At 45.4% G+C, this 57,671-nt stretch carries 47 protein-coding genes and 1 tRNA gene (2 of these 48 running past the window's edge); 26 read left to right on the top strand and 22 right to left on the bottom strand.

The annotated features are described in order from the left end of the window. A protein-coding gene (locus FKN08_RS13875; RefSeq protein ID WP_170892349.1) for an ExeA family protein crosses the window boundary here: on the bottom strand, positions 1-333 show its beginning. Its footprint begins 1,284 nt before the window's first position; the window shows 333 of its 1,617 coding nt (coding positions 1-333); the start codon lies at positions 331-333; its stop codon lies beyond the left edge, outside the window. A gap of 138 nt (positions 334-471) precedes the next feature. Here FKN08_RS13875 and FKN08_RS13870 point away from each other — a divergent pair, with 138 nt between their 5' ends. Continuing rightward, entirely contained in the window at positions 472-1,692 is a 1,221-nt protein-coding gene (locus FKN08_RS13870) for a multifunctional CCA addition/repair protein (protein WP_170892348.1), read from the top strand. Positions 1,693-1,912: 220 nt separating this feature from the next. On the opposite strand, the gene FKN08_RS13865 is transcribed toward FKN08_RS13870, so the two are convergent. The 3 genes from FKN08_RS13865 to folB are packed head-to-tail and all read right to left on the bottom strand — an operon-like array spanning position 1,913 to position 3,570. Further along, on the bottom strand, positions 1,913-2,716 hold the full coding sequence (locus FKN08_RS13865; RefSeq protein ID WP_006743204.1) for an undecaprenyl-diphosphate phosphatase: 804 nt from the start codon (positions 2,714-2,716) through the stop codon (positions 1,913-1,915). A 9-nt stretch (positions 2,717-2,725) separates the two neighbouring features. Continuing rightward, the gene (gene folK, locus FKN08_RS13860) at positions 2,726-3,214 is read right to left on the bottom strand and encodes a 2-amino-4-hydroxy-6-hydroxymethyldihydropteridine diphosphokinase (RefSeq protein WP_170892347.1); all 489 of its coding nucleotides are present in this window, start codon (positions 3,212-3,214) and stop codon (positions 2,726-2,728) included. Continuing rightward, positions 3,211-3,570 (bottom strand): bifunctional dihydroneopterin aldolase/7,8-dihydroneopterin epimerase, encoded by a 360-nt coding sequence (gene folB / locus FKN08_RS13855; protein ID WP_005395977.1) that lies wholly within the window; start codon positions 3,568-3,570, stop codon positions 3,211-3,213. Before folB ends, folK begins: the two co-directional genes overlap by 4 nt. Positions 3,571-3,820: 250 nt before the next feature. Between folB and plsY the strand changes: the two genes are divergently transcribed. After that, positions 3,821-4,432 carry a glycerol-3-phosphate 1-O-acyltransferase PlsY gene (plsY, locus tag FKN08_RS13850; protein WP_005379857.1) on the top strand — a complete coding sequence of 204 codons (612 nt, stop codon included), beginning with the start codon at positions 3,821-3,823 and terminating at the stop codon, positions 4,430-4,432. Positions 4,433-4,466: 34 nt separating this feature from the next. Here the strand turns inward: plsY and FKN08_RS13845 are convergent, their stop codons facing one another. After that, complete coding sequence (locus tag FKN08_RS13845; protein ID WP_170892346.1) at positions 4,467-5,282, bottom strand: alpha/beta fold hydrolase; 816 nt, start codon at positions 5,280-5,282, stop codon at positions 4,467-4,469. A gap of 175 nt (positions 5,283-5,457) precedes the next feature. Next, complete coding sequence (gene tsaD, locus FKN08_RS13840; protein WP_046874179.1) at positions 5,458-6,474, bottom strand: tRNA (adenosine(37)-N6)-threonylcarbamoyltransferase complex transferase subunit TsaD; 1,017 nt, start codon at positions 6,472-6,474, stop codon at positions 5,458-5,460. A gap of 230 nt (positions 6,475-6,704) precedes the next feature. Between tsaD and rpsU the strand changes: the two genes are divergently transcribed. The 6 genes from rpsU to FKN08_RS13810 all read left to right on the top strand — a co-directional run bounded on the left by rpsU (position 6,705) and on the right by FKN08_RS13810 (position 12,586). Next, on the top strand, positions 6,705-6,920 hold the full coding sequence (gene rpsU, locus FKN08_RS13835) for a 30S ribosomal protein S21 (RefSeq protein WP_001145625.1): 216 nt from the start codon (positions 6,705-6,707) through the stop codon (positions 6,918-6,920). Between the two features lie 27 nt (positions 6,921-6,947). Then, complete coding sequence (locus FKN08_RS13830; protein WP_005395984.1) at positions 6,948-7,391, top strand: GatB/YqeY domain-containing protein; 444 nt, start codon at positions 6,948-6,950, stop codon at positions 7,389-7,391. A gap of 149 nt (positions 7,392-7,540) precedes the next feature. Further along, complete coding sequence (gene dnaG / locus FKN08_RS13825; RefSeq protein ID WP_005379719.1) at positions 7,541-9,307, top strand: DNA primase; 1,767 nt, start codon at positions 7,541-7,543, stop codon at positions 9,305-9,307. 99 nt (positions 9,308-9,406) lie between these two features. Then, positions 9,407-11,269, top strand: a complete 1,863-nt coding sequence (rpoD, locus tag FKN08_RS13820; RefSeq protein WP_170892345.1) for an RNA polymerase sigma factor RpoD — start codon at positions 9,407-9,409, stop codon at positions 11,267-11,269. 154 nt (positions 11,270-11,423) lie between these two features. After that, positions 11,424-11,499, top strand: a tRNA-Ile gene (locus tag FKN08_RS13815). Between the two features lie 283 nt (positions 11,500-11,782). After that, positions 11,783-12,586: a MetQ/NlpA family ABC transporter substrate-binding protein gene (locus FKN08_RS13810; RefSeq protein WP_170892344.1), complete on the top strand. Its 804-nt coding sequence runs from the start codon at positions 11,783-11,785 to the stop codon at positions 12,584-12,586. A 92-nt stretch (positions 12,587-12,678) separates the two neighbouring features. On the opposite strand, the gene FKN08_RS13805 is transcribed toward FKN08_RS13810, so the two are convergent. Further along, positions 12,679-12,954 (bottom strand): hypothetical protein, encoded by a 276-nt coding sequence (locus tag FKN08_RS13805; protein WP_012841145.1) that lies wholly within the window; start codon positions 12,952-12,954, stop codon positions 12,679-12,681. Positions 12,955-13,183: 229 nt separating this feature from the next. On the opposite strand from FKN08_RS13805, the gene FKN08_RS13800 reads away from it, so the two are divergent. After that, the gene (locus FKN08_RS13800; RefSeq protein WP_170892343.1) at positions 13,184-14,233 is read left to right on the top strand and encodes a DUF4382 domain-containing protein; all 1,050 of its coding nucleotides are present in this window, start codon (positions 13,184-13,186) and stop codon (positions 14,231-14,233) included. Positions 14,234-14,286: 53 nt separating this feature from the next. Here the strand turns inward: FKN08_RS13800 and FKN08_RS13795 are convergent, their stop codons facing one another. Then, positions 14,287-15,006, bottom strand: a complete 720-nt coding sequence (locus FKN08_RS13795) for an SIMPL domain-containing protein (protein ID WP_170892342.1) — start codon at positions 15,004-15,006, stop codon at positions 14,287-14,289. A 163-nt stretch (positions 15,007-15,169) separates the two neighbouring features. On the opposite strand from FKN08_RS13795, the gene FKN08_RS13790 reads away from it, so the two are divergent. The 6 genes from FKN08_RS13790 to dhaR all read left to right on the top strand — a co-directional run bounded on the left by FKN08_RS13790 (position 15,170) and on the right by dhaR (position 23,810). Further along, on the top strand, positions 15,170-15,436 hold the full coding sequence (locus FKN08_RS13790; protein ID WP_041852999.1) for a hypothetical protein: 267 nt from the start codon (positions 15,170-15,172) through the stop codon (positions 15,434-15,436). A 136-nt stretch (positions 15,437-15,572) separates the two neighbouring features. Further along, a complete protein-coding gene (locus tag FKN08_RS13785; RefSeq protein WP_170892341.1) occupies positions 15,573-17,321 on the top strand; it encodes a GNAT family N-acyltransferase in 1,749 nt (582 codons plus the stop codon). Between the two features lie 613 nt (positions 17,322-17,934). Further along, the gene (locus FKN08_RS13780; protein ID WP_170892340.1) at positions 17,935-19,887 is read left to right on the top strand and encodes a PTS mannitol transporter subunit IICBA; all 1,953 of its coding nucleotides are present in this window, start codon (positions 17,935-17,937) and stop codon (positions 19,885-19,887) included. 112 nt (positions 19,888-19,999) lie between these two features. Beyond that, a complete protein-coding gene (locus tag FKN08_RS13775; protein ID WP_170892339.1) occupies positions 20,000-21,148 on the top strand; it encodes a mannitol-1-phosphate 5-dehydrogenase in 1,149 nt (382 codons plus the stop codon). 57 nt (positions 21,149-21,205) lie between these two features. Continuing rightward, positions 21,206-21,736 carry an MltR family transcriptional regulator gene (locus FKN08_RS13770; RefSeq protein WP_012841150.1) on the top strand — a complete coding sequence of 177 codons (531 nt, stop codon included), beginning with the start codon at positions 21,206-21,208 and terminating at the stop codon, positions 21,734-21,736. Between the two features lie 148 nt (positions 21,737-21,884). Next, complete coding sequence (gene dhaR, locus FKN08_RS13765; RefSeq protein ID WP_170892338.1) at positions 21,885-23,810, top strand: dihydroxyacetone kinase operon transcriptional regulator DhaR; 1,926 nt, start codon at positions 21,885-21,887, stop codon at positions 23,808-23,810. A 77-nt stretch (positions 23,811-23,887) separates the two neighbouring features. On the opposite strand, the gene ptsP is transcribed toward dhaR, so the two are convergent. Genes ptsP through dhaK form a run of 3 tightly spaced genes read right to left on the bottom strand, consistent with a single transcriptional unit; the run spans position 23,888 to position 28,000 of the window. Next, positions 23,888-26,287, bottom strand: a complete 2,400-nt coding sequence (ptsP, locus tag FKN08_RS13760; protein WP_170892337.1) for a phosphoenolpyruvate--protein phosphotransferase — start codon at positions 26,285-26,287, stop codon at positions 23,888-23,890. Position 26,288: 1 nt separating this feature from the next. Continuing rightward, positions 26,289-26,924, bottom strand: a complete 636-nt coding sequence (gene dhaL, locus FKN08_RS13755; protein WP_170892336.1) for a dihydroxyacetone kinase subunit DhaL — start codon at positions 26,922-26,924, stop codon at positions 26,289-26,291. 17 nt (positions 26,925-26,941) lie between these two features. After that, a complete protein-coding gene (gene dhaK, locus FKN08_RS13750) occupies positions 26,942-28,000 on the bottom strand; it encodes a dihydroxyacetone kinase subunit DhaK (protein ID WP_170892335.1) in 1,059 nt (352 codons plus the stop codon). 353 nt (positions 28,001-28,353) lie between these two features. On the opposite strand from dhaK, the gene FKN08_RS13745 reads away from it, so the two are divergent. After that, on the top strand, positions 28,354-29,436 hold the full coding sequence (locus FKN08_RS13745) for a glycerol dehydrogenase (RefSeq protein ID WP_005487429.1): 1,083 nt from the start codon (positions 28,354-28,356) through the stop codon (positions 29,434-29,436). An 85-nt stretch (positions 29,437-29,521) separates the two neighbouring features. Here the strand turns inward: FKN08_RS13745 and glmS are convergent, their stop codons facing one another. Together glmS and FKN08_RS13735 are read right to left on the bottom strand one after the other, a co-directional pair. Next, positions 29,522-31,354, bottom strand: a complete 1,833-nt coding sequence (gene glmS / locus FKN08_RS13740) for a glutamine--fructose-6-phosphate transaminase (isomerizing) (protein ID WP_170892334.1) — start codon at positions 31,352-31,354, stop codon at positions 29,522-29,524. A gap of 113 nt (positions 31,355-31,467) precedes the next feature. Continuing rightward, positions 31,468-32,229, bottom strand: a complete 762-nt coding sequence (locus FKN08_RS13735) for a DeoR family transcriptional regulator (protein WP_005392240.1) — start codon at positions 32,227-32,229, stop codon at positions 31,468-31,470. 433 nt (positions 32,230-32,662) lie between these two features. On the opposite strand from FKN08_RS13735, the gene pykF reads away from it, so the two are divergent. Next, positions 32,663-34,075 carry a pyruvate kinase PykF gene (gene pykF / locus FKN08_RS13730; protein WP_005392243.1) on the top strand — a complete coding sequence of 471 codons (1,413 nt, stop codon included), beginning with the start codon at positions 32,663-32,665 and terminating at the stop codon, positions 34,073-34,075. 157 nt (positions 34,076-34,232) lie between these two features. Continuing rightward, the gene (locus FKN08_RS13725) at positions 34,233-34,919 is read left to right on the top strand and encodes a GntR family transcriptional regulator (protein ID WP_006742739.1); all 687 of its coding nucleotides are present in this window, start codon (positions 34,233-34,235) and stop codon (positions 34,917-34,919) included. Positions 34,920-34,983: 64 nt separating this feature from the next. Here the strand turns inward: FKN08_RS13725 and FKN08_RS13720 are convergent, their stop codons facing one another. From FKN08_RS13720 to FKN08_RS13685, 8 genes are all read right to left on the bottom strand, one after another. Beyond that, positions 34,984-36,864 carry a diguanylate cyclase gene (locus FKN08_RS13720; protein WP_170892333.1) on the bottom strand — a complete coding sequence of 627 codons (1,881 nt, stop codon included), beginning with the start codon at positions 36,862-36,864 and terminating at the stop codon, positions 34,984-34,986. Positions 36,865-36,973: 109 nt separating this feature from the next. Continuing rightward, positions 36,974-37,468 carry an acetolactate synthase small subunit gene (gene ilvN, locus FKN08_RS13715; RefSeq protein WP_005392253.1) on the bottom strand — a complete coding sequence of 165 codons (495 nt, stop codon included), beginning with the start codon at positions 37,466-37,468 and terminating at the stop codon, positions 36,974-36,976. Between the two features lies 1 nt (position 37,469). Further along, positions 37,470-39,194 (bottom strand): acetolactate synthase 3 large subunit, encoded by a 1,725-nt coding sequence (locus FKN08_RS13710; protein ID WP_170892332.1) that lies wholly within the window; start codon positions 39,192-39,194, stop codon positions 37,470-37,472. Between the two features lie 449 nt (positions 39,195-39,643). Next, positions 39,644-41,452 (bottom strand): long-chain fatty acid--CoA ligase, encoded by a 1,809-nt coding sequence (locus tag FKN08_RS13705; RefSeq protein ID WP_046874025.1) that lies wholly within the window; start codon positions 41,450-41,452, stop codon positions 39,644-39,646. Between the two features lie 294 nt (positions 41,453-41,746). Further along, complete coding sequence (gene calR / locus FKN08_RS13700) at positions 41,747-42,706, bottom strand: LysR family transcriptional regulator CalR (protein ID WP_005379693.1); 960 nt, start codon at positions 42,704-42,706, stop codon at positions 41,747-41,749. Between the two features lie 556 nt (positions 42,707-43,262). Continuing rightward, positions 43,263-44,309, bottom strand: coding sequence for an MJ1255/VC2487 family glycosyltransferase (locus tag FKN08_RS13695; RefSeq protein ID WP_170892331.1), 1,047 nt, complete (start codon positions 44,307-44,309; stop codon positions 43,263-43,265). Positions 44,310-44,312: 3 nt separating this feature from the next. Further along, complete coding sequence (locus FKN08_RS13690) at positions 44,313-44,861, bottom strand: phosphatase PAP2 family protein (RefSeq protein WP_005379690.1); 549 nt, start codon at positions 44,859-44,861, stop codon at positions 44,313-44,315. A gap of 152 nt (positions 44,862-45,013) precedes the next feature. Next, a complete protein-coding gene (locus FKN08_RS13685) occupies positions 45,014-45,811 on the bottom strand; it encodes an SH3 domain-containing protein (protein WP_047009047.1) in 798 nt (265 codons plus the stop codon). Between the two features lie 514 nt (positions 45,812-46,325). On the opposite strand from FKN08_RS13685, the gene leuA reads away from it, so the two are divergent. From leuA to FKN08_RS13660, 5 genes are all read left to right on the top strand, one after another. Then, positions 46,326-47,873, top strand: coding sequence for a 2-isopropylmalate synthase (gene leuA, locus FKN08_RS13680; protein ID WP_006742733.1), 1,548 nt, complete (start codon positions 46,326-46,328; stop codon positions 47,871-47,873). Between the two features lie 82 nt (positions 47,874-47,955). After that, positions 47,956-49,047, top strand: a complete 1,092-nt coding sequence (leuB, locus tag FKN08_RS13675) for a 3-isopropylmalate dehydrogenase (RefSeq protein ID WP_170892330.1) — start codon at positions 47,956-47,958, stop codon at positions 49,045-49,047. Positions 49,048-49,128: 81 nt separating this feature from the next. Beyond that, positions 49,129-50,529, top strand: a complete 1,401-nt coding sequence (leuC, locus tag FKN08_RS13670; protein WP_170892329.1) for a 3-isopropylmalate dehydratase large subunit — start codon at positions 49,129-49,131, stop codon at positions 50,527-50,529. A gap of 11 nt (positions 50,530-50,540) precedes the next feature. Continuing rightward, complete coding sequence (gene leuD, locus FKN08_RS13665; RefSeq protein WP_170892328.1) at positions 50,541-51,143, top strand: 3-isopropylmalate dehydratase small subunit; 603 nt, start codon at positions 50,541-50,543, stop codon at positions 51,141-51,143. Between the two features lie 363 nt (positions 51,144-51,506). Continuing rightward, a complete protein-coding gene (locus FKN08_RS13660; RefSeq protein WP_170892327.1) occupies positions 51,507-52,289 on the top strand; it encodes a DUF547 domain-containing protein in 783 nt (260 codons plus the stop codon). A gap of 100 nt (positions 52,290-52,389) precedes the next feature. On the opposite strand, the gene djlA is transcribed toward FKN08_RS13660, so the two are convergent. Beyond that, positions 52,390-53,244, bottom strand: coding sequence for a co-chaperone DjlA (gene djlA, locus FKN08_RS13655; RefSeq protein WP_170892326.1), 855 nt, complete (start codon positions 53,242-53,244; stop codon positions 52,390-52,392). 266 nt (positions 53,245-53,510) lie between these two features. Here djlA and lptD point away from each other — a divergent pair, with 266 nt between their 5' ends. The 3 genes in view from lptD to pdxA are tightly spaced (at most 59 nt apart) and all read left to right on the top strand, a layout consistent with a single transcriptional unit that may run on beyond the window. Further along, positions 53,511-55,856 (top strand): LPS assembly protein LptD, encoded by a 2,346-nt coding sequence (gene lptD, locus FKN08_RS13650; RefSeq protein ID WP_006742729.1) that lies wholly within the window; start codon positions 53,511-53,513, stop codon positions 55,854-55,856. Between the two features lie 59 nt (positions 55,857-55,915). Continuing rightward, a complete protein-coding gene (surA, locus tag FKN08_RS13645) occupies positions 55,916-57,199 on the top strand; it encodes a peptidylprolyl isomerase SurA (protein ID WP_005379672.1) in 1,284 nt (427 codons plus the stop codon). Next, positions 57,189-57,671 carry the 5' portion of a 4-hydroxythreonine-4-phosphate dehydrogenase PdxA gene (gene pdxA / locus FKN08_RS13640; RefSeq protein WP_047009044.1) on the top strand. It continues 516 nt past the right edge of the window, so the window shows 483 of its 999 coding nt (coding positions 1-483); the start codon lies at positions 57,189-57,191; its stop codon lies off the right edge, out of view. Before surA ends, pdxA begins: the two co-directional genes overlap by 11 nt.

Below are 57,671 nucleotides of genomic sequence, written 5' to 3'. Positions count from 1 at the left end.
AATCACTTGGTTTAGCTGTTTGAGGTTTGCATCTGGCGGATAAGTAATTTTGAATTCATCGCAAATAGCTTCGAGCAAGTCTCGACTCGAAAACGTGGGATTTAGGATCAGACCCGCTTTGGTATTATCACCTAAATTCGCCAGCATCGCTTTTGCGACGGTCGTTTTGCCTGTACCCACTTCGCCAGTAAGCATAGCAAAACCACCGCCATCGCCTAGCCCGGCTTGGAGATGTGTGATTGCCTCTTTGTGACGTTGGCTTAAATACAAATAACGCGAGTTTGGAACAATCGAAAATGGTTGTTCTACAAACCCAAAAAAGTCCTTATACATTAGGCTCTCCAGCTAAAAAACCACCAGGGAATAGTCAGATATAATATAAACATAGCTGCATCTACTCTCGGGAGTAAAGAAAAGTACCATTGCTTGCTACAATGTCCAACGGCATATCAATAAATTAAGAGGTAATTCGTGCAAGTTTATTTAGTAGGTGGCGCAGTTCGAGATAAATTGCTCGGAATTGATAGTTATGACAACGACTGGGTGGTCGTAGGTGCGACTCCCGAGATGATGCTGTCCCAAGGGTACACCGCCGTTGGTAAAGACTTTCCTGTATTTTTGCACCCAAAAAGTAAAGAAGAACATGCACTTGCGCGAACAGAAAGAAAATCAGGCTCTGGTTACACTGGCTTTGAGTGTTTCTTCGATCAAAACGTCACCTTGGAAGAAGATTTAACTCGTCGTGATTTAACCATTAACGCGATGGCAATGGAGAGTGATGGTACGATACATGACCCATATGGTGGCCAGCAAGATCTCAACGATAAACTGCTACGCCATGTATCAGACGCCTTTATTGAAGACCCTCTACGCGTTTTACGTGTCGCTCGCTTCGCAGCAAAGCTTGCTGATCTAAACTTTACGGTTGCCGACGAAACCATGCGGTTAATGCGCCACATGGCAGAGTCTGGGGAGCTGAGCACACTGACTCCCGAACGTGTTTGGCAAGAATGGCATAAATCCCTTTCCACCCCTCGCCCTGATATTTTCTTATCGGTTCTAAGAGATTGTGGTGCATTGGCCGTTGTTTTACCTGAAATTGATGCACTATTTGGCGTGCCTCAACCAGCAAAATGGCATCCAGAAATCGATACGGGCATCCATACTTTGATGGTGGCAGAGCAAGCCGCAAGATTGAGTGACTCACTCCCCGTCAGATTTGCCGCTCAAGTGCATGACTTGGGTAAAGGGGTGACGCCAGAGAGCGAATGGCCAAGCCACAGAATGCATTGTCATACAGGATTAAAACTGATTAAAAAGCTGTGCGAGCGTGTCCGTGTACCGAATGAGTTTCGTGATTTAGCCTTGATGGTGTGCGAACAGCACTCCAATATCCATCGTGCGGCCGAGTTAAAGCCGCAAACCATCATAAAAATACTCAACAAATTCGATGTTTGGCGCAAAGCTGAGCGCTTAGAAGATATTTTAATATGTTGTCAGGCTGACCATGCAGGTCGAAAAGGGTTAGAAGAGAAGCCTTATCCTCAAGCTGAGATTTTTACCCACGCTTATCAATCCGCAGCCGCCGTAGATGTTCAGAGCATCATTAAGGATGGATTTAAAGGCCCGGCAATACGTGATGAACAAGAAAAGAGACGGATTGAAGCGGTAAGAGTCGCTTTGAATAAGTGATCTGAGCTCAAGATTAATTAACCGAGTTGTATTCATGCCAGGTCATTCCAGCGAGACTAGGAATCTAATATCAGCACGCAGGGAAGTTTTAGGAAATGGCCAACGCCATAAGAAACTCGGAGAGAAGATTCTGAATCTCGCTCCTTCGTCGCTGTTCAGAATGACGTTGTTGTTTAGGTATGCAGCTTGCGGTTAAGCAAGCTGCCAATCCGTCGCGTTATCAGGCGCTAAGCAAGAACGCAAACAAGCCGAAACCTAGAATCAGACGGTAAATCACAAACGGTGTCATGCCCATACGTGAAATCATCTTTAAGAAGAAGTGGATACAGATGTAAGCACTGATAAACGATGTGATGATACCAGTCAGCAAGAAACCAATATGGACAGGTTCACCGCTGGTCACTAGCTTCATACCTAAGTAGCTACCAGCCAATGTTATGATAGGGATCGACATTAAAAATGAAAAGCGCGCAGCCGCTTCTCGAGTAAAGCCAAGGTAAAGTGCAGCTGTAATGGTCGCCCCTGAACGCGACGTTCCAGGAATCATCGCTAAGGCTTGGGCAATACCGATAAACACGGCTTTCTTCCAACCCGTTTGGTATTCATCCGCAACCAACTTAGCGTTTTTGTCTACCCACCAAAGCAACAAACCAAATACGATCGTTGTGGTCGCGATGACATAAGCGCTACGTAGATACACTTCAATGATGTCTTTCATCAACAAGCCAAACACACAAGCTGGAATCGTGGCGATCACGATCATCCAAGCAAGTTTTGCTTCTTTACTCCTATCTCCTTTAAAGATCGAAGCAAATAATGCCTGGAACAGAGTGATCACTTCATGGCGAAAATAGATCACTACCGCCATTAATGTACCGACGTGAACAGCAACATCAAAAGCTAGACCTTGGTCTTCCCATCCCAAAATGGCGGAGGGCAGGATCAAATGGGCAGAGCTCGAAATAGGCAAAAACTCTGTCAGACCCTGAATCAGAGCCAGAATAAAGGCTTCAAAATAACTCATGTAAACAACTCAAATTAAAAATGAAAAAGAAACAGGTTTGAGTGAATCGACTGGCTGCATTGCATGCCAAATATCTGCGACTGTGCGTCCATCGCCTGGGATCACTAATTGAGGTTCGAGATCATACAGAGGCTTTATGACAAAAGGATATTTGTAGATATCACTGCGAGGTAGCTCAGGTTTTTTCTTGGAGACACATTCACCGAACAACACTATATCGAGATCCAGTGTTCGATCCTGATACTTTTGCGCATTTTCTTCGCGTCCCCACTTAAATTCAATCTCACGTAGCTGATGACTCAACTCTTCTAATGACAACTCGGTACGCATTGCAACGACAAAGTTGTAGAAGTTTTGGCTGCTAAAGCCAATAGGTTCACATTCATATACCGGCGATACGAGGAGACTTTCTCCAAGCTGTAGCAGCTCCTGATACGCAGCGAGCGCATGTTGCTCTCTTTCTACATTCGTACCAACACCGATATAGGTGGTGATCATGCTTGACCTCGCTCAATCACAACACCAACAGCGCGTGCTTGTGGCACTGCACCAGGCTTTGCTAAACGGATTTTCACCCAAGGCACAGAGAAACGCTGCATGATAAGCTCTGCCACTTCTTCGGCTACACGTTCAACCAACAGAAAACGACCATTTTCAATATGGCTCAGTACCGCCTCACTCACTTGCGAGTAATCCAACGCATCTTGCACATCATCACTTTTACCCGCAGGCTTGTTGTCGTGCGCCATTTCGATATCCAGAACCAACTTTTGTTTAATTTGTTGTTCCCAGTCGTACACGCCAATCGTGGTGATTACTTCTAATTGTTCAATAAAAACTTTATCCAGAGCCATCTTATGTCCTTCTATTACAGAGGTCGGATACCCGTGAGGGGTAATTTGATCGTAGTATTCTATACCTAAGTAACATTTACTTGGGTCATCACAATGTTACTTAGGTATAAACTGCGAAAGCATCTTTATATACAAGAAATCACATAATGCAAGCTCTATCACAGTGAGGATTTCTGCATTATGTGAATTCGAGGTATGATAGCAACTACGCGGGAACCGAGCATTAAATTCCAATCCATCAAGGACTTCTATGGACGCACTGGCACTGATAATGACAATGGCCGCCTATTTACTGGGTTCGGTTTCCAGTGCGGTTTTGATCTGTCGACTCTTAAAACTGCCAGATCCACGCAGTGTAGGCTCCAACAACCCTGGAGCAACGAACGTATTGCGTATTGGCGGACGAGGAGCCGCTGTTTCAGTCTTGTTGTGCGATATGCTCAAAGGCACCATCCCCGTGTGGGGCGGATACTTTCTTGGTATCGACCCTATCATTCTTGGCGTCATCGCCATTGCTGCCTGTCTTGGCCACATGTACCCCATCTTTTTCCACTTTAAAGGCGGAAAAGGTGTCGCAACCGCGCTTGGCGCTATCGCTCCGATTGGTTTGGACTTAACAGGATTAGTGATGTTAACTTGGCTGTCAGTAGCCGCGCTATTCCGCTATTCATCCTTAGCGGCTCTCGTCACGGTTTTGGTCACTCCGTTTTATACTTGGATGTTTAAACCGCAATACACGTTACCTGTTGCTATGCTGTGTTGCTTAATCGTATTTAAGCATCATCAAAATATTCGGCGGCTTTTGTCTGGCGACGAGCCAAAAATCGGCGAGAAGAAACTGACACAAAAAAACTCGGCTTAATGCCGAGTTTTTCGTTTAAAGAGGAATGCATTGGTTATGCATGAACTCGATTCAGGAAGTTCAACAACATTTGGTTGACGAACTCCGGCTGTTCTAAACAACTGATGTGTCCCGCTTGCGGAATTTCTACCAACTCACTGCCCGTGATACAGTCTTTCATTAAATACGATTCGAAAACCGGGCGAGGCTTATCTTCACAGCCCACCGCAATTAACGTCGGCAGAGCGAATTTTTCCGAATCTTCAATCACATCACGGCGACCAAACACCATGCGGCCAATGCGAGCCACTTCAACCGCACGCTCACCACTCAGGCTTTCTAAACTGCGTTTGAATGAAGCGACAAGTTCAGGGTTATCCTGATCAACGTTGTTGGCAAAGAACAGCGGCACAACGGCTTCAATAATTGGCGCAGGTACTGTTTGAACTTGGCTGATAGTATCAAGCATTGCAAAATACTTCTTATATGTAACTTCTGGCTCCCAGCCAATGAAGGTATCCATCAATACCAGTGATTTCACACGTTGCGGTGCTTGAGCCGTTAGTTCCGCTCCCCACATGCCGCCAACAGATAAGCCCACTATCGAGAACTCTTCAATATCCAAATGATCCATCAACGCCAACATATGTTGTGCATAATCAACTAATGACTCTGTCGATGCAGGGGCCGCTTCTGACTCACCATGTGCCCACAAATCTGGCACAATACAACGATATGACTGGCTTAAAACTTCAATTTGTGGCGCCCACATTTGGCTATCCCACAAATAACTGTGACCAAACAGTAATACTGGACCATCACCTTTATCAAGGTAAGCAAGTTGCTGACCTTCAATTTCAAACTTATTCATTGTTATATCCATTTCTTATTCTTCCGCACCATCCTATCACTGAAACGATACCGAACGGCTCGCATCAGTCAGAGTGTAAACGAAGCTTTTCATTGCATAGCTAAAAATAAAGGCCTCTGATGAGCAGAGACCTTTATCGTAGTGAATCTATTTCAAACCTACCGCATAAGTTTGATTAAGCGACAGGTGTCAGTTGGTCAATCGGCCAACGTGGGCGAGCCTCTACCGACATATCGGCCACTTCGCCATTCTTCAAACGCTGCATACCAGCGTAAGCGATCATCGCACCATTATCCGTACAGAACTCAGTTCGTGGGTAGTAAACCTCGCCGCCAACTTTCTTCGCTAACTTCTCTAACTCTGCACGTAAACGACGGTTAGCACTCACACCACCAGCAATAACAATACGTTTCATGCCTGTTTGCTCAAGCGCGCGTTTACATTTAATCGCCAATGTTGCACACACGGCTTCTTCAAATGCCAGAGCGATGTCTGCGCGAGTTTGCTCGTCATCGCCATTCGCAGCAATCGTATTTGCTGTAAAGGTTTTCAGGCCAGAGAAACTCATATCCAAGCCAGGGCGATCAGTCATTGGGCGCGGGAACTTAAAACGGCCCGGTGTACCTTTTTCCGCCAGTTTAGATAATAGTGGGCCGCCTGGGTAATCCAAACCCATTAGCTTCGCTGTTTTATCAAACGCTTCGCCCGCCGCATCATCAATCGACTCACCCAGAATTTTGTACTCACCGATGCCTCTCACTTCGACCATCATCGAGTGACCACCCGACACCAACACTGCCACAAACGGGAATGGCGGTGGGTTATCTTCCAGCATTGGAGCTAACAGGTGACCTTCCATATGATGAACAGGTACCGCAGGCACTCCCCAAGCATAAGCAATACTGCGACCAATAGTAGCGCCCACTAATAGCGCACCAACGAGACCCGGCCCCGCGGTGTACGCGACACCATCAATGTCTTTCGAAGTTAAATTCGCTTCTTTTAGTGCCTCTTTAATAAGAGGAATGGTTTTCTTTACATGGTCACGTGAAGCCAACTCAGGCACCACACCACCGTAATCTGCGTGCAGTTTTACTTGGCTGTAAAGCTTGTGTGACAGCAGACCTTTTTCATCATCATAAATCGCGATGCCAGTCTCGTCACAAGAGGTTTCAATACCGATAATGCGCATGGTTTTCTCAGTATGCTTTCTGTATAGAGGAAATTTGGGCGTCATATTACCTCGCCTTGGTGCTGCAAACAAATTTTGTACAGACAATAATCGACAAAAGGCTTTACAAAGTAGTTGTGATCGGATTAAAATTCCGCACCATTTTTGATCAAGCTGGTAAGAGACCAAACAATTGTGATTTGGTCTGTTGAATGCCAGCGTTAACGAATAACCCCTGAGGTGAAAGGCATATGCCAGTAGTTAAAGTACGTGAAAACGAACCGTTCGACGTTGCTCTACGTCGTTTCAAGCGCTCTTGCGAAAAAGCAGGTATCCTTTCTGAAGTGCGTCGTCGTGAGCACTACGAAAAACCAACTACAGTTCGCAAACGCGCTAAAGCAGCAGCTCAAAAGCGTCACGCTAAGAAGCTAGCTCGCGAAAACGCTCGTCGCGTTCGCCTGTACTAATAACTGAGCTCCAAAAGGAATTTAGTTATGGCTCTGATTGATCAACTCAAAGAAGAGCAAAAATTAGCGATGAAAGCCAAGGACAAATTACGCCTTGGTACTATTCGTTTAGCCCTATCAGCAATCAAGCAACGTGAAGTTGACGAGCAGATCACTCTGAACGATGACGACATTCTTGCAGTATTGACCAAAATGGTTAAACAACGTCGCGACTCTGTAGCGCAGTATGAAGCAGCGGGTCGTCAAGATCTTGCTGATGCGGAACAAGCAGAAATTACCGTTCTTGAGGACTTTATGCCTCAACCACTGACAGACGAAGAAGTAGCGGCTCTTATCGAGAACGCGATTGCTGAATCTGGCGCAGCTGGCATGCAAGACATGGGCAAAGTAATGGGCGTTCTGAAACCGCAAATTCAAGGGCGCGCAGATATGGGTAAAGTAAGCGGTTTAGTTCGCGCTAAACTGGCTTAAGATACCCCACCCAATTGCAGCAAGCCGTGCTATCCTTTGGAACGCACGGCTTGTTTGTATCTGGATGAATGGAATGAAATAAGTGAGCAACACGCTTATTCTTTTAAAGCATTCACTCCACTCATCATCTTCTTTTTTTGTTAGGTTTTATGGCTGGACACATCCCTCGCAGTTTTATCGATGACCTTCTAGCTCGACTTGATATTGTCGACATCATCGACGCACGTGTGAAACTTAAGAAAAAAGGCAAAAACTACGGCGCATGCTGCCCGTTCCACAACGAAAAGACGCCGTCATTCAGCGTCAGTCAAGAAAAACAGTTCTACCATTGTTTTGGTTGTGGTGCGCACGGAAATGCCATCGACTTTTTGATGGAATTCGACCGGCTAGAATTCGTCGAAGCCATTGAAGAACTCGCTTCATACTTGGGCTTAGATGTTCCTCGCGAACAACGTAGCGGCGGTAATGGTTCGTTCCAGTCAGGCCCACAAGCAAGCAGCAGTGAAAAACGTAATCTATACGACTTAATGGGCAGCATTGCTCAATTTTATCGTAACCAACTCAAGCAGCCAGCAAGTAAAGTGGCGATTGAGTATCTAAAAGATCGCGGCCTGTCTGGTGAAATCGTCCAGAAGTTTGGCATCGGCTATGTGGCTGATGAATGGGATTTAGTTCGTAAGAACTTTGGCCAGAATAAAGAAAACCAAGACATGCTCGTCACAGGCGGCATGTTGATTGAAAACGATAAAGGCAACCGCTACGACCGATTCCGTGGTCGAGTGATGTTTCCTATTCGAGACAGACGCGGCCGAGTAATAGGCTTTGGTGGTCGAGTATTAGGTGATGGGACACCGAAATATCTCAACTCACCCGAAACCCCGATATTTCATAAAGGTAAAGAATTGTATGGCCTTTATGAAGTACTACAAGCGTACCGTGAGCCACCACAAATTTTAGTGGTTGAAGGCTATATGGATGTTGTCGCGCTTGCTCAATATGGCGTAGATTATTCCGTTGCCTCATTGGGTACCTCTACAACGGGCGATCACTTGCAAGTATTATTCAGGCAAACAAGCACTGTCGTATGTTGTTACGACGGTGACCGCGCAGGTCGTGAAGCCGCGTGGCGTGCCATGGAAAATGCATTGCCTTACCTAACTGATGGTCGCCAGTTAAAATTCATGTTTTTGCCGGATGGAGAAGATCCCGACTCTTATATCCGACAAAACGGAAAACAAGCATTTGAACAACAAGTGTCTAATGCGATGCCCTTGTCTGAATTCATGTTCAGCTCATTGACTCAGCAAGTCGATATGAGCACGAAAGAAGGCATGGCAAAACTGAGTACCCTTGCTGTTCCTCTCATCGACAAAGTCCCTGGCGGCACTTTAAGACTATACTTGAGAGAACTGCTTGGCCGCCGTTTGGGTTTGGTTGATGAACGCCAACTACAGCAGCTAATTTCAAAACAAGGTAAAGAGGATAAAAGGCCTCAACCTCATAAAGAAATCAAGCGAACGCCGATGCGAGAAGTGATCGCGTTACTGATTCAAAACCCACAATACGTAAGTATGGTGCCAGATCTAACTAGCGTTAGAGATTTACCCATTCCTGGTCTAAGTTTATTTGTTGATGTACTTGATAAATGCCAAGCGCATCCCCATATCAACACAGGCCAATTATTAGAGCATTGGCGAAACAGCCAAAATGAGACCCTTCTGTCTCGTCTCGCGAGTTGGGACATTCCACTCGATGAGGACAACCAAGAAGAAATATTTTTAGACTCACTGGATAAAATTATTGCCCAGTGCGTAGAAAAACAAATTGAAAACCTGCAGGCCAAAGCAAGAAGTGTCGGTTTATCAGCCGAAGAGAAAAGGGAGCTGCTAGCACTTATGCTAGATTTAAAAGCGTAACCCTGTTTAATTAGTCAGCAACGATTTAATTTGTTATAGTAAGTGGTTTGCATTTCGCATACTGATTCCTTCACCAGATTACGAAGTTGGATACCGTCTATGGATCACAATCCGCAGTCACAGCTAAAGTCACTTGTTATTAAAGGCAAGGAACAAGGCTATCTGACCTACGCCGAAGTAAATGACCACCTACCTGCTGAAATCGTAGATTCAGAACAGGTAGAAGACATCATTCAGATGATCAACGACATGGGCATTAAGGTAGTAGAAACTGCTCCTGATGCTGATGATTTAGCACTGAACGATGACACAAATATTACCGATGAAGATGCAGCCGAAGCTGCAGCCGCTGCACTGTCTAGCGTAGAGAGTGAGATTGGTCGTACAACAGACCCAGTACGTATGTACATGCGTGAGATGGGTACTGTCGAACTTCTAACTCGCGAAGGCGAAATCGACATCGCAAAACGTATTGAAGAAGGTATTAACCAAGTTCAATCGTCTGTTGCTGAATACCCAGGTACGATTCCGTACATTCTTGAGCAATTTGACAAAGTTCAAGCTGAAGAACTGCGTCTTACTGACCTTATTTCAGGTTTTGTAGACCCAGATGCTGACGACACCTCGGCACCAACGGCAACACACATCGGTTCTGAACTGACTGAATCTCAGTTAGAAGAAGAAGACGATGAAGACGTTGATGACGACGAAGATAGCGATGACGATTCAGATGATTCTGAAGAAGATGTAGGTATCGATCCAGAGTTAGCGCTAGAGAAATTCAACCAACTACGCAGCACCTATCAAAATCTTCAATTAGCAATCAACGAGTACGGCTATAACAGCCCGAAAGCGACCGTTGCTAATGAAATGATGCTAGACGTATTCCGCGAATTTCGTCTAACGCCTAAACAGTTTGATCACCTAGTGAATGAACTGCGTACCGCTATGGATCGCGTTCGTACTCAAGAACGCCTGATCATGAAGTCTGTGGTTGAATACGGCAAAATGCCGAAGAAATCATTCATCGCGCTGTTCACTGGTAATGAATCAAGTGAAGCTTGGTTGGATGAAGTTCTTGCTTCAGACAAGCCATACGCTGAAAAGATCAAACGTAACGAAGAAGAAATCCGTCGTTCAATCGCTAAGCTAAAAATGATTGAAGAAGAGACTTCTCTAAACGTACAGAACATTAAAGATATCAGCCGTCGAATGTCTATCGGTGAAGCAAAAGCTCGCCGTGCGAAGAAAGAGATGGTTGAAGCGAACTTGCGTCTTGTAATTTCTATCGCGAAGAAATACACCAACCGTGGCCTACAGTTCTTGGATCTTATCCAGGAAGGTAACATCGGTCTGATGAAAGCGGTAGATAAGTTCGAATACCGTCGTGGTTATAAGTTCTCGACTTACGCAACGTGGTGGATCCGTCAGGCAATCACTCGTTCAATCGCAGACCAAGCTCGTACGATTCGTATTCCGGTACACATGATCGAAACGATCAACAAGCTAAACCGTATCTCTCGTCAAATGCTGCAAGAAATGGGTCGTGAGCCACTACCGGAAGAACTGGCTGAGCGCATGCAGATGCCAGAAGACAAGATTCGCAAAGTTCTGAAAATCGCTAAAGAGCCTATCTCAATGGAGACACCAATCGGTGACGACGAAGATTCGCATCTAGGTGATTTTATCGAAGATACAACGCTAGAACTGCCGCTAGATTCTGCAACTGCAACTAGCCTTAAAGTGGCGACAAAAGACGTGCTTGCAGGTCTAACGCCACGTGAAGCGAAAGTACTTCGTATGCGCTTTGGTATCGACATGAACACTGACCATACTCTAGAAGAAGTTGGTAAGCAGTTCGACGTTACTCGTGAACGTATCCGTCAGATCGAAGCAAAAGCACTACGTAAACTTCGTCACCCAAGCCGCTCAGAGACTCTGCGCAGCTTCCTAGACGAATAAACGCAGCGCATATAAGCTTTAGAAATCAAAAAAGGTGACTTTAGGTCACCTTTTTTATTATCTACTGTGCTAAGTGGATAAAAACTAAGCGCAATTGCCCTAGTTGGTATCTAGACACCTTGCAACGCTTCCCCTATAATCGTTGTCCTATTAAGGCCCCTTAGCTCAGTGGTTAGAGCAGTCGACTCATAATCGATTGGTCCGCAGTTCAAGTCTGCGAGGGGCCACCAAATTTCGAAAGGCGTAGCAGGTTAGTACCTGCTACGCTTTTTTTGTGTCTGCTGACTTTGGGTACAGTTGTGGGTGTAGTAATTCGTTGCTCATATCCTCAACAACTTCAAACTTATCATCTTCCTCGATTCTACCCTCTCTTTCTTTTCGCTTATTACCAATCTTTCTATATAGTCGTAGAAACAAAATATCTGCTCGCTATTTAAACCATTGACCCTTTTTCGACTTCTGATAGGATGGACATGTAAACGTATGGACGTCTAAAACAAAAATGGAGTTACAATGAAAAGTATTCGTCACCTAAAGAAACTAGCTTTGGTTCTCACGGCAGTAGTTGGCTTAAGTGCTTGTGGAGAAAAAGATGACTCTGTCATTAAAGTGGGAGCAACCGTAGGGCCTCATGCTCAAGTAGTTGAAGCAGTAGCGAAGGAAGCAGCGAAGCAAGGCTTGAATGTAGAAGTCATCGAGTTTTCTGATTACGTGACACCCAATGCCGCGCTTAGCGATGGTAGCATCGACATTAACAGCTATCAGCACCAACCATTTTTAGACAACTTCAACAATAGTCATGACGCCCAATTAGTGTCGATTGGTCAATCCATTCTGATGCGCATGGGACTTTATTCTAACAAGTATCGCTCATTGCAAGAGCTTCCAAACAATGCACGCATAGCAATTCCAAACGATCCAACTAATGGTGGTCGCGGTCTATTGCTACTCGCCAATGCAGGTTTAATTGAGCTTAAACAAGGTGTTGGCCACAAAGCCGCCCTAACTGATATTACAAAAAATGCAAAGTCGTTTGAATTTGTCGAGGTAGATGCCGCCCAGTTACCACGAACATTGGATGATGTAGACGCGGCTGCGATCACAATGAACTACGTAATGTCTTCTGGTTTAGACCCGAAGAAACAAAGTATCTATCTTGAAGCAAAAGACGCACCACTGGCCGTCATGGTCATCGCTACTCGTGACGCAGACAAAAATAATGAAGCGTATAAAAAATTCGTTTCTATTTACCAATCTCAAGCAATTCGTGATTATCTCGATCGTAGTTTCAAAGGCACAATAGAAGCAGCTTTTTAATCAATAAAGCAACGAATACTTTGCTCACTAATCAGATAGAAAAGAGGCTGATGTTTCTCATAGCCTCTTCTTTCACTCCTCACTCAATCGGCTTATTGTCGACTTTCAGCCTCTAATTTCATTGCTAAATAAGCTTGGTCCGCAGAAACCAATTCAGGGCGGTTAATCAACTTCCAAAGGAAGTATGGTGGGATTAAAAATACGACAAAGTAGAGAGATTCATGGAAGAATACATCGGCTATCGCTTGCTGATGCTCCCAGAGTGCCGTCAGTGCAAAGAGCTCTAACATCACACCTAAAACGCCAAAGACGACAGAGACAACAATCGCTAAACCCAGTAGTTCTCTAATAAAGTGCTTGTATGCCATGATACTAATTCCTTCTAGCAGTAAGTCATACTAACTTACGCTCATAAGAAACAAGCCAGCTTGACTATTATCAAACTCCCCTCATCACAGTTAAGAACTTAGTTTTATAAAAAAGGACTTGTATATAACGCCATTGAAGATTGACCTCTCTATCACAATACAATGACATCACTTCTCGACTTTGAGACTAGCCTTTTACATTTATCAGCAGTGTAAACAAGAGATCATAATGAAAAAATATACCTACCCTTTACTTGCCATCTCAGGCGGTCTTTTATTGACGGGCTGTGGTAGCGACGACTCTTCATCCGATACAGAAGCAGCCACTTTTTCTCTCAGCGTTTCCGATGCGCCTGTCGACGATGCCAACAAAGTCGTCTTAGCGTTTAAAGATGTTGTCCTTGTACCATTTGACCCAGAAACTGGCGAACAAACTGGAGAACATATTCTGTTAGATGTTAGTGACAATGGAGCACTACACCAAGTTGATCTAATGGAATATCAGGGAAGTAACGCTAAAACGATCATTAGCGAGCAAGACATCGCTCCTGGTGATTATGCTATGTGTGTGTACGCTAAAGACGGCAAACAATTAAACGATACAACGCTGTCATACGTAGAGAAGACAGACGGCAACATCAAAGGCTTAGTTGTGCCTAGCCGAGGCAGCTGTTTTGGTTTTAAACCAGATACGAGCGATCAAGGTCGCTTGAAGTTTTCGCAAAAAGGTCAGTATGTAAAAGTTCATACTGGTCATAATAGCTATGTTGTCGAGTTTGATTTGCGTAAAGGCCTGGCAGATCCAACAGGCAAAGATTACATGAACATGAACTCTAATGCGGTAAGCTTAGTAAACGCATCAGAATCAGGTCATATCGGTGGTGAAGTCAGCGAAATTCAGTATCAAGCGTGTGAAGCAGACAGTGCAGCATCAAATGCAATAAATGACGTTCCTGCCGTTCACTCAGTCTATCTTTACGCAGGTTCGATGGATCGCTCAACCATGGGCGATATGGGCGCGATGGAGCCACTCCAAGCGCCAGTTGCAGTAGCTAACGTGAATGAATCGCAAGACGAAGAAGGTAATACAACCTACAGCTACGAGTTTGGTTACATTGGCCCAGGCACCTACAGTATTGGGTACACCTGTAGCGCGTATGTTGATACACCAGATAACCATGAAACATCAGAAGATGGCTTCCTGATTTATCAACATTACACACCTGTTGATGTGGTCGAAGGTGAGCATACAGAGCAAAATATTAATCCTATCCTATAGCTCTCGTCTTATCGAAAGCCGCTCATCGTGTGAGCGGCTTTTTGACTATTATTTTAATCCGATAAGTAATACTGAACGGTTGAGACCACTCGTACTTTCTTAATGTAAGGCGTGTTGCTATCTCGGTCATAAATCGAGAACTGCCCTTGCGTGGCACGTTTGATCTTACCCAGTGAACTCTGTGAGTCTTTCGCAAACTTTTGCGCCACTTCGCGGGCGTTTTTCGTCGCCTCTTCGATCATATCTGGCTTTACATCATTTAGCTTAGTAAAGCTGTACTCAATGCGGTTCGCGTACGGGTCCTGATTCAGCAGTACGCCTTGTTTTCCTAGCTCACCAATCTCGTTAATTGCCGCTCGAACCACATCGACACTTTGACTATAAACCGTAACGGTCCGCGAGGCTAAATAACGAAACTCGATATCTTGCTCACTCCCGTATTGCTGTGCTTTTCTGTCAATGACAGCAGGAGAAGAAAGGGAGACGCTCGTTTCAGGGAGCCCTTTGGCAGTTAAGAAATCCAGAATCAAACGCGTTTGCTGATCGATGTCATCAAACATAGCCCCCATATCATTACTCGCTAAGGTGAACTGAATTGGCCAGATCACTGTATCGGCAGAGTACTCTCGTTCAGACAATCCCTTCACCGTTACCACTCGCTCATAGGCTTTGTATTTGACTGCTGTTTGCTGAATAAAAAAGCCCAATACTCCTAAACCAATTATCAGACACAGCCCGAGCCATATTGACGCTTTATTGGAAATCTTCTCCATTCATCCTCCTAATTTCGCCAAAAGTAACAATTCGTCGTATCGATAACATAGCTCAACTACGGCCAGAAAATGGCGACCTAAAGCCAAGTTTTTGTCATATCGTTCGAAATGGTAAATAGAATAAATTACAATTAAACAGTGTTTTATTGTGATTTTTAAGATTATGTTGAAAATAAAATGGCTGGTAGTTCTGAGCGGATTATTTGTCTCAACGGCTTGTTTGAGTACTGACGACTTAGTAATGGATGACAACTCAACACAAGAACCCCAAGCGGGTATGTGCGATGAAGATCAATGCGAAGGGAAACGCTTTGATGGTCGCATTCTGCTAGACAATGAGCCGACCAAACAGGTTTTGAGCTCACTAGAAAGTCTCGGTGAAACGCTCAACTCTCTGAGTATCCTGATGTTTGCTGGCGACAAAACGTAACGCTAATACGTCCCTATCCCCTCGCCTTTGGTCAACAAAGCTTCACCAGTTTGTCACCAAAGGCTCATGGATTTGCCTCTGAACTGTCATCTGTAATTTCTACTATCCGATCAGCCACTTGTACGCTGAGGTAAATATGGATAGTTCACCCCCTTTTCGTCTCCCTCGTAAAACGCCGTTCGGCATTGGTGAAAACGTTGCAGAATGGGCAACGGGTTTAAGTCAGCTCGATAAATTCTACGCCCAACGCCCCGTGAATGCGGATACCAAAACTTTCTTGCGATTTACGCTGGATATTTTGGGGATCGACTATCGCATTGCCCATGGTTCGCTCGACGCAGTGCCAAAGCAAGGCGCAACCGTCATTGTGGCGAATCACCCTCTCGGTTGTGTTGAAGGCGTGATTCTCGCCGAGCTACTATTGATGATACGAGACGATATCCAAATTTTAGCGAATCAGTACCTAAAAACCGTACCAGAGCTCGACCAACTTTTTATTGGTGTCGACGTATTCGAAGGCAAAGACGCCGTCAAATCGAATATGAAGGCCCTCAGAGCAGCCAACAAACACCTTGCGAATGGCGGCTTGTTATTGGTTTTCCCTGCGGGTGAAGTGTCGCAGTTGGTGGATGCCAAACAAGAGCGTTTAGAAGACAAAGAATGGAGCCGCAGTGTCAGTGCGTTAATTCGTAAGAACAAAGCCGCCACTGTTCCCGTCTTCATTCGCGGGCAGAACTCAAAACGCTTCTACATGGCAGGTAAAATCCACCCTCTTTTACGCACCTTGATGTTAGGAAGAGAGCTGCTCAACAAGAGCGCAAAAACCATTGAGTTGTCCTTTGGGCAAGCAATCAAGTTTAAAGAACTCAATAACCTCAATGATGATCAGATCGTCAATTATCTGAGGCTTAACACCTACCTGCTTAACCGCGATGTAAGTGCCACTCAGCAAACGGTCTCAGACAATGCTCTCTTACCTATTGCGGCAGGGTTACCCATAGGCCAATTGCTTGAAGAGCTGCACAGCTTACCGTCAGAAACCCAATTGCTTCAAAGTGGCGAGTTCGACGTATATTGCGCCAGTGCGCAGCAGATCCCATCTCTCCTGCATGAAATTGGCCGCTTGCGAGAACATAATTTCCGTGAAGTTGGCGAAGGGACCGGACAAGCGATAGACATCGATCATTTCGATCATGATTACCTGCACCTATTTGTGTGGGATCGTGAGAACCAATGCATGGTAGGTGCTTACCGTCTTGGATTAGTTGATCAATTATTGGCGAAATATGGCGTAGAGGGATTGTATTCGCGCACCTTGTTCAACTATGACCAAGGCTTTCTCGATCAAATGGGCAAGTCGATTGAAATGGGTCGTTCTGTGATTGCCGAGCAATATCAAAAAAGCATGAGTGCCCTACTCTTACTCTGGAAAGGCATAGCTACTTTTGTCCATCAACATCCCGAATACACGCACTTGTTTGGCCCAGTGAGCATCAGCAACGATTACAGCCATACCGCGCGTCAGTTGCTGGCACAATCGATGACCCTACACCACTACGACAACGACTGCGCCGAATACGTCACTCCGTCAAATCCACTGCCAGAAACCAACTTAAACTGGAATACCAGCATGCTAACCGCATTAGAAGATTTACAGTTGCTATCTCGCGTGATCGCTCGAATTGACGAAGGTAAAGGCGTTCCGGTATTACTACGCCAATATTTGAGTTTGAATGGTAAGTTGGTGTGTTTTAACGTCGATCCGGCGTTTAACAACGCACAGGATGGATTGATTATGGTGGATTTACGCGATGTGCCTGAGAAAACGCTTGCACGTTATATGGGCAGTGAAAACGCGCGTGAGTATTTAGCTATGAACAATTAAGCGTCGTCTAAAAACGTAGGAGGTATCGCGCTGCTCAAAATCGCTCTAAACAACACAACGCGAGCAGCGTGATGCGTTATTTACCCATAAGACATTAAAAACAAAGTGTTTAGTTAAACTCATCGCAAAAAGGCCAGTCATCTCAAGCTTTAATCCACAAAACGCCAACATCGCACAAACGTTCACGTTATAAACTTTCACAAAACCTCAAAATGGTCATAGATCACATTTTCAATCAAACCTGACTTCAAACAAAATGTGACATTGATCATTTCGAGTATTTAATTTGAATTGAAAAAGAAATTAAAGGTGATCTTAATCACAATGAATTTTTATTTTATATTTGTCAGAAGATCGAATTGATCACTAATATTTTTATTGACAGATTTGAAAGTCATTTTTTGTTATTAAGTTACATATCAATTAATTGATCATCATCACTTAAAAAATGCTTTTCATCCGAAGAAATGCGGGGGTTGATCACGAAAAACCCGTCGTCAGTTCCAATTGGAAAATGTGTGGTAAATTGATTGGGTACTAAGCAATCAAACAAGCGGTTTTGGCGAACCGTTTACGACAACATATTCATCAGAACATCGAACGGGGAATTGTTATGATATCACCAGATGCCAAGATCAAGATACAAAATTTTGGTCGTTTTCTGTCAAACATGGTAATGCCTAACATCGGCGCGTTTATCGCGTGGGGCTTTATCACTGCTCTATTTATCCCAACCGGATGGCTACCAAATGAGACGTTAGCTTCCATGGTTGGTCCTATGATCACTTACTTGCTGCCACTACTGATCGGTTACACCGGTGGTAAATTAGTGGGCGGCGATCGCGGCGCGGTCGTTGGTGCAATCACAACTATGGGCGTGATTGTCGGTACCGACATCCCAATGTTTATGGGTGCAATGATGGTCGGCCCAATGGGCGGCTGGGCTATCAAAAAATTCGATAACTACATCGACGGTAAAGTAAAAAGCGGTTTCGAGATGTTGGTGAACAACTTCTCTGCGGGCATCATTGGTATGCTGTGCGCCATTTTGGCTTTCTTCCTTATCGGTCCATTTGTCAAAGTGCTTTCAGGCGCATTGGCAGCAGGCGTAAACTTCCTTGTTTCAGCGCACCTTCTGCCACTGACTTCTATTTTTGTTGAGCCAGCGAAGATCCTGTTCCTAAATAACGCGATCAACCACGGCATCTTCTCTCCACTGGGTATTCAGCAAGCGTCTGAAACTGGTCAATCGATCTTCTTCTTGATCGAAGCGAACCCAGGTCCTGGTCTAGGTATTCTGCTGGCTTACATGGTGTTTGGTAAAGGTACGGCTCGTCAAACTGCAGGTGGTGCATCAATCATCCACTTCTTCGGCGGTATCCACGAGATTTACTTCCCATACATCCTAATGAACCCTCGCCTAATCCTTGCGGCTATCGCAGGCGGTATGACTGGCGTATTCGTTCTAACTATGTTTAACGCAGGTATCGTTTCTCCAGCATCACCAGGTTCAATCTTTGCAATCTTGTTGATGACTCAGAAAGGTTCAATCGTTGGTGTACTAGCGTCTATCGCAGCGGCAACAGGCGTGTCATTCGCCGTAGCAGCACTGCTAATGAAGACACAAACGTCAACAGAAGAAGACGGTGATGAAGCAGCACTAGAGAAAGCAACATCACAAATGAAAGACATGAAATCTGCATCTAAAAACGATGCGGTGGTAAACAGCCAAAGCAAAGGTGACGTAGACCTAGCGACAGTACAAAGCATCATTGTCGCGTGTGATGCGGGCATGGGCTCGAGTGCAATGGGCGCGAGCATGCTACGTAAAAAGGTTAAAGACGCAGGTCTGAACATCCACGTAACCAACCTTGCTATTAACAGCTTACCAGAGAGTGCAGATATCGTGATTACTCATAAAGACTTAACGGATCGTGCACGTAAGCATGCTCCAAACGCACACCACATTTCATTGACTAACTTCCTAGACAGTGAAATGTACAACCAGCTAGTCACCAAATTACTGGCGGCACAAAACCAATCCGCAGCCAATGACGACCAAATGGTGAAAGTGTCAGTCATGGCGGCGAACGACGACAGCTTTGAGCCACAGCAGCCATCGGTATTCCAAATCCAGCGTGAGAACATTCACCTAGGTTTGAAAGCAGCCAACAAAGAAGAAGCCATTCGCTTTGCAGGCAACAAATTGGTTGAACTTGGCTACGCAGAACCAGAATACGTAGACGCGATGTTTGAGCGTGAAGCGTTGGTTCCAACTTACCTTGGCGAGTCTATCGCGGTTCCTCATGGCACCGTAGAAGCGAAAGACCGCGTGAAGAAAACTGGCATTGTAATTTGCCAATACCCATCGGGTATCCAATTTACTGAAGATGACGACGATGTCGCGAAACTGGTTATCGGCATTGCCGCTAAGAACGATGAGCACATCCAGGTGATCACCACCATTACGAACGCGCTCGATGAGCCGGAAGCAATTGAGAAGCTAACCAGCACCAACGATGTAGAAGAGATTCTGAACATCCTTGGCGGTCAACAAGCGGCTTAATTACTCCTTTAATTTGCTCCTGAGGCAAATGAGGTCAGCTGTCACCCCCTATGTGGTTGGCCTCACCCTAGTTTCGTAAGTCAACATTTTCAGATATTGGTAGGTAAGAATTATGAAAAACGCAGTTCATTTTGGTGCAGGTAACATCGGTCGTGGTTTCATCGGTAAACTCTTAGCAGACGCAGAAGTCGAGGTCACTTTCGCTGACGTTGATGCGCCGTTGGTAGACCAGCTCAGCCACAAACAAGAATACAAAGTGAAAGTCGTGGGCACCGAGTGCCAAATCGACACTGTTACCCACGTCACAGCAGTAAACTCAGCCAGTGATGACGTGATTGATCGCATCGTCAAAACCGATTTGGTTACCACAGCGGTCGGTCCAAACGTATTAGATATCATCGCGAAAACCATCGCGAAAGGTATCGCCAAACGTTTTGAAGCTGGTAATGACGCGCCACTTAACATCATCGCCTGTGAAAATATGGTGCGTGGTACCACACACCTAAAAGGTGAGGTGTACAAACACTTGGATGAATCACTGCACACAAAGGCAGACGAGTTGGTTGGCTTTGTTGATTCAGCGGTAGACCGCATCGTGCCACCAGCAGAAGCCGCCAACGATGATCCACTAGAAGTCACGGTAGAAAGCTTTAGTGAATGGATTGTCGATGAGCAACAGTTTAAGGGCGATATCCCAAACATTGCTGGCATGGAAAAAACCAACAACCTAATGGCATTCGTAGAACGTAAGCTGTTCACCCTAAACACAGGTCACTGCATTACCGCTTATTTAGGTTGTTTGAAAGGGCACCGTACCATTCGTGAAGCAATTGAAGACCCAAGCATTCATGCTGAAGTAAAACAAGCAATGCACGAAAGCGGAGAAGTACTGATCAAGCGCTACGGTTTTGATCGCGACATGCACAATGCCTACATCGAAAAGATTTTAGGTCGCTTCGCCAACCCATATTTAGTGGATGAAGTGGATCGCGTTGGACGACAACCAATTCGTAAATTGGGTGCAAATGATAGATTAGTGAAGCCATTACTCGGTACAATCGAGTATGGCACTGAAAATCAAACACTTTTGAAAGGGATCGCGGCGGCGTTGAAATACACCAACGACACCGATCCGCAAGCGGTTGAGCTACAGACCTCATTAAAAGAGGTTGGCGTAACAAAAACGCTAGCGAAATACACCGGTCTGGCTGAAGACAGTGTTGAAGTGGCTCAAATAGAAGCGATTTACCACCAGCTTTAATCGAATCAAGGGGAGCTCTGCTCCCCATAAATATAATTTTAAACAGTTACTCAGTATATGGCAGATAACATCAACGAAACCGAGATCATTGAACGATTAAACAGCGCGCCATCGGTACGAGGCTTTTTTATTGCAGCAGTCGATGTGTTCAACGATTCCATCGACGGGCTAATACAAAGGATCTTTCGTAAAGATAACTTCGCCGTGCAATCGGTTGTTGGTCCCCTACTGCAAGACTCCGGACCGCTGGGCGATCTCTCTGTTCGTTTGAAACTCCTATTTGGCTTAGGCGTCCTCCCAGACGATATTTATCATGATATTGAAGACATCATTAAGCTTAAAAACCGACTCAATAGCGATGCATCCGACTACGAGTTCACTGATCCAAATATTCTAGAGCCAATCAAAAAGCTGCATCTGGTAAAGAAAATGGGCATGGTGCAATTAGAAGTCAACGAACCTGATGACGACATCGACCTTGAGTTTTATCAACTCCAACTTCAGCGCCAACAACAAATCATTAAGTCCGGCCTGTCACTCGCGATTGTCGAGATCTGTAACGAACTGGGCAAAGACAGCCCTTTTTAACCCAACCTCCGGCAAGGAACGCCTTCTCTACTAGCCTCTTTTCTTTGCGTATCCTTTCTGTATGACGTGCGTGAAAGCCATCACAGTCCATATTCGTATGTCTCTGTAATATCAGACCAATCTATCGCTGGTATTGAAACGGTATGGCATGCTTTCAATCGAAGACACTAAAACCAAATGGGAGTTTTTCCAGAAACACCATTGGGTATCTCCAGAATTTTCCCGCACTCCCGTACTTGAGTCGTGGGAGCGTTGCATAAAGCAATGCAGTCCTTACACCTGGTCAAAGCCACATATTGCCTCTGGCTTTACCTTCTCATCTCTGATGAAACGCAACGAGCACCTCCTCGAATGCGCCACTACCGTACTTGAAGACACTTACGACATGCTAGGGGACGAAGACCTGCTATTGATGGTGACTGACGGCAACGGCTGCGTTCTATCTGTTGTGGGACATGACTCAATGCAACAAGAGATGCAGGCGCTCGGTATTAAACAAGGCTGTTTTCTGTCTGAAGGGAAAATTGGCACAAATGCGGTCAATCTCTGTATTAGTACTCATATCCCGTGTGAAGTGTTCGCAGCAGAACATTTCAATCGCCACTTACATCCTTATGCCTCTGTAGCGGCGCCTGTTTTCGACCAATTTGGCAAATTACGCGGTACAACATGCCTTTTCAAAAAAGCGGAAAGCTATAAGAAAGAAGACTTAGTCATCATCGCGTCGAGCGCGAAAGAAGTCAGTTTGCAAATCCATATTCAGTCGGAACAAGAAAACATTAACCGCCTCACTTGTGCGCACAACGCAACGTTAGAATGCATGGATGATGGCCTTCTGGCCTGGGATGAAGAAAGCCGTATCACCATGGTAAATCATCAATCAGAGCGCTTGTTAAACATTGAAGCCAGTCAGGTCTTGGATAAAGAAGTCTTTTCGGTTTTGCGCTTCCCGCCAAATGTCCTCAATAGTATTGAGTCGGGTGCAAGCATCAACCGAAAACTCACAACGGTAGAGGTTCGTGGCGAGTTTGTTGAAGCGATCATTACCTTGCGTCCACTCAACGACGGCACGCACTTATTGTTTTTGCACCCCATCGATAAAATTCGCGAACTTGCTCAACAACAAATAGGTGGCAGTGCGCGCTATACGTTCAGTACTTTACCCGTCATATCACGAAAAATGAAGCACGTCATTACCGTGGCAAAGCGGGCCATAAAGTCCAAATCACCGATTCTAATTACGGGTGAAGAAGGTGTAGGAAAAGCTACTCTCGCCATGGCGATTCATAATGAAAGCGCCTACAAAGAAGGGCCGTTCATTACGCTCAACTGCCGCTCCATCAATACAGAGCAACTGGTCAAAGAAACCCTGGGATACGACGAGGGACAAGGCATGCCCTCTAAGTTTGAACTCGCCCATGGCGGCACGCTCTTTTTAGAAAAGGTGGAATATCTGTCACCCGATTTACAAGCCGTGCTACTTAAGTTGTTAAAAACTGGGCTCGTCAGCCGCAGCGACAGTTTGCGATTGATCCCCGTAGACTTTCAACTTATTACCAGCACCGCTTCAGAGATCAGCGAGTATGTCACTCAGCGCTCATTTGGTCGGCAACTTTATTATGAAATCTCCTCGAACGAGCTGCATATTCCACCACTACGAAAGCGTAAAGAAGACATTGAATTTCTCGTCCAGCAGCTTATCAGTCATTATGAGCGCCGCCACAATGTGACGATCTCGATAGAGCCAGTCGCACTGGAAGCGTTGATGAATTTTCGTTGGTCAGGCAACAACTCTGAATTAAGAAACCGAACTGAGCGAATTTTGCTTAACCGCAGTTCCAACTTAATCAAGCTGAACGATATTCCAGAAGACATTAAACTGAATTCTCGCCATACCGCAGAGAATACGCCGGTAATCACGCTAGAAGAAGCCGAGAGAAGAGCGATTGTTCAGGCTTGGAATCAGTGTGATGGCAAAATGCATGATATGGCGAAAGCATTGCAAATTGGCCGCACGACCCTATGGAGAAAAATTAATAAGTTTGGGCTGCAGGAGCAAATGAAGCTGTATTAAGCCAAGAACTGGCGTTCCTACAAAAGTAAAACCGGCGTAAGCACGCCGGTATAGATGTGCTAACGACAAGATGTCGATTAAACATCAACAGACAACTGACGAATCTGCGCTTTTAGTCCCGGTAGCAGACTCGAACTGGCGCTGAATTTTCGTAACCCAACACGAAGTAATGTGTCTGTGGCATTTGGATCGCCTGCCATCTCACCGCACATACTGACCGGTATGCCCGCGCGATCGCCTGCTGCACAAGTGAGTTCAATGGCTTTTAGTACCGATGGTTCAAAGTAGTTCACTAACTCAGCAACGGCGGCGTTGCCTCGATCGGCAGCCATAACATATTGAGTCAAATCATTGGTGCCAATAGAGAAAAAGTCGACTTCTTGTGCTAACGCATCAGCATTCAACACCGCGGCGGGTACCTCAATCATAATACCGACAGGCAAATGAGTCGCATCCAAGCCGAGTTGGTTTGCTTGATGCGCCAACAGCGCTTTTACTTTTCTCACTTCTTCAACCTGAGCCACCATCGGTATCATCAATTGAATATTCGGTTGCTCGTGAAAGGCTCTCAGAATGGCTCGAAGTTGGGCGGTAAACAATGACTCATGTTGAAGGCACAACCGCACCCCTCTCAGACCTAAAAATGGATTATCTTCCGCTGGCATAGGGTAAGCGACTAAAGGCTTATCACCGCCAACATCTAGACTACGAATCGTAAGTGGCTTATCACCAAGTGCGGCGGCAATATCACGATACACTTGGTATTGCGCTTCCTCAGTCGGCAACTCATCACTGTTTTGAAATAGAAACTCAGTCCGGAATAGACCAACGCCCTCAGCTCCTGATGTTAGTGCATCATCAATATCTTTCGGTCCACCAATATTGGCGAATACTGGAATATGGACACCATCACAGGTGACTGCGGCTTGCTGAGCACTCGCTAGCGCACTTTGTCGGGTGCTTTGCCACTCAATTTGTTGCGCTTCTAATTCCTGTTGTATGGCATCTGAAGGAGAGAACCATAAATGCCCTCGAAAGCCATCAATAGTCACCACTTGACCAGCACGCACAGCATCAAGGCAGCCCTGAGCTTTAACGATGGCAGGAATCCCCATCGCACGAGCAAGAATCGCACTGTGAGAGGTTTTCCCTCCCTCACTCAAACAGATACCAAGCACTTTCGATTTATCAAGCCCGGCCACATCAGAAGGCATCAGGTCGCGGGCCAACAAAATACTCGGTTCCTGAATGTCGATGGCATTAGGCGTTACGCCTGTCATTTCGACCATAACTTGGCGTGCGATATCATGCACATCTGCTTCGCGCTCCCGCATGTACTGACTTTCTGCCTGGCGAAACTCTTCGGCCAACGTTTGCAGTGATTCTATCCAAGCTTGCTCGGCTATCATGCCCGTTTGAATTCGCGCCTCAACCGATGCCCATAACTCTGGGTCACTGAGCATCATGCTATGAGCAGAAAATATTTCCCCTTTCGGCTGCTTCGCTTGCTCCTGCAAATGTTGAACAACCACGCCTATCGCATGCTTAACCCGTTCAATTTCATCTTGTTCACTTTGGAAATCACGTTCAGGCACAGCTGGCATTTCATGAGTAAAAAGGACAACTGGAGCAGTAGCGATACCGTCATTGACTCGAATACCAACAACAGCACCTTCAATCTGATTTGGGACCATGTCATCGAGCAAAGTATCCGTGCTCTCTTCAGATTCGATAATGCCTTGCTCAACCGCCTCTTTTTCTCCGAAGTGCTCACTAGCTAAGGCTTCAAATTCCTTGATTGCTTCACTGGATTGAGAGCCGAGTGCGCACAGCGTGATCGTCTCTTGGCTACGAACGCCAAGTTTCGCAATGCTGTTTAAGCTTTTCGCGTTTACACGGCGCTCGCCTTTTTTCAACCATAATTGGCAGTCAAAAGGCGCGAGTGCACCAACAATGGCCGCAGCGGGACGAGCATGTAATCCATACGGATTTTGCACTACCCAATCAAATGTCCGCTCTTGCTCAAAGTTCTCTGATACTGGCGCTATCTCAGCGGATGTTAGTGGCTGATCACCAAGGTGCTCTCGTTTTACGCTTAACGCATTCTGTGCCTCTTCGACTACCGTCGATAAAGGTAGTCCGGCGGCAGCAGCCACCGACGCCGCCATGGTTCCTTCAACAATAGGGGCCGAGATAAGGGTGACATTTTCCCTCACATGATCATCAATCAGATCCAGAGCCATTTCCGTGCTAAGCAACGCGCTGCCAAGATCCATCAATACAACAACCCCTTGTTGATCTTGTACCTGCTCAATCGCTTCCATCACGGCAATGGCATCAGTTCCGATCGGGTTCTCTGGATCATCAATCCCAGCCGCAATCGCAAGCTTGGCTTTGCCTTGCGTCATTTGGGTGGCAAGTTCGGCCACCCCTTCGGCAAGGCGACGACTATGAGATACAACTACAATTCCCACCATCTTAATTACCTGCTATTGCCCGCTGTAGTGCTTTAATCATTAACAAAGAAGAGGTTGCGCCGGGGTCTTGGTGACCAATACTACGTTCACCTAAATAGCTTGCTCGCCCTTTTTTCGCCAACATTTCAATCGTGGCAACCGCATTTGTTTCTGCTAGCTCAACCATTTCATTCAGTAAGTGATCGGCGCTCATGCCATTTTCTAACGACGCCTTCACGCTAACTAAAACGGGTAACCAAACATCACACATGGTTTTATCACCCAGTTCCGCTTTACCACGAGACACCACGCCATCCACACCGCTTTTTAGTGCATCCACTAACTCTTCAAACGTTAATTGCTCTCGAGTTCCGACAGCGGCAGCCGTGCGAATAAACAGCGTGCCATACAGCGGGCCACTTGCCCCACCGATACTAGAAAGCAAGGTCATGCCCGTATTCTTGAGAATGCTGCCGATATTTTGGTCCGCAAATTGCGGCAGTTTTTCCGCGACTTTTTTAAAGCCGCGGTTCATATTGAGACCATGGTCTGCGTCACCAATATCACGATCAAGGTCGGTCAGAAAATCTTGATTCTCTTGATACGTTTTTGCACATAACTCTAACCAGTGAACGATATGTTGTTTTTCAATTTGCATGTTTGCTCCCCTCCCTGCTACCACTTGATCGCGGCCGTATCGACAGGAGCATCAAACAGCTCCAACATCTCTTTATCTGCTTTCAGCAACGTAATTGAAACGCCTTCCATATCAAGCGACGTACAAAAGTTACCGACCATATTCCGCACGATACGGAACCCCGCTTGCTCGCAGTTATGAGCAAGACGGCGGTACACTCCGTAAAGCTCTGAAGTTGGCGTACCGCCCATACCATTCACCATCACAATGTAGTCGTGTTCAGCAGCAAAAGGCTCAATGCTGGATTCCACTTCATCCCATTCACCTTCGTCACGATTCCAAATACGCAATGTGCGCTGATAAGGCGTGTTTTCAGCAACTTCAGCAAACATTTCATCCACTAACGTATCGACGTCGGTGTATTTCACTCGCTTGATACCTGGTTCACCATGGATACCAACACCAAACTCCACTTCATCATCTTCCAGAACAAAAGATGGTTTACCCGCCGCTGGCACAACACAAGCATTAAGCGCCACGCCAAATGAACGACAGTGATTATTAACGCGACGAGCCAGAGCTTCACATTGCTCCAACGAATAACCTTTGTTCGCGGCAGCCCCAACTAACTTCTCAACCAATACCGTTCCAGCAACGCCACGGCGACCAGCGGTATACAGGCTGTCTTTTACGGCCACATCGTCATCCACTAACACCGCCCCAACTTTGATGCCATCGGTATGAAGGAGCTCCACGGCCGTTTCAAAGTTCAACACGTCGCCGGTGTAGTTTTTAATGATAAACAGCACGCCTTCACCAGTATTCACTTGGTTACCACATTCGTACATTTGATCAGGCGTAGGTGAAGTGAATACCTCACCAGGGCAGGCGCCTGTCAGCATGCCTTTACCAATAAAACCTGCGTGCAAAGGTTCATGACCACAGCCACCACCAGAAACCAATGCCACTTGCCCCGGCGTTTCCTCATGCCACATGTAACGAGGTTCGTAGTTAGCTTTGAGCTCAGGGCGGGACAATGCCAGGCCTTCCATTTGCTGCAATACAACATCATCGACTTGGTTAATTAACTTTTTCATCGTTCTATCTCATTCCATTTATATTTTTATGTAGGGTATGAATTCATCTTAAACAGAGAAAAAACGTGCTCAACAAAAATCAATCCGTTTCATATTGAAACAACGACTTCGGTATTTTCGTTTCAATATGAAACGAAAAACGACGAATTTGCTTGAATAGTGATCGGCGCCATAAAGCATACTAATGCTTATTACTTCTGACAGTCGGTTTGACACCGAGGTCATAAAAGCATGGAACAAAACCAGAGAGATCCTTCACCACTTACCTCACCAAACCTAATATAAACCTTATCGCTACAATGGATTTTCATTGCAGTCCAAAACACACATAAAAAAGGTTAAAGGTTTGAATTATGGACAAAATTATTATCAGCCCAAGCAAATACGTCCAAGGTGAACAAGTACTTACATCTATCGCTCACTATGTGAAAACATTAGGTGAACGTCCGTTAGTCATTGCCGATGAGTTCGTGACTAACCTGGTTGGTGATGACGTCAAACAAAGCTTTGCTGACGAAAAGCTTCCACTCACTATGAACATTTTTGGTGGCGAATGTTCGCGCGTTGAGATTGAACGCATCACGGACATTTGTGCCACTCAAAAACACGATGTCATTGTCGGTATTGGTGGTGGTAAAACCTTAGATACAGCTAAGGCCGTTGCGTTTTACACCAAAATTCCTGTCGTGGTGGTTCCTACGATTGCCTCGACTGATGCGCCGACATCAGCTCTTGCGGTGATATACACACCTGAAGGTGAATTTGCAGAATATTTGATGATCCCTAAAAACCCAGACATGGTCATTATGGATACGTCAGTCATCGCCAAAGCCCCAGTTCGCTTACTGGTATCGGGGATGGGCGATGCGCTCTCCACCTACTTTGAAGCTCGTGCCAACATGACCTCTGGTAAGGCAACAATGGCAGGTGGTTTAGCGACGCGTTCAGCGCAAGCTCTTGCGAAACTTTGCTATGAAACCTTGCTTGAAGATGGTTTAAAAGCAAAAGCTGCGGTAGAAAATGGTGTGAGCACCAAAGCGGTAGAAAATATTATTGAAGCCAATACATACCTAAGCGGTATAGGTTTTGAAAGCAGTGGCCTAGCAGGCGCTCACGCTATTCATAACGGCCTAACTAAGCTTGAAGAGTGTCATCATCTCTATCATGGTGAGAAAGTCGCGTTCGGCACACTTGTTCAATTGGTGCTAGAAAACGCAGCGATGGAAGAGATTAATACGGTTCTCGCCTTCTGCCGATCGGTAGGTCTACCAACCAACTTATTTGATATGGGCGTTAAAGAGCTTAATCACGCTAAGTTGCGCGAGGTCGCCGAAGCTTCAACGGCCGAGGGAGAAACCATCCACAATATGCCATTCCCAGTAACGGCAGAAAATGTCTACTCTGCTATTCTAACCGCTCACCAGTTGGGTCAATAACTCACAAACCTTAAAATGGGTTTAAATAAAAAAAACGGCACATACTCTCGCATGTGCCGCTTAGGATTTTTGCTGTTAAGCGTAATTACTCAACCGTTACCGCTTTCGCTAGGTTACGTGGTTGGTCTACGTCCGTACCTTTGATCAGCGCTACGTAGTAAGACAGCAACTGCATTGGGATGGTGTAGTAGATCGCCGCCGTGATTTCACTAACGTGAGGCATCGTGATGATCTTCATTGTTTCATCGCCTTCGAAGCCTGCGTCTGCATCTGCGAATACGTATAGAAGGCCGCCACGTGCACGCACTTCTTCAACGTTTGATTTTAGCTTCTCAAGTAGGTCGTTGCTTGGTGCAACCACCACAACAGGCATGTCAGCATCAATCAGCGCAAGAGGACCGTGTTTCAGTTCACCCGCCGCGTACGCTTCTGCGTGGATGTAAGAGATCTCTTTCAGTTTTAGAGACGCTTCCATCGCGATTGGATAGAACTCGCCACGGCCTAGGAACAATGTGTGGTGCTTGTCTGCAAAATCCGTTGCTAGTGCTTCAATTTCTTTCTCGAAAGAAAGTGCCGCGTTGATTTGCTTAGGAAGTGCGTGTAGCGCTTCAACAATCTCTTTTTCTTTCTCTTTGCTGATGCGACCTTGCTCTTTACCTAACGCCGTTACCAGCATCAATAGTGCAGAAAGCTGAGTCGTGAACGCTTTGGTTGAAGCGACACCGATTTCGACACCAGCGCGAGTCATGAAAGCAAAATCAGATTCACGAACCAAAGAAGAACCTGCTACGTTACAAATGGTCATCGCCGCCATGTAACCTTTTTCTTTCGCAAGACGAAGTGCTGCTAGCGTATCGGCGGTTTCACCAGATTGAGACAACGTGATCAATAGGCTGTTTGGACGAGTCACAAACTTGCGGTAACGGAATTCAGACGCGATTTCTACGTCACAGCTCACGCCAGCAATGTCTTCAAACCAGTAACGCGCTGTCATACCTGCGTTGTAAGACGTACCACACGCAACGATTTGTACGTGTTCTACTTTGCTTAGAATGTCAGCCGCATGCACACCAATCGCATCAGTTACAACAGAGTCTGCCGTGATACGGCCTTCCATTGTGTTGATCAACGCTTTAGGTTGCTCATAGATTTCTTTTTGCATGAAGTGGCGGTATTGGCCTTTATCGCCAGCATCATGTTCTGCGTTAGATTCTACGATTTCACGCTCAACCAGCTCGCCCGTTGCGTCAAAGACAGTAACTTCACGGCGAGTGATTTCTGCCACATCACCTTCTTCTAGGTACATGAAACGGCGCGTTACATTCAGTAGCGCAAGTTGGTCAGAAGCCAGGAAGTTTTCACCCACACCAAAACCAATTACGATCGGGCTGCCTGAACGTGCAACTACGATGCGTGAAGGATCTTTGCGATCCAACGCTACCGTGCCGTATGCGCCTTCAAGTTGTTTTGCTGTTTTTTGTACTGCTTCTAGTAGCGTTTCTGAAGTGCGAAGTTCCCACTCAACCATGTGTGCGATAACTTCTGTATCCGTTTGAGATTCAAACACGTAACCACGAGATTGAAGCAATTCACGAAGCTCTTCGTGGTTTTCGATAATACCGTTATGTACAACAGCAATATCGCCAGACATATGTGGGTGTGCATTAACTTCAGATGGTTCACCGTGCGTCGCCCAGCGAGTGTGTGCAATACCCGTTCCGCCGATCACTTTTGCTTCTTCTACTGCATCAGCCAGTTCTTGCACTTTACCCAAGCGACGAACGCGCGTTAGGTTTGACTCGCCATTAACAACAGCAACGCCAGCTGAGTCGTAACCGCGGTACTCTAAGCGGCGTAGACCTTCAACCAAAATTTCTGCAACATCTCGTTGTGCTACTGCACCTACGATTCCACACATGTGTTTATCTCCGTTTGTAGTTTGGTTCTTCCCTAGCCATGTTTCAGATAGAGACAGCAAGCAAAGGCCTGTATCAGAGGGAAGTGAAATATGAAGCTGATTACATTATTAGATTAGGCGCAAATAACTTTCACGCCATGTTGTTCAATCTGTATTTTGTGTTCTTGCTGAATATCAGCATCCGTCACTAGCACATCAATTTGATGCCAAGCGAGCTCTAAATTCGGGATCTTACGACCGATTTTTTCCGATTCGATCATGACGATCACTTCGCGCGACACTTCCGCCATCACCTTACTCAAACCAACCAATTCATTAAATGTTGTGGTGCCGCGTTCGAGATCGATGCCATCCGCACCGATAAATAGCTGGTCAAAATCGTAAGCTCGTAATACAGATTCGGCTACTTTGCCTTGAAAAGATTCTGAGTGCGTATCCCAAGTCCCGCCAGTCATCAGCAGTGTTGGTTCGCTCTCTAATTCATTAAGGGCGTTAGCAACATGCAACGAGTTGGTCATGACAACTAAGCCACGTTTGTCATTCAACTGTTGAATCAACGCAGCCGTCGTACTGCCACTGTCGATCACGATGCGATTATGGTCTCGAATCAGTGATGCCGCTGCTTTTGCCAAGTTTAGCTTTCGAGTCGAAACATTAGCGCTCAATTCTTCGTGAATGACTTCTGTTGGGATAGCAATCGCACCGCCGTAGCGGCGTAGAAGTTGGCCATTTTTCTCTAAAGAAGCTAAATCCTTTCTAATCGTGACCTCTGAGGTTTCGAATTTCTGAGCGAGTTCGTCAACGCTGACTTCTCCTAGCTCAGAAACCAAGTTAGAAATGGCGTGTCTTCTTAGTTGAGTGTTTCGTTTCGACATTTACGTTTTGAATTTAAGTTTCGATGTGAAACTTATTATAGTCAAACCGAAACTTTTAAGTCCATTTATTTCGATCCAAAAAATTAATATTTCTCGATAAAACCTTGTCCTAAGACAATTCTTAAACAGTGATATTGGATTCATTCAGTGGTAGAATTCGCCACCGAAAAGAAAAAAAATTACAGAATTGAAGGCTATTTTTTTGCAACTTTCTGCATATAAAGTGGGATTAGTCACAAAAAGGTAACCAAAATCGCCGATCTTTTAGTCATAAAATGACTAAACTTGGTGAAAGACTTTCAGAATCTGAAGTACTGATAATGAGGCGAAAAATCGGTGGGTGACAGGCACTAAATGTCATCAATAACGCCCTAACTTCAGAGTAAACAACCGACTTTCAAATTGTAACTATACTTACCGGAGAGTATCTTCCATGAAAAAGACCAAAATCGTATGTACGATTGGCCCTAAAACTGAATCTGTAGAGAAGCTAACTGAGCTAGTAAACGCAGGCATGAACGTAATGCGTCTTAACTTCTCTCACGGTGACTACGAAGAACACGGCACTCGTATAGCGAACTTCCGTAAAGTAATGGAAGCTACTGGCAAACCACTAGCAATTCTTCTAGATACTAAAGGTCCAGAAATCCGCACTATCAAGCTAGAAGGCGGCAACGACGTTGATCTAGTAGCTGGTCAAGAATTCACTTTCACAACTGACACTTCAGTTGTAGGTAACAAAGATAAAGTTGCAGTAACTTACGCAGGTTTCGCAGCAGACCTAAACGTAGGTAACACTATCCTAGTCGACGACGGTCTAATCGAGATGGAAGTTATCTCTAAGACTGAAACAGAAGTTAAATGTAAAGTACTTAACAACGGTGCACTAGGCGAGAACAAAGGTGTGAACCTTCCTGGCGTTTCTGTAAACCTACCTGCTCTATCTGAAAAAGATAAAAACGACCTTAAATTCGGTTGTGAGCAAGGCGTTGACTTCGTAGCTGCTTCTTTCATCCGTAAAGCTTCTGACGTTCAAGAAATCCGTGAAGTACTTGCTGCAAACGGCGGCGAGAACATCCACATCATCTCTAAGATCGAAAACCAAGAAGGTGTTGATAACTTCGACGAGATCCTAGAGCTTTCTGACGGCATCATGGTTGCTCGTGGTGACCTAGGTGTTGAAATCCCAGCTGAAGAAGTAATCTTCGCTCAGAAAATGATGATCGAGAAGTGTAACCGTGCACGTAAGATGGTTATCACTGCAACTCAAATGCTTGATTCTATGATCAACAACCCACGTCCTACTCGTGCGGAAGCAGGCGACGTTGCTAACGCAGTAATGGACGGTACTGACGCAGTAATGCTTTCTGGTGAAACAGCTAAAGGTAAGTACCCAGTTGAAGCGGTAACTATCATGGCTCAAATCGCGAACCGTACTGATTCAGCGCTAAAAGCTGAGCTAGGTTCTCGTCTAGACAGCCCACGTCTACGTATCACTGAAGCAGTATGTAAAGGCGCAGTAGACACAGCTGAGAAACTGGCTGCTCCACTTATCGTTGTTGCAACTGAAGGTGGTAAATCTGCACGTTCAGTACGTAAATACTTCCCAACTGCAAACATCCTAGCACTAACAACAAACAAGAAAACAGCAGCACAACTTGTTCTAACTAAAGGTGTGACGCCAGTTGTTGTTGATTCTATCGAAAGCACTGACGCATTCTACGTAGCAGGTAAAGAGCTTGCTCTAGAATCTGGTCTAGGTAACAAAGGCGACATCGTAGTGATGGTTTCTGGTGCTCTAGTCGCTTCAGGTACTACGAACACAGCTTCTGTACACGTACTATAAGACTGAACTTTTCATACTTCAGTTGATTGATAAAGAGGGCTTATGCCCTCTTTTTTTATATGGCTTTCTTGCTCTAATAATAGCCTAACTGTATCATTCACCATGCGCAGAATTGCGTACTGTTTAATTTTGTCGTCACGATTAAAATTTCTATGAGGTGTATGTGTCCAGTCCCACTCTTACCGACAAAGTATCAAAAATGATCCGTCAGGATATTCTCGATGGCGTGCTTAAACCGGGTCAAAAACTCGTGGTTGCGGAACTCAAAGAGAAGTACAACGTAGGAGCGTCACCCATTCGCGAAGCTTTGGTGCAGTTATCGTGGAGCAAATACGTCAAACTCGAGCCGCAAAAAGGCTGCTGGGTTGCACCTGTATGTAAAGATGAGTTGAATGACTTGTACGAGAGCCTACAAATGGTCTCTGCATGCCTACTAAATAAAGCAATTGTGATTGGCGATGAAAATTGGGAACTGGACGTCCTAACCGCTTATCACAAATTATCCCGCTCTAAATCTGGTGAAAGCTTTTGCTGGAAGGAGTGGGAAGAACGCCATAATCAGTTTCTTACTGCGCTGTTTGAAGGCGCTGGATCTGCCAATATGTTTGGTTTTTTCCGTGATCTACTCACGCAAATTAAGCGTTACCAATATTTTGCTATGCAAATGTTAGGTACTGGAAACCCAGGGCACTGTAATATCGATGAGCAAGAAATGCTGATGAAGACGTCGTTAGATAAAAAGAGCCAGGATGCTTTAGGTTACCTAGAGCGTTATTTGAGACAGTCAATGCAGTGTATCGAAGCGGCCATCGACAACCAATATCGCATACTGGCTAGCGAATAACGCAGAGGCTAAAATAAGCATAAAAATCGGGGTCTATCCCCGATTTTTTGTTTTTGAAAAAGAGCTAAGCAATATCATCGAAACTATGGCATAGCGATACGCAGTTACGCCCTGCACTTTTGGATTCATACAAGGCAATATCAGCACATTTATAAGTGCGCGTGCGATCTGAGGTTAAATCACTATACCCGGCGCTAACAGTAATCGCTCTATCACTGCGCAGTTGAACCGCCACACGTAACCGGTTCAATACAACTTCTGCTTCTTCGAGTGTGGTATGCGGCATGATCACCGCAAATTCCTCACCACCGACACGAGACACAAAGTCAGTACTGCGCACCTCTTTAAGAAGAGTCTCAGCGACACTGCAAATCACTTTGTCCCCTTCATCGTGCCCAAGTTCATCGTTAATGCGCTTAAAGTGGTCAATATCAAACAACGCCAAACACGCTGGGGGACTGTCAGGATAACGCTCAATAATCCCGGCATATTGCGCTAATTGCTCTTCAAATTTTCGGCGGTTCCACAAGCCCGTCAAACCATCTTTTTCACTGAGGTTGCGTAGCTTTTCTTCCAGCTCTTTTTGCTCGGATATATCCACCAGCGACGTGATGTAATAGCTTACTTTACCTGACTTGGTTAAGTTTGCCTGAATGCGCATAATGGCGGTAAATACGTGATTAAACTTGGTTCGACAACGAACCTCACCTTCCCAAACGTGCTCGTTCGCAAGCTTATTCCAAATATTGAGGGTCGACTCGAGATCTTCCGGTAAGAAAATTAGATTATGCGCATTCCAGCCTTGAGTATGCTTGGTTGAATAGCCCATCATGTTTTCAAATTCTTGGTTCACCATAATGATTCGATGCGACGCATCTGAGATCATCACCGCAGTCATGCCATCAAGTGCAGCCCGAGCTAACTTCGATTCCATACTATGACGTCGATAGTGCAGGGCTAGCGCGGTCGTTGGTAAAGTAAAACCAAACACCAAACTTAATACAAAAAACGCTTCTTGGATTAAGTCATCAATATCTCGCTGAGATCGAGATAGTAATTGCTCATTGGTAAGATCAATAACCAGATGAAGTGGTTCACTAGAAACAAATTGGATCGTGCTATACGCAATCAAATTCGAGCCGTTGTACTCATAGCCCGAAACTTCTGAGATCATCGTGCGCCAAATGTTGGGGTACATCCGGCCAAAATTAAATTGAGAACGAGCTGGGATAATATTGCCGTACAAGCGTGATGACTTAGGACTAGCGATATAAAAGCCATCACTTTTAATTAACTCAATATGAAAATCCCGCACCGGTGGGTAGTTGAGTCGAGAAGATAAATACTCAATATCAACATTAAGAACAAGATACCCTTCGCGTTTCCCATTGAGAGAAATCGGCATCAGAATACGCAATGAAGGACTATAAGGGTAAACAAGCTCACCATTTTCCCGCTCCAGCTCAATCCCCCACGACGCAATTTCATCATTACCTAAACCTTGCGCGTAATGAAAATAATCCCGCTCTGACTTGTTATGTAATTTGAGGGCGGGTGCAGCAATACCCGTTTTGAAATCGTAATTAATCCGTGCTTTTTCCTGACCGGTAATATCAAGAAAACGAATTTGTTTATATAGCTTTTGGTTGATCGCAACCGAGATCCACATATCTTCTAAGATAGAAAGGTTGACCCGGTTCGGCTGACGTAGATAGTCGTAAAGACTTTGGCTGTGACCGAGAAGATCGCTGATCGTCTCAATTTGATCCTGAATATTGTTGTATTCGCGACCAGTATAAGCCAGTTGGTGTAATGCTTCTTGAGCGGTATTCTCAACGTTACTCTCTAATAACGTCAGATATTTCTGATAATAGTAAACTGCAGTGAGCGCACTAAAAAATAGTGCTGTCGCCAACAATGTGCCGACTCGCTTAGGTATTTTCACGCGTCTACTGCCTATAATGCTTACTAAAACGACAATTATATCATTAATTGTTATTTTCTAAACAAAAAGCCACTTAGATTAAGTGGCTTTTCTATATGCAGTTAGATGGCTAAGGTTTGAGTGCGCGCTCACCTCGGGCAATGCCCACTACCCCACTACGAGCAACTTCGACGACTTCAGTTACTTCAGATATCGCTTGAATGAAGGCATCCAACTTTTCACTCGTGCCCGCAAGTTGTACCGTGTATTGAGCAGCAGTGACATCCACGATCTGGCCACGGAAGATGTCTGCCGTCCGTTTCACTTCTGCTCGCGCAAAACCGCTGGCTTTCACTTTCACCATCATCAGTTCACGTTCGATGTGCTCATACTCGGTGACTTCTTGTACTTTCAGCACATCGATCAATTTGTGTAACTGCTTCTGAATTTGCTCCAACTGCATCTCATCAGACGTCGTGGTAATGTTCATTCGCGACAGCGTTTCATCATCTGTCGGTGATACCGTCAAAGATTCAATGTTGTAACCACGTTGAGAGAACAAGCCAACAACACGAGACAACGCACCCGGTTGGTTTTCCAATAGCAATGAAATAATGTGTCTCATATTAAGTTCTCTCCGTTTTGCTTAGCCACATTTTATCCATACCCTCACCTTTGATTTGCATCGGGTATACGTGTTCGGTTTCGTCTACGTTGATGTCCACAAACACCAGACGATCTTTCATATCCAACGCTTTTTGTAGCCCTTCTTCGAGCTGATCAGGCGTTTCGATACGAATACCGACGTGACCATAAGCTTCTGCAATCGCTGCAAAATCAGGAACAGAACTCATGTAAGAATTAGAGTGACGACCTTGATAAATAATGTCTTGCCACTGTTTTACCATGCCTAAGAAGCGGTTGTTTAGGTTGATGATCTTCACTGGAATGTCGTATTGCATGGCTGTCGAAAGCTCTTGGATATTCATTTGAATACTGCCATCGCCCGTAACAACCACGACTTCTTCTTGTGGCATGGCAAACTTAACACCCATACCAGCCGGAAGGCCAAATCCCATAGTGCCCAATCCACCCGAGTTGATCCAACGGCGTGGTTTGTTAAATGGGTAGTAAAGTGCTGCAAACATCTGGTGCTGACCCACATCAGAAGCAACATACGCATCACCATTGGTCAGCTTGTGCAAGGTTTCAATCACTTGCTGTGGCTTAATTCGCTCTGGTGACTTCTCATAAGCCAAACAGTTGCGGTCACGCCACACTTGAATGTCATCCCACCATGCGGTGATGGCATCTTCATCGTTCCCACCTTCTTGCTCTGCCAGCAGGCCAAGCATGGTTGTAAGCACTTTTTCCGCAGAGCCGACGATAGGTAAATCCACCTTCACGTTTTTCGAGATCGATGATGGATCGATATCAATATGCATGACTTTTGCGTTTGGGCAGTATTTTTCAAGGTTGTTCGTCGTGCGATCATCAAAACGCACACCGATACCAAAAATGAGATCCGCTTCATGCATCGCCATATTGGCTTCGTAAGTACCGTGCATACCCAGCATGCCCAGTGAGTTTTTGTGCGTTCCAGGGAATGCGCCTAGTCCCATCAACGTACTGACTACTGGAAGGTTCAGCTTGTCGGAGAGCTCTAAAATATGTTCATGAGCGCCAGAAATCACAGCACCACCACCGATATAAAGCACTGGTTTTTTCGCCTCTAACAGCGATTTAAGGGCTTTTTTAATCTGGCCTTTATGACCCGACGTCGTCGGCTTGTAAGAACGCATTGAAAACGTTTCTGGGTATTGGTAAGGCAGTTTGATTTGCGGATTCATTACATCTTTCGGCAAGTCAATCACTACTGGACCAGGTCGACCTGTGGTCGCGATATAAAACGCTTTCTTGATCGTTTCAGGAATATCTTCCGCTTTTTTCACTAAAAAGCTGTGTTTGACCACTGGGCGAGAGACACCAACGATGTCACATTCTTGGAAAGCATCATTACCAATTAGGCTATTAGGTACGTTACCCGAAATAACGATCATTGGGATGGAGTCCATATAAGCCGTAGCAATACCAGTAATGGTATTGGTCGCGCCCGGACCTGAACATACCAGTACGACACCCGGTTTACCGGTAGCGCGAGCGTAACCATCTGCCATATGAGTGGCGGCTTGCTCATGCCTTACAAGTACGTGTTTGATTTGATCGGTTTTGGCATGCAGTGCATCGTAGATATCCAAAACGGAGCCACCTGGGTAGCCAAAGATCTGCTCTACGTGCTCTTCTATCAGAGATTGAACCACCATCTCTGCGCCTGACAACATTGCTGTCATAATTGCTCTCCTTAGCCAGTTTCCTCACCGTAAGGTCAACGGATTGGTCTGGTTTTACATAGTCTAGGTCTTATTCGTAGCCTAATCGAAATACTTCCACGTTTTCGGCTATGTCTTGCGTTCGTCATAACATCCCGCAAGGTTACCCAACAAATGTAACGTTTTATTATCAACGGGTCTAATGAGAGATTGGTCTACTTTTTAAACAAGATGCTAGTAATTAGAATGTTAGTAGGAATAGCAGCCACACATACCTTATTTCACAGTACAACCTAAAAATTTAACGTTTAAAAAAAGAACATTATTTCAGAACCTTTTAAGTATAGGGTGCTAAATAGCTGTATTTGGTGAGCAAAATAGAAAGAATCAACACAAACAAAAATCCCCAGTAATGCACAATAACATCACTGGGGATTTTTTCATCAATATAAAATCTAAGTCAGCTTAAGTTACTTTTTCTCTGACTTTTCCTTATACATTTCTTCAATTTCATCTTGGTATTTGTCATTGATGACTTTACGACGCAGTTTTTGAGTTGGCGTTAACTCACCATCATCCATAGAGAAAGCTCTTGGTAACAGTTTAAACTTCTTCACCTGTTCAAACTTTGCCAACTCTTTTTGGAGATCGTTAACACGCTTCTCAAGCATTTCGACCACTTGGTGGTGCTTAATCAATTCAACACGATCGTGATACTTGATATTCAGCTCTTTCGCATACTCTTCAAGAGAATCAAAACACGGCACAATCAGTGCCGAGACAAACTTACGCGTGTCCGCGATAACCGCGATTTGCTCGATGAAGTGGTCTTTACCAATCGCACCTTCAATCATTTGTGGAGCGATGTATTTACCACCTGAAGTTTTCATCAACTCTTTGATACGATCAGTGATGAACAGGTTGCCATTTTCATCAATGTAACCCGCATCGCCAGTTTTTAGGAAACCGTGCTCGTCAAAGGTCTTTTCGGTCTCTTCTGGCATTTTGTAATAGCCACGCATCACCATTGGACCACGCACGAGAATCTCGTTGTTCTCACCGATCTTCACTTGCGCGCCAGGCATCGACATACCAATAGAGTCTGGATTAAAGCACTTATCATCCCAACACGATACTGTCGCCGTGGTTTCAGTCATGCCGTAACCTAACTTCACATTGATACCAATCGCGTGGAAGAATCGGCCTATGGTTTCATCTAACTTTGCACCGCCACACGGCATAAAGTTGATTTGTCCACCAAGTAACGCACGCAGCTTGCTCAGAACCAATTTATCCGCCAGGGCATATGACTTGCGCAGCATGAGAGATGGCTGACGTTTTTCTTGATGACAAGCTGCCATTTTTGCGCCCATGTTCACAGCCCAAGTAAACATGATCTTGCGATGAATTGGCGCGCGAGACACTTTCTCGTGAATCGCAGAGAAGATCTTCTCATAGAAACGCGGCACGGCACACATCACGGTAGGTTGCACTTGGCTCAGTGCATCACGTACCTGCATGGTGTCTTGCAAATAGCAGTTGGTCGCCCCTTTGTACAACACATAAAAGGTCCAAGCGCGTTCAAATACGTGTGACAGCGGAAGGAAACACAATGACACATCACTTTGAGAAAGGCTCAAACGTTGATCGTGCCCTTCCAATTGCGCCGCAATGTTTGCGTAGTCCAACATGACACCCTTTGGTTGTCCTGTTGTGCCCGAGGTGTAGATCAACGTGAGTAGATCATCTTCCTTTGCTTGCTCTAAACGTGCGTCCAATTCAACTTGGTATGTGGTATCGCCTTTGGCGACAAATGCTTGCCAAGAGATAACGAAATCATGCTCGCCAAGTTCGATATCATCAGACATTGCAACAATGAGCTCTAACTGCTCGCACTGGTCGAAAATGCTCACTGCTGCGTCAAATTGTGGCTGCTCACCAACAAACAGCACTTTGACGTCTGCGTTGTCAATGATGTACGCCGACTGAGCGGCGGTATTGGTTGGGTAAATAGGTACTGTTACGCCGCGTAGTTGTAGCGCTGCAATATCAGCAATCGTCCATTGCGGCATGTTGTTCGAGAAAATGCCGATTTTATCTTGGACTCCTAATCCCTGAGCCAAAAGTGCAAGTGATAAAGCATCAACTTGCTGACCAAATTGCGTCCACGTAATACCTTGCCATTCCTCACCCACTTTATGCTTGAGTGCAACGCGTGTACCACCGTTCGCAATTTGTTCACGAATACGTTTAACGATATGAAAATCTAACTTGGCCATTCTTTTACTTACCTTTTGGCTTACAGGCGTAAGCTAATTGAGCGAACAAGTGTACTCACGGCTTGCTAAAACGCAACTGACCAGTATCAAACTTATCACTAATAAGAGACAACTATCACTTATACGTCGCGAACATACCCAAAACTGCTGAATGATTACTCTATTTAACTTACTGTTTCGATTGTTGATTGCTAAAACAAAAAGCCCCGAGAGACAAAAATCTCTCGGGGACCAATGAATTGTAAAAATTGATGATTACCAATATGGTCTTAACCGATAAGACCAAACGTCATCTTATTTTGCGGCAACCACTTCACCACAAGTGATCATCAGTTGATCGCGCAGCCAAATGTGGCCTTTATCTTTTTCACTTGATTCATGCCAGCTTAAGAAGCCGCTGATTTCCTTGTTTGCAAATGGGAAGTCTAGAATTTGCAGCTGATCGCTGTTTACCGCATTTTCTGCCATCCAACGTGGCGCGATAGTCACAAGCTCAGATTGACCTACCACATATAGTAGGTTGCTTAGACTAGAGCCTTCGTACGCGGCTTGGCAATCCAGTTCACGATATGCTTGTTCTGAGAAGCTGCGTTGACCGTGCACTTTCGATAACTTCGCATGTTTTTCGTTAAGCAGTTGCTCGGCCGTTACACCACCTTGAATGCGTGGGTGTGTTTTTGACGCGATAACCACTAATTCATCTTTGAAGATTTCAGTACTTGAGAAACCTTGCTCATCAAAGCGAGCATAATCGATCACGAAATCAATTTCTTGATAGCGCATACGCTCAGACAACAGACGGTCAAATTCTGCATCTAGGTGAAGCTGAACATTTGGTGCTTGTTGATTCACTTTTGCCATGATCTTCGGAGCAAAACGCATGTCACAAGGGCTGCAAATCGCCAGCTTAAATAAGCGAGTCGAAGATTCTGGTTGGAATACGGAGCTAGGAAGTTCATTACGAATCAGCTGTAATGCTTGGCGAATTGGGCCAAACAACTGACGAGCACGTTGCGTTGGCTGAATACCACGGCCCTGACGCATAAACAGCTCGTCGTTAAACATCACTTTTAGGCGTGCCACGGCATTACTTACTGCCGGCTGAGACATGCCTAAGTTATGTGCTGCACGAGTAATATTTTGCTCTTGCATCACAGCATCAAATACAGTCAGTAGGTTTAAATCTACACCACGCAAAGTGCTTTCCATACGGTAGCTAGCAATTGCGCTCATCGCATCTTTCTTCTCTAACATTGAGTGCGCCTCTTTTGTAATCGTCAACTTTGTTCATTAAATTCATAACGAATAGAATCCCATCTCGCACAAAAGACGGCGGCTGGATTCGAATCATTTTACGAATAGATAACCTAACTTTTTATTATATTTGCTGTCCGGATACTTCCGGCTCGAACTGTACTATCAACTAATCGATTGCGGTTTCGCAACTAGATTGATATTTAATCAGTAAATTTTAGCCGATTAGGTATTTACCTTTTAAATAACAATAACTTGATAAAAACATAAAAAACTATAAAACACGTAAAAGCGCATTCTTTGAGGAAGTATTTAGCAAATTGATGAGACGGATGGTCACCACACGCATGCATTTATCCTAGTTATTAGTCGAGGGCAAACCAACAGATGACGACTATATCTCTGAGTGAAATTTGCACTTATCAGTCAAATTATCAGCAAATACACATTGAATAGAAATGAAAGAGAAAGAATAAAAATGCAGCCTTCTAGATTGAAAGGCTGCAACAAAATCGTGTCAAAAATAGGAAGGAACAATGTACTTAGAACAACGTACTTAAATGTTCGACACGTAACTTGGGAAATCAACTTGCTCCCACAACTGTTTGGATAACTCCGCTTGTGAATCCCACGCGCCTTGTAATACCCAATGAACAATGGCCTGAGCAACGTCTGGATATTTCACACTTTCGGCTTGCTGCTCCTTTAGCCACTGGCGTACTGCGGAAATGTCTAAGCTCTCCATCGACATCGCAAGTCCTAAGTCTTCTAAGGTCGCGACATTGCTTTGTTGCTCAAACTGACCTGCGAGTGGCTTAAGCAATAATTTTTTCCCTAGAGACAGAGCTTCCGAAGGGAGCTCGAATCCACCATTGGCAATGACACCACTACAGCGATGCAAATGATGCTGAAAGTTGCTGTGGCATAAAGGGCGTAATTCTATGTTTTCCACCTGCTCACATTCGATCACATCGGGGTGATAACAGATGAACGCTTGCTGGTTAAAATGGAACAGTAAATCCGAGATGTCTTCAATGGATTCGAACGGTAGGTAAACCAAAACAAAATCTTCATTTTCTGCTTGGCTATCGACGGTATGTACAATTGGCGGCAACAAAGGCTGGTCAAAATGATGCCAATGCAAACCAAGGTGGTGTTGAGAAGGCGCAAAGTATTCAATGACGGATTTGTCTAACCAACTCGCTCCCTTTAACGGCACTGGATAACGGAAAGCATTTTGGTGACTGATACCAATCGACGGCTTATTTTGTTGTTTTGCCGCCCATGCCGTAACAGGCTCGAAATCATTGAGCACGAGATCATAGGACGACAAATCAAGCTGTTTAACTTCTTTGCAAAATTGCACCAAATTGTTACTCAATGCTGTTTTCGCATAGTTCACTGAACCTTTTTCAGTGATAAAGGTGAAGCCTCGGCGAGTCTGATAATCACCAAACGCTTCCATTGAAAAGTACTTTTCAGGCGCTCGTCCAGAAAACAAAAAATCGACCTCAACATCGTGCTCTTTAAACGCATGACTCATCGCCCTCGCACGCGCAATATGTCCGTTTCCTGTACCTTGAACACCGTATAAGATTTTCATCAATTAGCCTCCCAACATCGCAATCGCTAATCCACCACAAAGACTGCCAAGCAGTGCACCAATGATGACATCGGTAAAAAAGTGCACACCCAATAAGATTCGCGCGGTTCCGATTAAACTTGCCCAAAAGAATGCAGCAACGCCTAGGCTCGGATAGAAATGATCAATCAGCGTCGCCATGACAAACGCAGCGGCAGTGTGTCCTGAAGGAAGACTGTAGCGATCAGATGGGGTAATAAAAGCAGGAAGGAGTGCACTGAGTTCTTCAGGGCGACGACGCTTAAAACTGTTTTTCAGCGTCCAATAAATTGGCAACTCGATGGCAAAAGCAAGTAAACCCGCCAGTAAAAACCAAACTCCCTGCTCTTTATCTAAATACCAAGCTAATAAACCTAGCACCAAGTACAGATGTCCGTCACCACTGTGGGAGACTCCTTTACTGATGTTGGCAACTTGCTGATTAAAACGGTGCTTAAGACAAACACTAGAGAGCGCTAAATCAAACTTAGCAATGGTTGCAATTGGCTGTGTAATTGTCTCTATGGTTCGCATGTGGCCTTTCCTTACTTTGACAACGCCGTTGTGTGAAAAGTAGGAGGTTTAGGTGACAACTGCATGACGGGAGTTTGGACAATTAATGACAAATGCCAAATTAGGGTGTGCCCAATAATCTATCTATTGAGCACAATCATAGGAGAGAACGCTTAAGAAGGGTTTGCTTGCTGCGGTTGAGGCGTATCGATATACCAGACTTTTCTCTTCTTACGACAGGCGCGCAAAGAGCCCATCGTCATGTCGCCATCTTTTGTCAACTCGTAGCTAAGGGAGCGGCAAGTGTAATTTCCTGACAGTTCATGCTCTATGCCCGTTTGCTCAGTTGTGCTCGAAGCAGACTCTAAAAGAGGATTAGGCTGTGTAGAAAGAATGTCACGATTTACCACATTGCTGCGCGCATAATCCTTATGGACGTAACCTTTTATCACGCCTTTCTGTTCAACAAGAAACCAAGGTTGATCCACCACTTTTGCCAACACATTAAAAACTTCCCCTTTAGATAACACGCCAAGCTTTTCTCCTTCTAGGCTCGGCTTGGATCGCAAGTTTAATGTGGTCTTAGAGCGATAGGAGACATCCATAAACTCAACTGGGTTTGAGGTATCCACACCGTCAGCTGTTGGTCGGAAGACTTCCGCTTGTTGTTTCTCACTAGGTTGCACTCGGATCTTCCACCACGAATAGGTTTCCGGATCTTTGCCTTTAAATTTATCTCGACTGTCCGACTCAAGAGCAACGAGCATTTGATTCAAAAACGACTCGCGTCCCTCGTAGCTCAAGAATCGATCCATTTGATCATTAATCACCATGACACTCTGAGAGTGATCATTAATAGCAACAGGGGAAATCTCTGCCATATAGGTTTGAGATTGAAACAGCTGACAACCCGATAAGCTGACCAGAGTAAATACTGCGGCTGAACGTCCAAATTGTTTTGCTAACCTCATTATTCCTTAACCCTTCTTTTTACCTAGTGCAACTGCACTACTATAAATGGTCATTCAAAACTTTTGCCAAACAATTCGGGCCTTTGTGTGACAAGTCGCAATCCCAATGTTTGTTTTGGTAATGAAACGTCGCAAACTTGATGAGAACTTGCCTCTTCTAGCACGTTTCTATCGCACCATGCAGTTTCACTTAGCGCATCATTTTTCTCGAGTAAATGAAAAGACTCATCCGATATGAATAAAAAATCGACTTTAGGGTTGACGCGCTCCATGGAGTGCGGTACTAATTTGTTAACTTAATTATGTGGAAAGCTTAACAACTATGTCAGCTCATTTTTCTATTCTGCTTAGCCTCCTCCTGATCGTGACCAGTTCGCGCGGGTAGGCTGTGGAAGAAAAATAACCACACCAATTTCTAAGAACCCGCATGAGAATGCGGGTTTTTTTATATCTAAATACTGGAAGTAAACGATTAACTTGCACGTAAAGTGCAGAAATCAGGAAGGAAGCAAACATGAACGATCAGGTCATTATATTCGACACCACATTGCGTGATGGCGAGCAAGCGTTGTCAGCAAGCTTGACGGTTAAAGAAAAACTGCAAATTGCCTATGCGCTGGAAAGACTCGGCGTTGATGTTATCGAAGCTGGCTTCCCAATCTCTTCACCAGGTGATTTCGAGTCGGTACAAACCATTGCAAAAAACATCAAAAACAGTCGAGTTTGTGCCCTTTCGCGTGCCGTTGCGAAAGATATTGATGCCGCCGCTGAAGCATTAAAAGTGGCCGACCAATTCCGTATTCACACGTTTTTAGCCACTTCCACCATTCACGTAGAAGACAAACTACGCCGCAGCTACGACGATGTACTTGAAATGGCGGTCAACGCCGTTAAACATGCGCGTAACTACACCGATGATGTCGAGTTTTCTTGTGAAGATGCAGGTCGTACTCCTATCGACAACCTATGTCGCATGGTAGAAGCTGCCATCAATGCAGGTGCGAGCACAATCAACATTCCAGATACCGTTGGCTACACAGTACCAAGCGAGTTTGGTGGCATTATTCAAACCCTTTTCAACCGCGTTCCAAACATTGATAAAGCGATCATCTCCGTTCACTGTCACGACGACTTGGGGATGTCAGTTGCCAACTCTATTGCCGCCGTTCAAGCCGGCGCGCGTCAGATAGAAGGCACCATCAATGGCATTGGTGAGCGAGCGGGAAACTGTTCACTTGAAGAGATCGCAATGATCATCAAGACGCGTCAAGAGTTCTTGGGCGTTCACACTGGCATTAAACATGATGAAATTCACCGCACCAGTAAATTGGTGAGCCAGTTATGCAACATGCCAATTCAGAGCAACAAAGCGATTGTGGGCGCGAATGCCTTTAGCCACTCTTCAGGTATCCATCAGGATGGCATGTTAAAGAATAAGAATACCTACGAAATCATGACCCCTGAGTCGATTGGCCTTAAAAACCAAGCACTAAACTTAACCAGCCGTAGTGGTCGCGCAGCCGTGAAGAGCCACATGGACACCATGGGATACAACGAGGACGAGTACAACCTAGACGCTCTATACGCGGACTTCTTGAAACTTGCCGACCGCAAAGGCCAAGTGTTCGATTACGATCTAGAAGCCCTAATGCACTTCTCGAACCTGCGTGAAGAAGATGACTTCTACAAACTGAACTACCTAAGCGTGCAATCGGGCAGCGTAATGGCCACCACCAGCATCAAAATGCAATGTGGCGATGAAGAAATGTGTGAAGCGGCAGTCGGTAATGGCCCAGTTGATGCGCTATACCAATGTATCTACCGCGTGACAGGCTACGACATCGTACTGGATAAATTCGACCTAACCGCGAAAGGCGAAGGTGAAGATGGTTTGGGTCAAGCTGACATCATTGCCAACTACAAAGGTCGTAAATACCACGGCACGGGCGTTTCTACCGATATCGTTGAAGCTTCCGGTCAAGCACTATTGCACGTTATTAATAGCATCCACCGTGCAGACAAAATCGAAGAAATGAAGCAGAAAAAGATTGCGACTGTGTAATAACAACTGGGCTGCATGGCTCAGGAAAGAACACGCTCGTTGAAATAATTAAGCTCAAAATTAGAAAACTTAAAGGATTAACATGACAGACAAATCATACAAAATTGCCGTCCTACCCGGTGACGGCATCGGCCCGGAAGTAATGGCGCAAGCACACAAAGTATTGGATGCTATCGAAAAGAAGCATGGTATTGCGTTTGAGCGTGACGAGCATGATGTAGGCGGCATCGCGATTGATAATCACGGCTGTCCACTTCCAGAAAGCACCGTGAAAGCGTGTGAAGAGTCTGATGCAGTCCTATTTGGTTCAGTTGGCGGTCCTAAGTGGGAGCACTTACCACCAAACGACCAACCTGAGCGCGGTGCCCTACTGCCGCTACGTAAACACTTCCAACTATTTTGTAACCTACGCCCAGCGCAAATCCACTCAGGTCTTGAAGCTTTCTCACCACTACGTGCAGACATCTCAGGTCGCGGTTTTGACATCGTTGTAGTCCGTGAGCTGACGGGCGGCATCTACTTCGGCCAACCAAAAGGTCGTGAAGGTGAAGGTCCAACAGAGAAAGCGTTCGACACTGAGGTGTACCACCGCTTTGAGATCGAACGTATTGCAAAAATCGCTTTTGAGTCTGCTCGTCTACGCCGTAAGAAAGTATGCTCTATCGACAAAGCGAACGTTCTACAAAGCTCAATCCTATGGCGTGAAGTGGTCGAAGAAATCGCAAAAGACTACCCAGATGTTGAGCTGTCACACATGTACATTGATAACGCAACCATGCAGCTTATCAAAGACCCAGCACAGTTCGACGTAATGCTGTGTTCGAACATCTTCGGCGACATCATTTCTGATGAGTGCGCGATGATCACTGGCTCAATGGGTATGCTGCCTTCAGCAAGCCTTAACGAAAGTAAGTTCGGTCTGTACGAGCCAGCAGGCGGCAGCGCACCAGATATCGCAGGTAAGAACATCGCCAACCCAGTAGCACAAATCCTATCGGCAGCACTGATGTTACGTTATAGCCTTGGCGAAGAAGCCGCAGCACAAGACATCGAAGCAGCGGTGTCGAAAGCACTTTCAGCTGGCGAGCTAACAGGCGACCTTGCAGGCAACAACCCGGCACTCTCAACGTCTGAAATGGGCGATAAGATTGCTGAGTACATTTTGAACGCATAAATAGACTGAATTTATAAATATAACTGTCGTTCGCAGTCTACAACATGGTTGTGATAACAAGGACGACGAGGAAAGGAAGCAATGGGCAAAACACTATACGAAAAAGTCTACGACGCACACGTTGCCGTCGCAGCAGAAGGGGAAAACCCTATCTTGTACATCGACCGTCACTTGGTACATGAAGTAACGTCTCCGCAGGCTTTTGATGGCTTGCGTGAAAAAGGTCGTAAAGTGCGTCAGGTCAGCAAAACTTTTGCCACTATGGACCACAACGTTTCGACCACCACCAAAGACATCAACGCATCCGGTGAGATGGCATGTATCCAGATGGAAACGCTATCGAAAAACTGTGAAGAGTTTGGCGTTACGCTTTATGACATTAACCACAAATACCAAGGTATTGTGCACGTCATGGGCCCAGAGCTTGGTATTACCCTACCGGGCATGACCATTGTTTGTGGTGACTCGCACACGGCTACACACGGTGCATTTGGCTCGCTAGCATTTGGTATTGGTACCTCTGAAGTTGAGCACGTATTAGCAACTCAAACGCTAAAACAAGCGCGTGCTAAAACGATGAAGATCGAAGTGAAAGGCAAAGTAGCTCCGGGCATTACTGCGAAAGACATTGTGCTAGCAATCATCGGTGAAACGACAGCAGCAGGCGGTACAGGCTACGTAGTTGAATTCTGTGGTGAAGCGATCACTGACCTTTCAATGGAAGGTCGCATGACCGTATGTAATATGGCGATTGAGTTAGGTGCAAAAGCCGGTTTGATTGCGCCAGATGAAACTACATTCGAATACATCAAAGGCCGTAAGTTCTCACCTCAAGGTGCGGATTTTGATGCCGCTGTAGAATATTGGAAGACATTAAAAACTGACGATGATGCCCAGTTTGATGCGGCCGTGACACTAAACGCAGCGGATATCAAACCACAAGTCACTTGGGGTACTAACCCAGGACAAGTTATCGCGGTAGACCAACCGATCCCAGCACCAGAAAGCTTTGCTGACCCAGTAGAAAAAGCATCGGCAGAAAAAGCTCTGGCTTACATGGGTCTAGAAGCAGGCAAGTCATTGTCTGATTACAACATCGATAAAGTCTTCGTTGGCTCTTGTACTAACTCACGTATCGAAGACATGCGCGCAGCGGCGGAAGTCGCGAAAGGTCGCAAAGTCGCGTCTCACGTTCAAGCGCTAATCGTTCCTGGCTCTGAGCAAGTAAAAGCGCAGGCGGAAGCAGAAGGCCTAGATGTCATCTTTAAAGAGGCGGGCTTTGAGTGGCGCCTACCAGGTTGCTCGATGTGTCTAGCAATGAACAACGACCGTTTGGGTCCACATGAACGTTGTGCGTCTACTTCAAACCGTAACTTTGAAGGCCGTCAAGGTCGTGATGGCCGTACCCACCTAGTGAGCCCTGCGATGGCAGCGGCAGCAGCAATTGCTGGTCACTTTGTAGATATTCGTGAACTAGACTAAGGAGCAAACAAATGTCAGGCTTTAAACAACATACAGGCTTAGTTGTTCCTCTAGATGCAGCGAACGTTGATACTGATGCCATCATTCCAAAACAGTTCCTACAAAAGGTGTCTCGCCTAGGCTTTGGTAAACACTTGTTCCATGACTGGCGCTTCCTAGATGATGCTGGCGAACAGCCAAATCCAGAGTTCGTGATGAACGCCCCACGCTACCAGGGCGCTTCCATCTTGCTGGCACGTGAAAACTTCGGTTGTGGCTCATCTCGCGAACACGCACCGTGGGCGCTAGCGGATTACGGCATAAAAGCGATGATCGCACCAAGCTTTGCTGATATTTTTTACGGCAACTCGATCAACAACCAAATGGTGCCAGTTCGTTTGACTGAGCAAGAAGTGGATGAGATCTTCCAGTTTGTTGAGGCAAATGAAGGCGCAGAAGTCGAGGTCGATTTAGAAGCGAATGTGGTTCGTGCCAACGGCAAAGAGTATGGTTTTGAAATCGATTCGTTCCGTCGTCACTGCTTACTAAACGGTTTGGACAACATTGGCCTAACCCTTCAGCACGAAGATAAAATTGCTGACTACGAAGCGAATATCCCAAGCTTCTTGCGTTAAAACGCATTAGTAAATACACAAATCAAGGGCTGGCAATTGTCGGCCCTTTTAATGTTTTAGGTGACTGATTTTATAGCGCTTTACTTACGGAATACCGAACGCCTCTGTTGAAATTAGTCATCCTGAACAGCGGCGAAGGAGCGTGATTCAGGATCGACTGCCAGAATGTACTGTGCAGATTCATACTTTCTTTACTCAAGCGTTTGTGGGGATTAGATTCCTGCTGTCGCTTATGCTCCTCGGAATGACGGAGAATAAAGGCAACAGATAACTGATTACTGATTACTGATTACTGATTACTGAAAGAAAACAAGCACTCAACAGGTCTACACTATCAACAATATCTCATTCAAAGGTATCTCTATGAAGCGTCTGTTATTGCTATTGTGTGCTCTGGTTTCTTTCTCGGCGTTCGCTGCTCCTAAATCTGACTTGTGGCCGTATTGGCAACAATCGAATCAAGCCAACCAAACCCAAATTTCTCATCAAGATTGGCAACAACTGTTAGACAATTACTTGGTTGAACAAGGTGAGAATACTTTGTTCCGCTATAGCAAAGCCACAACTTCAGACAAAACCAAGTTAAAGCAGTACATCCAACGACTGGCAAAACTAGACCCTCTACAATACAGCCAAGCAGAGCAATATGCCTATTGGGTAAACCTTTACAACGCCATCACGGTAGATCTTATTTTGGATAACTATCCCGTCGAATCTATCACCAAACTGGGTGGCTTATTTAGCTTTGGTCCTTGGGGAGATGATGTGGTCGTGGTCAACGGCAAGGATCTGACTTTAAACGATATTGAACATCGAATTTTGCGTCCAATTTGGAATGATCCAAGAACGCATTACGCCGTAAATTGTGCAAGTTTGGGATGCCCTAACCTACAAGCTCAAGCATTCACTGCCGAAAACACTGAAGCCTTACTTGAAAGTGCTGCCAGAACGTTTATTAACAGCAACAAAGGCGTATCCATTCAAGGAAGCACGGCACAGCTGTCTTCCATTTATGATTGGTTTGCAGCGGACTTTGGTGGAGAAAAACAAGTATTCAACCACATCGCGAAGTACGCGCCACAGTACAAAGACTTCTCTGGAAAAGTGAAGTACGAATACGATTGGAGTTTGAATCAAACTGACTAATTTATCGTCACTGTTCAGCTTGCAACGCTTTTGGTCACCCGTAACCCAAAAGCTAAAAAGGGCACCAAGTGCCCTTTTTATTTTCTAGATTTTGACAAAATCACTTAAAGCCTTTGACCTTTTTAATCAGATCGTAAGCGTTTTGAATCTCTTGAGATTTTTCTTTCGCTACGTTCATCATCTCTGGTGGTAGGCCTTTAGCCATCAATTTGTCTGGGTGATGCTCGTTCATCAGTTTACGATAAGCACGCTTGACGGTTTTACTGTCGGCATCTGAAGACACATCCAGAATTTTGTACGCGTCAGCCAGTTGATCCGCTTGTGAAGCTTGTTGCCAGCTACCACCAGAAGATTGGCCTTGATGCTGACCATGAAAACCACCCTGGCTTTGGAAACGGAATGCGGCTTCTTGCATTTGCAAGCGACGCTCTAGCTGCTCAGAAGAGAAACCCAAACCACGTGCTATTTTGTGTAACACATTTCGTTCACTAGGATGAATCGAGCCGTCAGCAAAGGCCGCCGAGATTTGTAGTTCAAGGAAAAATTGCAACAAGTCAAAACGGCCTGCTGTCGAAATTTTCACACGAACAAGAACGTCTTCTAACGGAAAGTCACTGTCTTTACCTTCACGAAACGCATCTTGCGCAGCGCGGCGCTGTTCGCCATGCAAATTCATGCGCTCCATCATTGCAGAAGCAAGTTGGATTTCCTCTTTGGTGACTTGGCCTTTCGCTTTTGCCACATGTCCCATTACCGCAAACGCCGCTTTAAAAAATTCTTCTTGGCGCTGAGCTTGGCTCGGCCCTTTTCCAAAGCCGCCAGTAGAGAACCCGGCTTGACTCAAGCGACGTGCTTTATCGAATTGATGGCCAATAAATAAGCCAAAGAGTAAACCTAGCGGCCCGCCAAGTAACAAGCCAAAAAAGGCACCCAGAATTTTGCCAAAAATATGCATTATGTGTTCTCTATCAATGAATTTTTATCGACGACGGCGGTCTTATAGTGCCGGATGCAACGATTTCCTTTATGATAATGGAATTAGTTTTATTTCGGCTAGGCCATTTCGCCTGCTTATCTTTGCAGCTATTTTGTCGTCATTATGCCACAGTGAATCAATACGCTGGGATAAATGCGACTATAGTTGATTCATTTGGCTATTACGCTAGGGTACAACAAGCCCTATAGCCATCGAGTAGTAGTGACACAGGAAAGTTCAATTCAATGCAACATTTCTCCCGCACATGTTTAGCGGCCTCTATCAGCACCGCCTTGTTTGTACCCACCACTCAAGCTGAAGCGAATATCCATGATAGTGTGCAGGAAATGCCCGCCACAGATCAATGTTTGGTCGATACCAGTGGCGAGGAGGACGCTCTTAATACCCCAGTAGTGGTAGAAGCTGACACCCTGCAAGCCATCAATGGTGACAAAGCTCAGTACTCAGGTAATGTACAAGTCACCCAAGGCCAGAAGAAAATCACCGCAGATAGCGTAACGCTGCACCAACAAGATAACGTCGTGGTTGCCGAAGGCAACGTGACTTTCAATGACGGCCAAGTCAAAGCTCGATCTGATCGTGTTACTAATGACATCAACCAAGACACGTTTTCACTAGAGAACACCGATTATCAGTTCCTTTGCCAACAAGGTCGAGGCACAGCAGCATACATCGCGCGTACAGGTCAGTCGGTTTATGAACTCGAAGATGGTTCTATTACATCATGTCCTCAAGGCGACAATTCATGGCGTTTAGTGGCATCAGGTATTGACGTTGACCAAGATGAAGAGACGGCGACGCTGCACCATCCTCGATTTGAAGTGTTAGACGTTCCTGTTTTCTATGTGCCGTATCTAACCATGCCAATTGGAGATACGCGTAAAACGGGTTTCCTCTTCCCTTCTTTATCGTATGGTTCTAGCGATGGTATGGAAGTCGAGGTGCCATTCTATTGGAACATCGCACCTCAATATGACATGACGCTCACCACGCTCTACATGCAGCAGCGTGGAACAAAACTCGATACTGATTTCCGCTACCTAACGGATGGTTGGGGGAATGGTGAAATCAAAGGCGAATACCTCAATAGCGATCGCAAATATCAAGACGAGTCTCGTTGGGGCTACCAAGTTAAACACGACGGTATTATCAATAAACAGTGGATAGTCAAAGTCGATTACTCAAAAGTGAGTGATATTGATTACTTCCTCGATCTCGACTCCGATATTGGTAACCGTGAAGATGGTCAACTGGTTCAAGAAGGACAAGTACAATATCGTTCTGATTTCTGGGATGCCTCGTTAACCGTTCGTGACTTCCAAATCTTATTGAAAGAAGAGAACCGCCCTTATCGCCTGCTTCCTCAGTTAGACTTGAACTACTACACGCCATTGTGGGGAGATTACCTCAACTTTGACGTGAAGAGCCAAGTCAGCCGCTTCGATACCAGCGATGCTGCGCGACCAAATGCGACCCGTGTTCATATTGAACCAGGGCTTACATTGCCGCTTTCAAATTCATGGGCAACGTGGACAACGGAAGCTCGCGTGCTTTCCACGTACTACTCTCAAGACTTAACGGGTCTGACAGATGTCAACTTGCAAAACCAGTTAGATGACGAAGTTTCTCGTGTTATCCCCGAGTTCCGTACGCATGCGCAACTTTACTTAGAGCGAGACACGAGTTGGATCAAGGGCTACACACAAACACTGGAGCCTCAGCTGCAGTACTTGTACGTACCTGAAGAAGATCAAACCAATATCTACAACTACGATACCACCTTGCTACAAACCGACTACTACGGGCTATTCCGCAGTCGTAAGTACAGTGGCATTGATAAAATCGCCTCTGCGAACCAGTTAAGCTACGGTGCCAGTACGCGCTTCTTTGATGATGACTATAAAGAGCGTCTTAACGTTTCATTTGGTCAGATTTACTACTTCGATAAAAAGACCAAACTGAGCAACAGCCCAAATCTTCCGGATGAGACCACCAACTACTCATCATGGGCGATTGAAGCTGATTTCAACTACAACGATTACTTGTTCTATCACGGTGGGATTCAATACGATATCGATTTGAGCTCCATGCAGTTGGCGAACAGTACCTTAGAGTACCAATTTAACGGTGGCTTTATTCAGGGTAACTATCGTTACGTCACGCGTGAATACATCGAAGATACGATCATTCTCGAAAACCTAGACACAATTACTCGTAAAGGCATTTCACAAGCAGGTATTGTTGCGGCCTACGAGTTCAACCCGAACTGGTCTGCAAGTGGTCAATACTACTACGACCTAAATGAAAATGCGGACCTAGAATGGCTAGCGAGCCTGCGTTACCAGTCTGACTGTTGGTACATTGGTGTGACTTACGCCAACCAATTGCTTGGTTGGGAAAACCAAACTATCGGCAGCACTGGCGCATCACCTGAATACGAAAATAACTTTAGCGTTAACTTCGGTATTCAAGGCTTTGCGACCAATCAGCGTGAAGACACTGCAGTCAAAGAACTGGATGGTTCTGACAACGCGATTAAGTACGGCCGCCCATTCTATCTGAACAATTAATCGAAATAGGCGTCTTAAATGAATAAGACGCCTATTCAAAAATACTGACGGAATTTTAAATGAAAATTTGGAAATCAATCTTATTCACGACCCTACTCTCTTGCGGAGCGGTTGCAGCACCAGTAGAGATCGATAAGGTTGCGGTCATCGTGAACGACGGTGTAGTTCTACAAAGCGACATCGAAACAGCGATGAAAACGCTGCAAGCCAACGCACGTCAAAGTGGAAAAAGCTTACCTTCTACCAGCGTATTAAAAGAACAAGTTGTTGAAAAACTTATTATTGATACGTTGCAAGGCCAAGAAGCAGACCGTATTGGTGTGCGTATTGACGACAACCGTTTAAACCAAGCGATTGCAGAGATCGCACGTAATAATGAGCAATCGGTAGAACAACTCGCCGCTTCTGTAGAAAGTGAAGGTTTAAGTTACCCAGAATTCCGCGAACAAATTCGTAAGGAAATCGCCGCTTCAGAAGCCCGTAATGCACTGGTTCGTCGCCGTATTAATATCCTTCCAGCAGAAGTCGACAGCCTTGCTGAGCAACTATCACAAGAAACCAATGCGACCGTGCAATACAAAATTGGACACATTCAACTGCGCTTCTCTGACGACAAAGAAAAGTCTGCTGTAGAAGCAGAAGCAAAAGCGCTGGCGAAAAAGCTGAACGAAGGTGCAGACTTTACGGAGATGGCCTACACCTACTCAAAAGGTCCTAAAGCTTTACAAGGTGGCGACTGGGGTTGGATGCGTAAAGAAGAGATGCCAACCATCTTTGCCGATCAGATTAAAATGCAAAACAAAGGCAGCATCATTGGCCCATTCCGCAGTGGCGTCGGTTTCCACATCCTAAAAATTGAAGATGTAAAAGGCCTAGAAACGGTTGCGGTAACGGAAGTAAATGCGCGTCATATTTTGATTAAACCAACCGTGATTCTGAGCGATGAAGGGGCAAAGAAGCAACTGAATGAATTTGTACGCCGCATCAAAGCTGGCGAAGCCACTTTCGCTCAACTGGCAACACAATACAGCCAAGACCCTGGTTCGGCAGCGCAAGACGGTGAGCTAGGTTATCAAACGCCAGATCTGTACGTGCCAGAATTTAAACACCAAGTAGAAACTCTGCCTGTTGGCTCAATCAGCGAACCGTTCAAAACCGTTCACGGCTGGCATATCGTTGAAGTGTTGGATCGTCGCCAAGTTGACCGCACTGACTCAGCGATGAAGAATAAGGCTTACCGTATTCTATTTAACCGTAAATTTAATGAAGAAGCGGGCGCATGGATGCAAGAGCTACGCGCAAGTGCGTTTGTTGAAATCGTGGATGACAACAATGACAACTAATACAATTCGTAGAATTGTCGTAACCGCAGGGGAACCTGCGGGTATCGGCCCAGACTTAGTGCTTGCCTTATCGAAGGAAGATTGGGCACACCAAATTGTCGTCTGCGCCGATAAAAATATGCTGATGGACAGAGCCAAGCAGCTTGGCATTGAAGTCCAACTGTCTGATTACAATCCAGAAGAAGCGCCTAAAGCACAAAAAGCTGGCACGCTTATCGTTGATCATATCCAAATATCGGAACCTGCGGTCGCAGGCGAGCTCAATGAAGCGAATGGCCACTATGTACTAAAAACGCTAGAAAGAGCCGCTTTAGGCTGTATGAATGATGAATTTGATGCTATTGTCACCGGCCCTGTTCATAAGGGGGTGATTAATCGCGCAGGTGTTGCATTCAGTGGTCATACTGAGTTTTTCGCCGAGAAGTCAAAAACGCCGCTAGTCGTCATGATGCTAGCAACGGAAGGACTACGA

The organism is Vibrio sp. 1-2 (7-a), assembly GCF_013048515.1.
GTDB lineage: Bacteria > Pseudomonadota > Gammaproteobacteria > Enterobacterales > Vibrionaceae > Vibrio > Vibrio diabolicus.
Note: the sequence above shows the minus strand (reverse complement) of the source record. Positions and strands in the feature narration are given on the sequence as shown.

Excerpts from the sequence above, each read along its gene's own strand:
- FKN08_RS13865 (WP_006743204.1), bottom strand. The coding sequence starts at position 2,716 with ATGAGTTATTTTGAAGCCTTTATTCTGGCTCTGATTCAGGGTCTGACA.
- folK (WP_170892347.1), bottom strand. The coding sequence starts at position 3,214 with ATGATCACCACCTATATCGGTGTTGGTACGAATGTAGAAAGAGAGCAA.
- folB (WP_005395977.1), bottom strand. The coding sequence starts at position 3,570 with ATGGCTCTGGATAAAGTTTTTATTGAACAATTAGAAGTAATCACCACG.
- plsY (WP_005379857.1), top strand. The coding sequence starts at position 3,821 with ATGGACGCACTGGCACTGATAATGACAATGGCCGCCTATTTACTGGGT.
- FKN08_RS13845 (WP_170892346.1), bottom strand. The coding sequence starts at position 5,282 with ATGAATAAGTTTGAAATTGAAGGTCAGCAACTTGCTTACCTTGATAAA.
- tsaD (WP_046874179.1), bottom strand. The coding sequence starts at position 6,474 with ATGCGCATTATCGGTATTGAAACCTCTTGTGACGAGACTGGCATCGCG.
- rpsU (WP_001145625.1), top strand. The coding sequence starts at position 6,705 with ATGCCAGTAGTTAAAGTACGTGAAAACGAACCGTTCGACGTTGCTCTA.
- FKN08_RS13830 (WP_005395984.1), top strand. The coding sequence starts at position 6,948 with ATGGCTCTGATTGATCAACTCAAAGAAGAGCAAAAATTAGCGATGAAA.
- dnaG (WP_005379719.1), top strand. The coding sequence starts at position 7,541 with ATGGCTGGACACATCCCTCGCAGTTTTATCGATGACCTTCTAGCTCGA.
- rpoD (WP_170892345.1), top strand. The coding sequence starts at position 9,407 with ATGGATCACAATCCGCAGTCACAGCTAAAGTCACTTGTTATTAAAGGC.
- FKN08_RS13810 (WP_170892344.1), top strand. The coding sequence starts at position 11,783 with ATGAAAAGTATTCGTCACCTAAAGAAACTAGCTTTGGTTCTCACGGCA.
- FKN08_RS13805 (WP_012841145.1), bottom strand. The coding sequence starts at position 12,954 with ATGGCATACAAGCACTTTATTAGAGAACTACTGGGTTTAGCGATTGTT.
- FKN08_RS13800 (WP_170892343.1), top strand. The coding sequence starts at position 13,184 with ATGAAAAAATATACCTACCCTTTACTTGCCATCTCAGGCGGTCTTTTA.
- FKN08_RS13795 (WP_170892342.1), bottom strand. The coding sequence starts at position 15,006 with ATGGAGAAGATTTCCAATAAAGCGTCAATATGGCTCGGGCTGTGTCTG.
- FKN08_RS13790 (WP_041852999.1), top strand. The coding sequence starts at position 15,170 with ATGTTGAAAATAAAATGGCTGGTAGTTCTGAGCGGATTATTTGTCTCA.
- FKN08_RS13785 (WP_170892341.1), top strand. The coding sequence starts at position 15,573 with ATGGATAGTTCACCCCCTTTTCGTCTCCCTCGTAAAACGCCGTTCGGC.
- FKN08_RS13780 (WP_170892340.1), top strand. The coding sequence starts at position 17,935 with ATGATATCACCAGATGCCAAGATCAAGATACAAAATTTTGGTCGTTTT.
- FKN08_RS13775 (WP_170892339.1), top strand. The coding sequence starts at position 20,000 with ATGAAAAACGCAGTTCATTTTGGTGCAGGTAACATCGGTCGTGGTTTC.
- FKN08_RS13770 (WP_012841150.1), top strand. The coding sequence starts at position 21,206 with ATGGCAGATAACATCAACGAAACCGAGATCATTGAACGATTAAACAGC.
- dhaR (WP_170892338.1), top strand. The coding sequence starts at position 21,885 with ATGCTTTCAATCGAAGACACTAAAACCAAATGGGAGTTTTTCCAGAAA.
- ptsP (WP_170892337.1), bottom strand. The coding sequence starts at position 26,287 with ATGGTGGGAATTGTAGTTGTATCTCATAGTCGTCGCCTTGCCGAAGGG.
- dhaL (WP_170892336.1), bottom strand. The coding sequence starts at position 26,924 with ATGCAAATTGAAAAACAACATATCGTTCACTGGTTAGAGTTATGTGCA.
- dhaK (WP_170892335.1), bottom strand. The coding sequence starts at position 28,000 with ATGAAAAAGTTAATTAACCAAGTCGATGATGTTGTATTGCAGCAAATG.
- FKN08_RS13745 (WP_005487429.1), top strand. The coding sequence starts at position 28,354 with ATGGACAAAATTATTATCAGCCCAAGCAAATACGTCCAAGGTGAACAA.
- glmS (WP_170892334.1), bottom strand. The coding sequence starts at position 31,354 with ATGTGTGGAATCGTAGGTGCAGTAGCACAACGAGATGTTGCAGAAATT.
- FKN08_RS13735 (WP_005392240.1), bottom strand. The coding sequence starts at position 32,229 with ATGTCGAAACGAAACACTCAACTAAGAAGACACGCCATTTCTAACTTG.
- pykF (WP_005392243.1), top strand. The coding sequence starts at position 32,663 with ATGAAAAAGACCAAAATCGTATGTACGATTGGCCCTAAAACTGAATCT.
- ilvN (WP_005392253.1), bottom strand. The coding sequence starts at position 37,468 with ATGAGACACATTATTTCATTGCTATTGGAAAACCAACCGGGTGCGTTG.
- FKN08_RS13710 (WP_170892332.1), bottom strand. The coding sequence starts at position 39,194 with ATGACAGCAATGTTGTCAGGCGCAGAGATGGTGGTTCAATCTCTGATA.
- FKN08_RS13705 (WP_046874025.1), bottom strand. The coding sequence starts at position 41,452 with ATGGCCAAGTTAGATTTTCATATCGTTAAACGTATTCGTGAACAAATT.
- calR (WP_005379693.1), bottom strand. The coding sequence starts at position 42,706 with ATGTTAGAGAAGAAAGATGCGATGAGCGCAATTGCTAGCTACCGTATG.
- FKN08_RS13695 (WP_170892331.1), bottom strand. The coding sequence starts at position 44,309 with ATGAAAATCTTATACGGTGTTCAAGGTACAGGAAACGGACATATTGCG.
- FKN08_RS13690 (WP_005379690.1), bottom strand. The coding sequence starts at position 44,861 with ATGCGAACCATAGAGACAATTACACAGCCAATTGCAACCATTGCTAAG.
- FKN08_RS13685 (WP_047009047.1), bottom strand. The coding sequence starts at position 45,811 with ATGAGGTTAGCAAAACAATTTGGACGTTCAGCCGCAGTATTTACTCTG.
- leuA (WP_006742733.1), top strand. The coding sequence starts at position 46,326 with ATGAACGATCAGGTCATTATATTCGACACCACATTGCGTGATGGCGAG.
- leuB (WP_170892330.1), top strand. The coding sequence starts at position 47,956 with ATGACAGACAAATCATACAAAATTGCCGTCCTACCCGGTGACGGCATC.
- leuC (WP_170892329.1), top strand. The coding sequence starts at position 49,129 with ATGGGCAAAACACTATACGAAAAAGTCTACGACGCACACGTTGCCGTC.
- leuD (WP_170892328.1), top strand. The coding sequence starts at position 50,541 with ATGTCAGGCTTTAAACAACATACAGGCTTAGTTGTTCCTCTAGATGCA.
- FKN08_RS13660 (WP_170892327.1), top strand. The coding sequence starts at position 51,507 with ATGAAGCGTCTGTTATTGCTATTGTGTGCTCTGGTTTCTTTCTCGGCG.
- djlA (WP_170892326.1), bottom strand. The coding sequence starts at position 53,244 with ATGCATATTTTTGGCAAAATTCTGGGTGCCTTTTTTGGCTTGTTACTT.
- lptD (WP_006742729.1), top strand. The coding sequence starts at position 53,511 with ATGCAACATTTCTCCCGCACATGTTTAGCGGCCTCTATCAGCACCGCC.
- surA (WP_005379672.1), top strand. The coding sequence starts at position 55,916 with ATGAAAATTTGGAAATCAATCTTATTCACGACCCTACTCTCTTGCGGA.